Source organism: Micromonospora sp. ABR4_055, from assembly GCF_056160425.1.
Map to the genome: position 1 here is coordinate 1 of NZ_JBSWXD010000023.1, position 51,344 is coordinate 51,344.

Sequence of the window (51,344 nt, forward strand, 5' to 3'; positions counted from 1 at the left end):
CCGGTACGCCGCCGCGCCCGGCCGCAACCAGCAACAGCGCGGGCAGGGCGTCGTGGTCGGCGACCAGCCGGTTGCCCCCACCGAGCCGGTCTGCGCGCCCGTCCTTGCCGCTGAACTGCAGGTCGCCGTGGACCTGCGGGTAGCTGTGGTGCAGCGTCAGGTGCCGGCTCAGCTCGGCCGGGTCCTGCCAGGCCGGGTCCTGCCCGGCGACGCCGACCCGGTAGGTCGACTGCCCGACGAGCAACTCCACACTGGTACCCGAGACCGTCGCCGACCACCAGCGGACCAGCTCGGCGTAGTCGGCGGCCGGGTGGCCGAGGTGCCAGTACAGCTGCGGCGCGATGTAGTCGATCCACTGTTCCCGCACCCAGCGGCGGCTGTCGGCGTGGATCGCGTCGTAGGACTGCAACCCGTTCGTCCGCGAACCGAGCGGGTCGGTGGCGGCGTTGCGCCAGATGCCGAACGGGCTGATACCGAAGCGCACCCACGGCTTGACCGCCCGCAGCCGGTCGCTCGTCTGCGCGACGAGCAGGTCGACGTTGTGCCGGCGCCACGCGGCGAGGCTGTCGAAGCCGGCCCCGTACGCGGCGAAGCTGGCCTGGTCGGCGAAGGTCTGTCCGTCGACCGGGTACGGGTAGAAGTAGTCGTCCCAGTGCAGCGCGTCGATGTCGTAGCGGGCGACCGCGTCGATCATCGCGTCCTGGACGAAGGACCGCACCGCCGGCTGGCCCGGGTCGAAGTAGAGCCGGCCGGCGTACGTGATGACCCATTCCGGGTGGCGGCGGGCCGGGTGGTCGGCGACCAGCCGCGTCGGGTCGGCGTGGTTGGCGACCCGGTACGGGTTGCACCAGGCGTGCAGTTCCAGGTTGCGGGCGTGCGCCTCGGCGACGAGCACGCCCAGCGGGTCGTAGCCGGGGTGCCTACCCTGCTGCCCGGTAAGCACCGCCGACCACGGCTCGTACGGCGACGGCCAGAGCGCGTCGGCGCTTGGACGTATCTGCACCACGACGGCGTTGCACCGTAGCCGCCGGGCCAGGACGAGCCAGTCGCGCAGCTCCGCCTGCTGGGCGTCCGGCGCCAGTCCGGGCCGGCTCGGCCAGTCCAGGTTGGCGACCGTGGCCAGCCACAGGCCCCGGAACTGACGCTTCGGTATCGCCGTCGACGGAGTGCTCATGAGCGAGATGGTGGTTTTGTCAGATGAGTCAGACAAGCAATGATCTGACACGCCCGTGTCGCACCCCGCACTGGAGTGGCATCAGGCGCCGAGAAGCCGGGTCAGGCCGGCCGGGCTGACGGCACGTCGCCCCGGGTGGCCAGCCACCAGCCGGCAGTCGCGACGACGGCGACCAGCCCGGCGAAGCCGAACGGGGCGGCCAGCCCGACCCCGGCGACGAGGGCGATGGTGGCGGTGCCGGTGGCCACCGTCGCCACCAGGGCCACCAGCAGCAGGGCGCGTACCGTGTCGGCGGCGGCGAGCAGCGTACGCGGCGCGACCCGGTCGGCAAGCGTGCCGGCGGCCAGCCCGGCGACGAGCCACGGCAGGGTCTGCGCGGTGGCGACGACGGCCAGCCCGAGCGGGTCCCCGGTCAGCGACAGGGCCAGCAGCGGGAGGGCGGCGAGGCGGATCCCGTCACCGTTGTTGGCGAGGGTGGCGGCGCTCCAGAACCGCCAGAACGGTCGACCGAGCGGTTGCGACATGTGTACATCATGCACCGACCGGTCAGAGCCGTTGCCACAGTGCCGGCACGTTCGGCGGTTCCCAGCCGACGAGGGCGGTGTGTGCCTGCCGGCACCGGTAGTCGACGCCGGCGTAGCTGACGACGGCACCGACCTGGTACGCAGTGCCGGCGGCCCAGGTGCCACCGGGCTGACCGGGTGACGCGGTGGGCGTTGGCGTCGGGGGCGCGGTGGTCGGCGGCGGTGGCGTCGGAGTGGGTGACGGCGGGGGTGGGGTCGGCGACGGGCCCGGACCTCCACCGATCTGGACGTCCACGCAGGAGTAGAAGGCGTTCGTGGTGTCGGCGACATTCCAGATCGCCAGCACTTTGTGCCGGCCGGTGCGGCCACCGAGGTGCACGGTGTGCGACACGGTGGCGTTGGGCTGCCGGCCGCCGTCGTCGAACACGGCGATCCGGGTGCTGCCGACGAAGTACTCCCAGGTGCTGGTGGCATGCCGGGCGGTCAGCGTCCAGGTGAAGGTGGCCGCCCCGCCGACCGTGGTGGCCGGCCAGTTGACGCTGTCGTCGTCGAGAATGGCGAACCGGCTCACCCCGCCGTGGCAGGTGCGCTGCCCCTTGGGGCCTTCGACGCTCTGCGGCTCCCACACGATCGGGCCGCAGCTGGCGACCCGGCCCTGCGCGCACATCGCCTGTCGGCTGGGCGGGTAGGAGACGTAGCCGTGGGCGCTGGCCGGCGTGGCGACCAGCAGGGTGCCGAGGATGGTGCCGGTGGCGAGCAGGGGCAGGAGAAGTCGTCGTTGCATGGGGGCGCTCCGCACGTCGTGGGTGGCGGTGGGGGCGGCCGGCCGTTGCCGACGAAGTTAGCGTAAAGACAGTTAACAGTAAAGATTGTGAACGAAGAATTTCGATACGTCGACGCCCGTGAGTCGCCGTGCGACGGTCAGCCGACGGTGCGACCGTGCCGGTCGCGGGCCTTGATCCGGGTGATCGGCATCTCCGGTGCCGGTAGCGGGGCGTCCACACAACCGGTCACCGTGCCGAACCGGTGGCCGGCCGCCCAGTCGTCGCGGGCCGCCACCAGCTCCTCGTGGCTGCGGGCGACGAAATTCCACCACATGACGAGCGGCTCCTCGAACGGCTCACCGCCGAGCAGGAACAGCCGGGCATCACCGTCGGCGGCGGTCACTGTCGACGCCGACCGACCCTCACCCAGATAGAGCAGCCCACCCTGGGCCAGCTCCACCCCGTCGACCCGGGCCGTGCCGGACATCGCCAGCAGGGCGTACTCGAAATCGTCGCGCAGCGTCAGCTCGACGGGCGCGGGGCTGCCGATGTCGATCTGTGCTCCGACGATCGGGCTGGCCATCCGGGCCGGGGACCGGACGCCGGCGTACTCGCCGACCACCACGGTGAGCCCCGCGTCGCCGGCACCGACCTGCGGCAGCGCGGCGTGGTGCTCGAACCGCGGCTCCCCGTGCCTGGCCGACTCCGGCAACGCCACCCACAGCTGCAGCCCGTGCATCACCGGCGGATGCGCCGGCGGCGACTGCTCCGAGTGGGCGATCCCGTGTCCGGCGGTCATCAGGTTGAGCTGCCCCGGCACGATCGACTGCATACTGCCCAGGCTGTCCCGGTGCAGGATCTCCCCGTCGACCAGCCAGGTCACCGTCTGCAGCCCGGTGTGCGGGTGCGGCGGAATCTGCATGCCGGGCCGCCCGGCCACGTCGTCCGGCCCGAAGTGGTCCACGAAACACCAGGCACCGACCATGCGCCGGGGTCGCTGCGGCAGCAGCCGCCGGACCGTCGTGTAGCGGCCCAACGGTACATCGTGGCCGGGTAGCAGGACGCTCTCCGGCTGCGCACCGGCGACCGTGGTCCCGTCGTACCGGATGCTTCCCGACGCCGCCGCACTCATGCCTCGACCCTACGCGGGATGCCGCCGGTCCGCCGCCGGGATGCGCGGTCACCCGGCGCGGTCCTCCAGGTCGCCCTCGGTCCGCAGGAACACCTCCCGCAGCCCGTCCAGCACCGCCGGGTCGGGGTACTCCCACAGTTTGCGGTCGGCCGCCTCCAGCAGCCGCTCGGTGATGCCGTGCAACGCCCACGGGTTCGACTCGGTCAGGAACCGCTGATTGACCTCGTCGAGCACGTACGTCTCGGCCAGTTTGTCGTACATCCAGTCGGCTACCACCCCGGCGGTGGCGTCGTAGCCGAACAGGTAGTCGACGGTGGCGGCCAGCTCGAACGCCCCCTTGTAGCCGTGCCGGCGCATCGCCGCCAGCCAGCGCGGGTTCACCACCCGGGCCCGGAAGATGCGAGCGGTCTCCTCGTGCAGGGCGCGGGTGCGCACCGCCTCCGGCCGGGTGCTGTCGCCGACGTAGGCAGCCGGGGCCGACCCGGTCAACGCCCGGACGGTGGCGATCATGCCGCCGTGGTACTGGAAGTAGTCGTCGGAGTCGGCGATGTCGTGTTCGCGGGTGTCGATGTTCTTCGCCGCGACCGCGATCCGCCGGTACGCCGACTCCATCTGGTCGCGGGCCGGCGCGCCGTCGAGGTCCCGGCCGTAGGCGTAGCCGCCCCACACCGCGTACACCTCGGCCAGGTCGGCGTCGTCGCGCCAGTTGCGGCTGTCGATCAGCTGCAGCAGCCCGGCACCGTAGGTGCCCGGCTTGGAGCCGAAGATCCGCATGGTGGCCCGCCGGGTGTCACCGTGGGCGGCCAGGTCGGCGCGGGCGTGCGCGGCGACGAAGTTCACCTCGTCGGGCTCGTCGAGGGCCGCGACCAGTCGGACCGCGTCGTCCAACATGGCCACCACATGCGGGAACGCGTCGCGGAAGAAGCCCGAGATCCGCACCGTCACGTCGATGCGCGGCCGGCCCAGCTCCTCGGCCGGGACCACCGTGACGCCGGTCACCCGCCGCGACGCCTCGTCCCACACCGGCCGTACGCCGAGCAGCGCCAGCACTTCGGCGATGTCGTCACCGGCGGTCCGCATCGCCGACGTGCCCCACACCGACAGTCCCACCGAGCGAGGCCAGTCGCCGGCGTCGGCCCGGTAGCGGGCCAGCAGCGACTCCGCCATCGCCTGCCCGGTCTCCCAGGCCAGCCGGCTCGGCACCGCCTTCGGGTCCACCGAGTAGAAGTTGCGCCCGGTCGGTAGCACGTTGATCAATCCACGCAACGGCGACCCGCTCGGCCCGGCCGGCACGTACCCGCCGGCCAGCGCGTGCGCGACGTGGGCCAGCTCGTCGGTGGTGCGGGCCAGCCGGGGGACCACCTCGGTCGCCGCGAAGTCCAGAATCCGGGTGACCAGCGCGGCCCGTCCGTCGGCGCCGAGCACGCGCTTGGCGACCTCGGCGACGGCGTCCGACCGCCAGCCGTGCTCCTCCATCGCCGCGACCAGCTCCCGGGCGGTCGCCTCGGCCGCGTCGGTGTCGTCACGGTCGGTGCCGGACTCGTCCAGGCCCAGCGCCTCCCGCAGGCCGGGCAGCGCGGCCACCTGCCCGGCCCACATCTGCCGGGCCCGCAGCATCGCCAGCACCAGGTCGACCCGGGCCGCGCCGACCGGCGCCGACCCGAGCACGTGCAGCCCGTCACGGATCTGCACGTCCTTGATCTCGCAGAGCCAGCCGTCGACGTGCAGCAGGAAGTCGTCGAACTCGGCGTCGTGCGGCCGGTCGTTCAGACCGAGGTCGTGGTCGAGCCGGGCGGCCTGGATCAGCGTCCAGATCTGCGCCCGGATCGCCGGCAGTTTGGCCGGGTCCAGTGTGGCGATGTTCGCGTGCTCGTCGAGCAGCTGCTCCAGCCGGGCGATGTCGCCGTAACTGTCCGCCCGGGCCATCGGCGGCACCAGGTGGTCGATCAGGGTGGCGTGTGCCCGGCGTTTGGCCTGGGTGCCCTCGCCGGGGTCGTTGACCAGGAACGGGTAGATCAGCGGCAGGTCGCCGAGGGCGGCGTCCGGCCCGCAGTCGGCGCTGAGTCCGACCGTCTTGCCCGGTAGCCACTCCAGGTTGCCGTGCTTGCCGACGTGCACCACGGCGTGCGCGCCGAAGCTGTGCTCCAGCCACCGGTACGCGGCCAGGTAGTGGTGACTCGGCGGCAGGTCCGGGTCGTGGTAGATGGCCACCGGGTTGGCCCCGAAGCCGCGCGGCGGCTGCACCAGCAGCACGATGTTGCCGGTACGCAGCGCGGCCAGCACGATCTCGCCGTCCGGATCCCGGGACCGGTCGACGTACAGCTCGCCCGGCGGCGGACCCCAGTGCCGTTCGACCTGTTCCCGTAGCTCGGTCGGGAACTCGGCGTACCAGCGACGGTAGTCGGCGGCCGGGATGCGCACCGGGTTGCCGGCCAGCTGCTCCTCGGTGAGCCAGTCCGGGTCCTGCCCGCCGGCGGCGATCAGCGCGTGCATCAACGCGTCGCCGTCGCCGTCGGCCAGCCCCGGCAGCGCGTCGGGGCCGTCGGGCGGCCCCACGTCGTAGCCGGCGTCGCGCAACGTCGACAGCAGCGCCAGCACACTGGCGGGGGTGTCGAGCCCGACCGCGTTGCCGATCCGGGCGTGCTTGGTCGGGTACGCCGACAGCAGCACCGCGATCCGTTTGTCGCCCGCCGCGATGTGCCGCAGCGCGCCGTGGCGGACGGCGATCCCGGCCACCCGGGCGGCCCGCTGCGGGTCGGCGACGTAGACCGACAGCCCGTCGGCGTCGATCTCCTTGAACGAGAACGGCACGGTGATCAGCCGGCCGTCGAACTCGGGGATGGCCACCTGGGTGGCGGCGTCCAACGGGGACAACCCGTCGTCGGTGGCCGCCCAGGTCTGGCGGGAGCTGGTCAGGCAGAGTCCCTGCAGGATCGGCACGTCCAGTTCGGCGAGCGCGCCGACGTCCCAGGCGTCGTCGTCGCCCCCGGCGGAGGCGGTCGCCGGCCGGGTTCCGCCAGCGGCCAGCACCGTCACCACCAGGGCGTCGGCCTGGCGCAGGGTGGCCAGCAGCTGCGGGTCGGGCGAGCGCAGCGAGGCGCAGTAGACCGGCAGCGCCCGACCGCCGGCGGCGTCGACCGCGTCGCACAGGGCGTGCACGAAGCCGGTGTTGCCGGCCAGGTGGTGGGCCCGGTAGTAGAGCACCGCCACGGTCGGCTGGCCCGGTCCGGTCGGCACGTTCGGGCGTTCCAGTACGCCCCACTCCGGGGCCGGCCGCGGCGCGGCGAAGCCGTGCCCGGTGAGCAGCACCGTGTCGGACAGGAATCGGTGCAGTTCGGCCAGATTGGCCGGGCCGCCGTGGGCCAGATAGGCGTGGGCCTCGGCGGCCACCCCGGCCGGTACGGTGGACAGCTCCATCAGGGCGGCGTCGGGTGCCTGTTCGCCGCTGAGTACCACCACTGGGCGTCCGTCGGTCAGCAGCGCGTCCAGTCCGTCCGGCCAGGCCCGGCGGCCGCCGAGCAGCCGGACCACCACGAGGTCGACGTCGGCAAGCAGGGGCGTGAGGTCGTCGACCGACAGCCGGGCCGGGTTCGCCAGGCGCCAGTCGGCACCGCTGGCCCGTCCACTCAGCAAATCAGTATCTGAAGTGGACAGAAGTAGCATCATCGGACGCCTGGTCCTCCCTCGGGGTCCGCGCCCCGGGTCGTCGGTCGCGGCGACCGGAGTCTCCTGGCTCCCGGATCGAGGCTCGCCCCGGCCTTCCCGCCCCGTGGATCGGGGCCGTGGCCGTCGGTGGGGTCCGCTCCCCGGTGACAGTGGCGGGACCGCGCCGGAATCACACCGGCTTCCTCCACTTGCCGCCGCAGTTGGCTACCGACCACTGTCACGACCCGGGGACGTTTCGTCAAGGTGTGATCTATTCGCCGCGAGGGCGTCGCCTCCCGTGGCAGCCCGTAGTATCCGCCGCGTGTCCGCCTCGCCGCTGCCGCCCGTCCGGGGCGGCCCCGATGCCTGCCCCGGCACGCTGGCGCTGCATCCGGCCGCCGACGGGCACCTCGCCCGGGTCCGCTGCCCCGGTGGGCTGCTAGCCGCCGGCCAGCTGACCGTACTGGCCGCCGCCGCCCGTGACCTCGGTGACGGACACCTGGAGCTGACCAGCCGGGCCAACGTACAACTGCGGGGGGTGGCCGCCGACGCCGCCGGGGTGCTCGCCGGCCGGCTGAGCGCGGCCGGGCTGCTGCCCGCACCCGGACACGACCGGGCCCGCAACATCCTCGGCTCCCCACTGGCCGGTGTGGACAGTGTGCCTCGGTGGGACGTCGCGGCGCAGGTCCGCGCCCTCGACGCGGCGATCTGCGCACAGCCACAGCTGACCCGCCTCTCCGGCCGGTTCCTGTTCGCCGTCGACGACGGTCGGGGCGCCACCGTCGCGGCGCGCCCCGACGTGGGCCTGCTGCCCGGGTCGGACGGCCGGGTCGGTATCCGGCTCGCCGGGGTCGACCACGGCCTACGGACCACGCCGACCGACGCGGTCCGGGTGGCGGTCGCCGCCGCCCGGATCTTCCTCGCCGACGAACGTGCCGTGGCCGGCACCATCTGGCGCATCGGCGACCTCGCCGCCGCCGAACTGGCACGGTTCGTCGCGGCGCTCGCCACCACGCCGGGCGTCCACCGGGTCGCGGCCGACCCGCCGACCGCACCGCGACGGTCCGGCGTACCGCCGGTGGGCGTGCTGCGCCGCCCCGACGGCGACCAGGCACTCGTGCTCGCCGTACCGCTGGGTCAGCTCACCGCCGCGCAGGCCGACCTGCTCGCCGCCGCCGCACCGCAGGCGCGGATCACCCCGTGGCGGACCGTGGTGCTGCCTCGGCTCACCGACGCACCCGGCTGGGCGCGCCGGCTGCACCGTGCGGGTCTCGACACCGACCCCGGGTCGCCGTGGCTCGGCGTCACCGCCTGCGCGGGCCGTCCCGGCTGTGCCCGGTCGCGGGCCGACGTACGGGCCGACGCGGCGGCGACGCACGCCGGCCGGCCGGCCGCGGCCAGTGGGGCGCACTTGCCGGTGCACTGGATCGGCTGTGAGCGCGGCTGCGGCACCCCAGCGGGACCGGCGCTGCGGGTCCTCGCCACCGGCGACGGCTACCAGGTGAGCGCGCCCGGCCGCCCCACCGTCCACGTCCTACCAGGGGCGGCGCTGGCCGCCGCCGTCCGCACCGCACGCGAGGAGCCGTGATGGACCACGTCCGCGACGGGGCCGAGATCTACCGGCAGTCGTTCGCCACCATCCGCGCCGAGGCCGACCTGAGCCGGCTCACCGCCGAACAGGCCCGGGTCGCCGTCCGGATGATCCACGCCTGCGGGATGGTCGACCTGGTCGACGACCTGGTCTTCTCGCCGCAGGTGGTGGTGGCGGCCCGGGCCGCGCTGCGCGCCGGCGCGTCGATCCTCTGCGACGCCACGATGGTGGCCGCCGGGGTCACCCGACGCCGGCTGCCGGCCGCCAACCCGGTGCTGTGCACCCTGTCCGATCCCCGGGTGCCTGAGCTGGCCGATCGGCTGGGCACCACCCGCAGCGCTGCGGCCGTCGAACTGTGGGGCGACCGCCTCGACGGCGCGGTGGTCGCCGTCGGCAACGCACCGACCGCGTTGTTCCGACTGTTGGAGCTGGTCGACGCCGGTGCCGGCCGGCCGGCGGCGGTGCTCGGCGTACCGGTCGGCTTCATCGGCGCCGCCGAGTCCAAGCAGGCTTTGATCGACCATGGCGGACTGGAACACCTGGCGGTCCGGGGACGACGCGGCGGCAGCGCGATGGCCGCCGCCGCACTCAACGCGATCGCCAGCGACGACGAGGGACAGGTGGGCAGATGAACGCGCGTCGCGGCGGCCCGGGTCGGCTGTACGGCGTCGGCCTCGGCCCCGGTGACCCGGAACTGGTCACCGTGAAGGCGGCCCGGCTGATCACCGCCGCCGATGTGATCGTGCACCACAGTGCCCGGCACGGCCGCAGCGTCGCCCGGTCCATCGCTGAGCCGTACCTGCGCGCCGGACAGATCGAGGAGGCGCTGGTCTACCCGGTGACCACCGAACGCAGCACCCACCCCGGCGGCTACCGGGCGGCAATGGACGAGTTCTACGCCGACTGCGCGCGACGGCTGGCCGCCCACCTCGACGCCGGTCGGACCGTGGTCGTGCTCGCCGAGGGCGATCCGCTGTTCTACGGCTCCTACATGCACCTGCACAAGCGGTTGGCGCACCGCTACCCGACCGAGGTGGTGCCCGGGGTCACCTCGATGAGCGGGGCAGCCGCCGCACTCGGCCGGCCGCTGGTCGAGGCCGACGAGGTGCTGACCGTCCTGCCCGGCACCCTGTCCGGTGCGGAGCTGACCCGACGGTTGGCCGACACCGACGCCGCCGCCGTACTCAAGCTGGGTCGGACCTTCCCGGCCGTCCGCGACGCGTTGACCGTCGCCGGCCGCCTCGACGACGCCTGGTACGTCGAGCGGGCCAGCACCGTCGGGCAACGCGTCGCGCCGCTGGCCGACGTCGACCCGGCGACCGCGCCGTACTTCTCTCTGGCGTTACTGGCCAGCCGTCGCGGTGGCACTGTCGCGGCGAGCGCCGCCGACCCTGCTCGGTCCGGCGGGGGAGAGGTGGTGGTGGTCGGCCTCGGCCCGGCCGGCCGGGACTGGATCACCCCGCAGGCGCAGGCCGCCCTCGCGGCCGCCGACGACCTGGTCGGCTACGGACCGTACCTGGACCGGGTGCCGGCCAACCCCCGGCAACGCCGGCACCCGTCGGACAACCAGGTCGAGGCGCAGCGCGCCGCCCACGCGCTGCGGTTGGCGGCCGACGGAGCCCGGGTCGCGGTGGTCTCCTCCGGTGATCCCGGGGTGTTCGCGATGGCCACGGCGGTGCTGGAGGTCGCCGCCGAGCCCCGCTGGAAGGACGTGCCGGTCCGGGTGCTGCCCGGGGTGACCGCCGCCCAGGCGGTGGCCAGCCGGGTGGGGGCACCACTCGGGCACGACTACTGCGTGCTGTCCCTGTCGGACCGGCTCAAGCCCTGGCCGGTGATCGAACGGCGGCTGCGCGCCGCCGCCCGCGCCGACCTGGTGATCGCGATCTACAACCCGGCGTCGCGCAGCCGGACCTGGCAGCTGGCCAGGGCCCGGGACCTGCTGCTGGAGCACCGGTCGGCACACACCCCGGTGGTGGTGGGCCGCGACGTCGGCGGTCCGGGTGAACGCGTCGACGTGGTGGCGTTGGCCGACCTGGATCCGGCCATGGTCGACATGCGGACCCTGCTGATCGTCGGCTCGTCGGCGACCCAGGTCAGCCACGACGGCGCCGGGCCGCCGGTGGTGTTCACCCCACGGCGCTACCCGGGCTGAGCGCCCGCCGCCGCGCCCAGCCCGATCAGCCAGGTAAGGGCGGCGCCGACGTCGTTGACCGTCGGCACGGGTGGCGCGGCGGCCCGGTCGACCATCAGCACCGGGAGTCCGAGCTCGCGCGCGGCGACCAGTTTGGCGGACGTCTCGTCGCCGCCGCTGTCCTTGGTCACCAGCACGTCGATGGCGTGCGCGCGCATCAGCGCCCGCTCGCCGTCCACGGTGTACGGGCCGCGGTCGAGCAGCAGCACCCGGTCGGCGGGCAGCGGCGGCTGCGGTGGGTCCACCGTACGGATCAGGAAGAAGATCCCGGCCAGCGGCGCGAAAGCGGCCAGACTCTGCCGACCGGTGGTGAGCATCGCCCGGGTGCCCAACCGGGGCAGGGCGGCGGCGGCCGCGCCCAGGTCCGGCACCCGGTGCCAGACGTCGCCCGCACCGGCGACCCAGCCGGGCCGGCGCAGCACCAGCAGCGGCGTACCGGCCAGCGCGCAGGCCCGCACCGCCGAGGCGGAGATCCGGGTGGCGAACGGGTGGGTGGCGTCGACCACCGCGCCGATGCGCTCGTCCCGCAGCCAGCTAGCCAGCCCGTCCGGTCCGCCGAAACCACCGACGCGGGTCTCGCCGTGCGGCAGCCGGGGCCGGGCCACCCGGCCGGCAAGCGAGGTGACCACCCGCGCCGCCGGGTCGGCCGCCAACGCGGCGGCGAGCTGACGAGCCTGGGCGGTGCCGCCGAGAATGAGCACCCGTGGTCCGCCGTCCGGGCTGGGGCCGGTGCGGTCACCGGTCATCGGATTCCTAATGAGTTCTGGGAGTGAGCCATCCGGCAAACTCCTTTCGTGGATACTCCGGCCTTCTTCAGGCGGGGAGGATTGTCAATGCCGGCACCGGTCGGCGCTGTACAGATGGCTGTCGGGGAAATTTTCCGCGCCGAGCACCGCGCCGACGATGATCACTGCGGTACGCCGTACGCCGGCGGCGTGCACCTGGCCGGCGATGTCGGCCAGCGTGCCCCGCAGCGCCACCTCATCGGGCCGGCTGGCCCGGGCCACCACCGCCACCGGACAGTCCGCGCCGTAGTGCGGTACCAGGTCGGCGACGACGGCGTCGATCCGTTGCACCGCCAGGTGCAGCACCAAGGTGGTCCGGCTGGCACCGAGGGCGGCCAGCTCCTCACCGGGGGGCATCGGGGTCGACCGGTCCGATACCCGGGTCAGGATCACCGTCTGTCCGACCTCGGGGACGGTCAACTCCCGCCCGAGCGCGGCGGCTGCGGCGGCGAAGGCGGGCACGCCGGGCACGATCTGGTACGGCACCCCGGCGGCGTCCAACCGACGGATCTGCTCGGCGACGGCGCTGAACAGCGAGGGGTCGCCGGAGTGCAGCCGGGCGACGTCGTGCCCGGCGGCGTGCGCGTCGACCATCTCTGCGACGATCTCGTCCAGGGTCAGCCGGGCGGTGTCGACCAGCCGGGCCCCGGGCGGGCAGTGGGCGAGCAGCTCGGTCGGGACCAGACTGCCGGCGTACAGGCAGACCGGGCTGCTCGCGATGACCTCGCGGCCACGGATGGTGATCAGGTCGGCGGCACCGGGGCCGGCCCCGACGAAGTGGACGGTCACCGGCGGTGCACCACCCACTGGGTGACCGGCATGGCCGGCCGCCAGCCGGTGAAGCCGCCGACCGGCGCTGCCCGACTGATCGCGATCCGGGTCAGGTCGCCGCCGTGGCGGGCATACCAGTCGGCGAGGAGCACCTCGGACTCCATGGTCACCGCGTTGGCCACCAGCCGGCCGCCGGGCCGCAGCGCCGACCAGGCGGCGTCCAGCAGCCCGGTGGTGGTGACCCCGCCGCCGACGAAGATCGCGTCCGGGGGGTCCATGCCGACCAGTGCCTGCGGGGCCGCCGCGGCGACCACCGTGATGCCCGGTACGCCGAGCGTCTCCGCGTTCGCCGCGATCCGTTGAGCCCGCCGCGGGTCGTGCTCTACGGCGATGGCCCGGCACTGCGGGTGGGCGCGGGACCACTCGATGGCGATGCTGCCCGATCCGGCCCCGATGTCCCAGAGCAGCTGCCCGGGCAGGGGACCCAGCCGGGCCAGGGTGACCGCCCGGATCTCCCGTTTGGTCAGCTGGCCGTCGTGCTGGTAGACGTCGTCGGGCAGCCCCGGTATCCGGGGCAGCGGCGGGGTGTCCGGCTCGGCCCGGCACTGCACCGCGACGACGTTGAGCGGGTCGACGTCGAGGCCGCCCCAGTCCTGGGCGGTTGCCGTCCGCAGCCGTTCCCGGGCGCCGCCGAGTTGTTCCAGCAGGGTCAGCGGGCTGGGTCCGTAGCCCCGTGCGGTGAGCAGGTCGGCTACCTCACCCGGGGTGGCCGTGCCGGCGCTGAGCACCAGCAGCCGGCGCCCGGGGTGGACCAGGGGGTGCAGCAGCTGTACCGGGCGGCCGACGGCGCTGACCACGTCGACCTCTTCGACCGGCCAGCCGAGCCGGGCGCAGGCCAACGAGACCACCGACGGGTGAGGCACCGCCCGTACCCGCTCGGGGCCGAGCAGCCGGACCAGGGTGCCGCCGATGCCGTAGTGCATCGGGTCGCCACTGGCCAGCACAGCGAGGTGCTGCCCGCGGTGTTCGTCGAGCAGTCGGGGCAGGTGGGCGAGCAGCGGGGTGGGCCAGGTGCCGGTGGTCGCCGGCCGCTCGGGCGGTGGGATCAGCTCGATCTGCCGGCGGCTGCCCAGCAGCGCGGTCGCGGCGCGCAGCGCCGACCGGCCGGCGCCGGACAGCCCGTCCCATCCATCGGCGCCGATACCGATGACGGTGACCACAGCCGGTCCGGATCTGGGGGGCATCGTCCGACGGTAACGGTTCGCCGCGTCGCTCGACATGGCCACCCCGCCGGTGGTGATCCGCGTGACGCCGCCCGGATCAGACGTTGCCGAGCCGACGGGTGACCGTGATGACGAGCACCACCCGATCCGGGTTGGGGCGTGGTACCCGGTACCGCAGGGCGTAGCGCTGCTCCGCATCCCGGACCGTTGGCGGATCGTCGTGCAGCCGGGCCAGGCCTTCCAGCGTCGACCATCGCTTCCCGTCGACCTGGCAGACGGCCACCCGGGCCCCGGTCACGCCGGCGGCCCGCACGTGTGCGGCCTTGCGGGACCGGCCGGAGGTGATCACCCGGGCGACGCCGCCGTCCGGGTCGAAGGTCACTCCCACCGGAACCACGTGCGGGCTTGCGTCCGGGCGCAGCGTGGTCAGCGTGCACAGGTGCCGTTCGCGCCAGAAGTCGCGCAGCGCGTCGCTGACCTTCGGCCCGGAAGCAGATGTCGTCACCCGTCGTATTCTGGCACCGTGGGCGCCGGGCGGCGGTCCCGACGCGCCCGTGTGGGGCTGGCCGGCCGGTCCCGGTGCGGTCGGTGCCGAATCGGCTGCGTTGAGTCGTGGCTCAGCAATGGGGTGCCGTGCTGGCCGTCGAACCAAGCAATTGCTAGTCCGCTACAGCGCGTCCAGCAATCGTTCTCGCAGGGTGCGCGAGTAGTGTGTCTCGGCGGGGCGGCGCGCCTTAACGTCGGTCTCCCGCAAGAGTCGGCTGCGTCGCCCCACCTTCGAAATCGGCCATCGGCGGCGGCCCGGTGGGTGCCCGTCCCGGTGCTGTCGACCCCGCCCCGTCGACGCGGTGCCCGTCGGTCTAACGATCTGTAGACCCGGTTGAACCGTCCCCGTCGGACCGCCGTATGCATGGTCGAGACACCGGCGGAGACCGCCGACGCCTCACCGAACATCCTCCGACAGTGTCTGGCGGCCCCACGCTCGGGGCGTCGCCGGACACGGGCCGTGCGGCCCACCGGGATGCCGTCGATCGAGCGGCGCGGCTACCGGCAACTGTCCCCAGAAGGGTTAGGTTGTCAGTCCCATGTACTCGCGTTCTCCCCGGCGGAGGGTCGACCACCCGGTCGGTCCCTCGCCGTTGAACTCCCGGCGGTGGAAGGTGGCCGGCACGGTCGGCTTGGCGGCTGTGATCATGGGGGCCGGTCTCGGTCTCGCGGCGGCGGACACCTCTGCCGCCAACGATGTCGGGGTGATCGTCTGTCCGAGCGTGGTGGACCGGTTGCCGGCGGTGCCGGCGGCGGCGCAGGCCGAGGTGGACCGGAATCTGCAGGCGCTGGAGACGCAGCTTGCCGAGGCCAACGCGCGGTTGGTGAGCAGTCAGGGTCAGGGTGGTCCCAACTTCGTGGACAACGCGATTCTTGGTCCGTTGGCGAGTAAGCGGGCGGCGGCGATCGAGCGGATCGCGATCTCGATCGGTCGGCAGGGGCAGCACCCGGCCGGTCTGGACCAGCTCGCCACCTGTGAGCTGCGGGAGGACTGACTCCGGCCGACACAGACAGGTTCCCGCCGCTCACCCGGGAACCCGCCCCTCCGGCGCCGCCCTCCTCGCGGTCGCCGGAGGGGCATCTTAATTTCGGCTTAGAATCTATTGTGATCATACGGTGACTTTGTGTGTCGTCAGGTACGTTTTTGCACGTGGATTGAGTGGTAGGTAGCGGGATGATTCCGGCAGCCTGGTGACCTGACAATCAAATCCGCGTGCCGTTCATCCGTCGACGCCTCAACTACGTAGATGCTGAGGGACGGCACTGGAGCGGGCGAAACGACCGGGAAGCGGTACGGTTTCTCCGGCGCCAAGCCAAGGGCAGGGCACTCGCGGTGGACCGGGCGGATCGGTCCGGCCGGTGCGGGTGTGTGGATGGCACCGAGTGGAGATCGAGGAGCAGATGGCGCGGACGAACCAGAACCAGCGACCCGCCGGCCCCAGGGCAGAACTCTCCGGCGGGCGACAGCCGTCCCGCCTTTCGGTCCTGATTCTCTCGGCGTCGGTGCTGGCGGCCTTCTGGGCCCTGGCGATGCTCACGTCGGCAGGCCGGGTCGGGTACGTCTACGCGTTCTTCTTCCTGGATTTCTTCGGTGGCGTCTTCGCCCTGGTCGCGCTCAGCATCACGGTGATGGTCGGTCTGCTGGCGACCGACCGGATCGTGCTGCTGCCCCGGCACCGGGTGCTGCTGCAGTCGGCGCACCGCACCACCGGGATCATGGCGATCACCTTCCTGGTGCTGCACGTCATCACGCAGATCACCACCGGTGCGGTCTCCGCTGTCGGGGCGTTCATCCCGTTCCTCGGCGGCGGTCAGGCGATCTACGTGGGTATGGGCACCCTCGCGGCGTACCTCATGTTCGCCATTATGTGGACCGGTCTGGCGCGGGCCCGGTGGGTCGGTGTGGGCCCGCCGTGGCTGTGGCGAGCGCTGCACAGCGGCGCCTACGTCGCATGGCCGATCGGGATCACGCACGGACTCGGCACCGGCCGACCTCCGGCGACCTGGGTGACGCTCAGCTACGTGATCTGCGTCGTGCTGGTGGTGATCGCTCTACTGGTCCGGTTCGCCACCGGCGTGGGCAAGAAGAAGCCGTTCGTGTCGCAGGCCACCGGCACCTCGATGAAGCCGGTCGGCAGGATGGCCGACGACTCCCGGTCCGGATCCGGATCGTCGCGCCGCCGGGGCAGCCGGGACGACGGGATCAGCCTGGAACCGGCGACCGCCCGCTTCGGGTCGTTCGGCGACAGTGGTGTGGACATGATCGATTCATGGGCGCCGGCCGGTGCCGGGCGCGGCACGTCCACCCGGTCCGCCGACCGGTACCGGGTACCCGAGGTGGGACGACCCGCACCGCGGTCGCGTCCGGCCGCGACCGAGGACTCCCGGGAGTACCGCCGGTCCGACTCCGGCCGCGGTCGCTACGCCGAGGAGGAGACTGGCCGGGGCCGGTACGCCGAGGACGACACCGGCCGGGGCCGGTACGCCGAGGACGACACCGGCGCACGCCGGCGCTACACCGAGGAGCCGGACCAGCGGCGCTACGCCGAGCCGGCCGGCGGCCGGCGGCGCCAGGTCGCCGACGACGGTGGTTACGAGCCTCGCGAGTCACGGCGTTCGGTGGCGGAGACCATCGGCTCCCGGGGCCGCTACGCTGATGACCGTCCGGTCTCGGGCACCGGTGCCCGTAGCCGGTTCGCCGACGACCGTCCGGTTTCCGGGGCCGGCCCGCGCGGCCGGTTCGACGACCGTCCGGTCTCCGCCGAGCCGGCCCGCGGTCGGGCGTCGCGCTACCGGGCCGACCCCGATCCGGCACCGGTGGACCGGGAGCTGGATGACTACCTGCCGGCCGACGACACCCCGACGCTGGTCGATCTGGCCTCCCGGCGGGCCCAGCGGGCGGCTGCGGCGGAGTCCGCGGGCAGCCGGCGGTCCCGGCGACGTCGGGACGCGGAGGATTCCGACGACGAGTACTGGACGCAGCTTCGAGGAGAGGCGAATTGAGCACGGCATCGGTCCCGCCGGTCGCCACCGTCGGCCCGCCCCGGTTGACCGCCGGGTTCGAGGAGTTCGGTCGGCTCGATCTGCGGGCGCACGAACAGGTGCACGGCGGGGTCGGACCACTGTCGGTCGACGACCTGATGCGCTTGGCCGAAGCGATCGACCTGCGGGGACGGGGCGGCGCCGGGTTTCCGTTCCACCGCAAGGTCAAGGCGGTCGTCGAGTCAGCCGACAAGCAGGACAAACCGGTTGTCGTCGTGGTCAACGCCACCGAGGGGGAGCCAGCCAGCTGGAAGGACAAGGTGCTGCTCACCCGAGCCCCGCACCTGATCCTGGACGGCGCCGCGTTGGCGGCGTACGCGCTGGAGGCCGACGAGATCGTCATCGGTGTCGCCGACGACGGCGTCGGCGGCGCGTCGCTGTCGGCGGCGCTGGCCGAACGCCGGATGCCGGTGCCGGCCAGCATCGTCACCGTCCCGCACCGGTTCATCTCCGGCGAGGGCGGGGCGCTGGTCCGGGGCATCAACGGTCTCCCGCACATCCCACCCGGCGTCAAGGTCCGGGCCAGTGACTCCGGGGTGTCCGGCCTGCCGACGCTGCTGTCCAACGCGGAGACGTACTCCCAGCTCGCCATCGCCGCCCGGCTCGGCCCCTACGAGTACGGCGCGGTCGGCCTGGCCGACGAACCGGGGACGGTGCTGCTGACCATCGGCGGGTCCGCCGCCCGTCCGGCCGTGGTGGAGTGCCCCACCGGGACCCCGCTGCGGGACATTCTGGAACTGTGCGAGGCACCGGTCGGACCGGGGCTGCTGATCGGTGGCTTCCACGGCAAGTGGATCACCCCTGAGGCGGTGTCCGTGGTCGACGTGTCCCGGAAAGGTTTCACCAAGGTCGGTGGCACGATTGGCGCCGGCATCACGATCCCGCTCGGCGACAGCACCTGTCCGATGGGCGAGGTCGCCCGGGTGGTGCACTATCTCGCCGGTGAGTCGGCCGGGCAGTGCGGGCCCTGTCGGCTCGGCCTGCCGGACCTGGCCCGCACCGTCGACTCCCTGGTCATCGGCAGCGCGGCGGTCGACATGGTCCGGGCTGCGGCGAGTGTGGTGAAGGGCCGGGGTGCCTGCAGCCATCCGGACGGTACGTCCCGGTTCGCCATCTCGGCGCTGGAGGTGTTCACCGAGGACCTGGCCGCCCACGCCCAGGGCGACGGCTGCGGCAAGCCGGTCAAGGGTGTCCTCCCGTTGCCGGCTGACGCGCCGTCCGGCGGCACCAAGCGGCTGAGTGTGGACTGGACCCGGTGCGACGGGCACGGCCTGTGCGCACACGTGGTTCCGGAGTTCATCCGTCTCGACGCGAACGGCTATCCGGCCTTCCCGCCGTCCCCGGTTCCGGTGTGGTTGGAACCGGGTGCCCGCAAGGCGGTCAACATGTGTCCGGCGCTGGCGTTGCGGTTCGGCGAGGGCAAGGGCGGCCACTGACCGCAGCCGCCGGCCGTCCCGCTTCGCAAACCGGCACGTCGGCGGCTTCCCTTCCCGACCGGCTGCTGAGACACTGCTGTGGTGTTGAAATATGTCAATCTGCCTCGGGTGTCGCGCCGACGCGTCGCGGCGTGGTGGCTGGTACCGGAGCTGCTGGTGCTGATACTGCTCGCGGGTGGCTTGCACTACTCGACCGCGGCGACCGCGCCGGTGCTGACCGAGGCGCAACTGCGCGACGACGCCGCGCTGCGGATCGCGACCACCATCGAGCAGTCCACTGCGGACGAGCACGCCGCGCACGGCCACGAGGTCAACCCGGACGAACGGATGCTGTGCACTGCGGAGGTCTGGCGGCTGGACCCGGCCACCGTCCGATCCGACGACGTGGGCACGGCCTACGGCTACTACCTGTGCGCGACAGGTACGCCGGGCACGCCGTACCTGCTGTCCCGGATGAACGCCGGCCCGATCGTGGCCCGGCTCACCGATCCGCCTGAGTTGACCGTCGCCCAGCTCGACCAGGACTTTCGGACCCAGGTCGAGGCGATGATCCCGGCGGAGTTCGTCGATCAGGCGTTCAAGGGTTTCACCGACCCGCAACGGGCGGACGGTTTACGGCAGCGCTTCGAACGCCAGATCAGCGCGGCGGCGTAGGCCGCCGACTCCGGGTGTCAGACCGGGACCGGGGCGTCGGTGCCGGTAGGCCGCAGCCGGCGCACCGGGCGGACGGCCCGGCGTACCCGGTGACCGGCGCCCCGGTGAGCGACATCCGTTGTCAACCGGCCCAGGCGGGTCCGGCGGAGCCGTTCGATCCGTTCCAGCGGCAGCAGCCCGAGCCCTGCCGCGGCGACCGCCGAACCGCCGACGATCGACCAGCCGACCGGTCCCAGTGGACGGCAGCCGAAGAACTGACTGACCACCGGCGTCTGCACCACCCCGAACAACGCCCCGAGCGACACCCCGGCGGCCGCCAGTACCGTCGGATCACCCTTCGCGGCGACCGCGGTCTGCGCCAACTGGGCGGCCACCAGCGCGGCGAGCGCCACGCTGCCGGCACGGGCGGGGGTGCCGGTGAACCGGGCGGTCAGCCAACCTCCGGTGGTGGCCAGCGCGGTCGCCGCCGCCCGCCGGGCGACCTGCTGGTTGAGACTGGCGCCGAGCGACGACTCCGGTCCCTCGCGGGCGAGTTCGTCGGCGCTGATTCCCCGTGGTGGGCGGGACGCCACGGCGATCGCCGGCAGCAGGTCGGTCATCAGGTTGACGAACAGGATCTGCCGGGGGTTGAGTGCCTGCTGGCCGGCGATGAGCGAGCTGCCGACCGAGAAGAGGATCTCCCCCAGGTTGCCGCCGAGCAGCAGGGCGAGGGCCTCACGCACCGACACCCACATCGCCCGCCCTTCGGCCACACCCTCGGCGATGCTCTCGATCCGGCCGTCGACCACGATCATGTCCGCCGCCTGGCGGGCGGCGCTGGTGCCGTGATCGCCGAGGGCGATTCCGACGTCGGCGAGTTGGATCGCCGGTGCGTCGTTGGCGCCGTCACCGGTCACCGCGACGACCCGGCCCGCCTGGCGCAGCGCCCGGACCACGGCGACCTTGTGGGCCGGACTGACCCGGGCGAAGACCGCTGTCCGGGACACCAGTTCGGGCAGCTGGTCCGGTCCGGCGGCGTCGAGGTCCGCCCCGGTGACTACCGCGCTGCCGTCGAGCAGGCCGAGTTGCGAGCCGATGGACTCGGCGGTGCTCGGATGGTCACCGGTCAGCATCACCACGGTGATCCCGGCGCGGCGCAGCCGCCGGACGGCGTCGGCGGCGGTGTCGCGTGGCGGGTCGGCCAGGCCGAGCAACCCGTGCAGCTCCAACCGGTCGATCCGGTCGTCGTCGAGGTCCCGGCGACCGGACGCGACCCGACCGGCGACGGCGAGTACCCGCAAACCGTTGCGGGCCAGCCCGTCGATGGCCAGGTCGATCTCGCGGCGGCCGGCGTCGTCCAGCGGCACCACCCCGTCGGTGCGGCGCCAGGTCGCGCACCGCGGCAGCACCGTCTCCGGGGCGCCCTTGACGCTGATGACGGCACCACCCGGGCAGGTACCGAGCACCGCGTGGAAGCCCCGGCCCGGCTCGAACGGCAGCTCGGCGAGGGGTTCCCAGCCTTCGGCGCCTTCGCGGATGCCCACCCCGGCCGAGTACCCGCCGTCGACCACCGCCTGGTCGGTCGGGTGAGGCAGTTTCTGATCGCCGTCCGGAACCGGGGTGGCCCGCAGCGCCGCCGACAGAATCCGTCGCAGGTCGGAGCCCAGCGCGTCGACCGGCTCGGTTCGGCGGCCGTCGCAGACACTCTGCAGCCGGATCGATCCCTGGGTTAGGGTGCCGGTCTTGTCGAAGCAGATCACGTCGACCCGGCCGAGCGCCTCCATCGCCCGGGGATCCCGGATCAGCACGTTGTGCCGGGACAGCCGTCTGCTCGCACTGAGCTGGGCGGCGGTGGCGACGAACGGCAGCCCTTCGGGGATGGCGGCGACGGCGAGGGCCACCGAGGACCCGACCGATTCGGCCAGCCGGCCCCGCAACAGCCCGCTGCCGAGGGTCGCCGCGGCGGCGGCGAGCGCGGTCGGTACCGACGCCGAGGTGATCTGACGCAGCCTGGCCTGCACCCCGCCCCGAGGGGACTCGTCCTGCACCTGGTCGACGGAGCTGCCAGCCTCGGTCGATCGACCGGTCGCCACCACGACGGCGGTTGCCGTGCCGGCGGCCACGGTACTGCCCGCGTACACCATGCTGGTGCGGTCGGCGACCGCGTCGGCTCCGGTGCCGTCGACGGTCTTCGCTACCGGCACCGACTCACCGGTGAGGCTGGACTCGTCCATCTCCAGCCCGTTCGCGGTGACCAGCCGGCAGTCGGCGGGCACCGAGTCGCCGGCTTCCAGGCAGATGAGGTCGCCGGCCACCAGGTCCTCCGCCGGTCGGACGTGCTGTTCCCCGTCGCGCTGCAGCCGTACCCGCAGGGCCCCGGCACTGAGCAGCCGGCGCAGCGCCCGCCCGGCCGCCATCTCCTGGGCACCGGCGAGCAGCGCGTTTGCCATGATCACCGAGAGCACCATGACGGCGTCGACGGTCGATCCGGTCATCGCCGACACCCCGGCACCGGCGGCCAGTGGACCGGTCAGCGGGGTGTCCAACTCGGCTGCGGTGGCCTGCCACAGGCCCCGGGCCGGTCCGTCGTCGGATTGACCACCGGACTGTTCAGCCTGTCGCTGTCGGGCCTGTACGTCGCTGAGCCCTTCGGTCGAGGAGCCGAGCCGGGTGAGTACCTCGTCGACCGGCATGGCGTGCCAGGGCGCCCGGCTTCGCGGCGCGGGTGTCGGCCGTCCACGCAGCCCTCGGGCCGCCCGGTGCCCGATCGCCAGGTTGACCAGGCCAGCCACGTTGTCGATCAGCAACGACCGCGAGCCGCCACGGGGGCTACCGTCGAGCACGCCGAGCGCGGCGGCGGCGACGGAGCCGAGCATGGCACGCCGGGCGCTGTCGGTGCTCACCGAACGGGCCAACGCCGTCGCCTCCAGTACCAGCCAGGCGGTCTCCAACCCGGGCGCGCAGATCAGGTGAGCACCCCAGGGCGGGCGCCGGGCGGCGGCCCGGATCACCCCGATTCCGCAGTCTGCGGCGGCCAGGGCGACGTCGTTACGGGCGGCGATCAGGGTGACCCCGTGACCGGCCTGCTGCAACGTCCGTACGGAGGCGGCCAGTTTCGATCCCCCGGCCACCGTCCCCGCCGCCTGGCAGCGGCTGGCGAGCATGCTGCCGGTCGGGCCGGTCGCCGGACTGCGGCCGGCCCGGCTGCGGCCCGCGATGAGCAGCTGGCCTACCCGGCGGGCTGCCGTGGTGAGCGCCTCCGCCAGCGGGTCCAGCTCGGCCTCGGCGCGTACCAGGGCCATCGGCTCTCCGTGGTGGGTGAGCACCAGCAGGTCGCCGCCAGGAGTCCCGGCCCGGGCGCCGTTCGGCGGTGCACTGCTGCCGAGCCGGTCCAGCAGGTCGGCTGGCAACGCATGGGTGAGCCGGTGCGGGGCAGTCAACGCCCAGCCGTCGGTGGCTTCGCCGGCGTCTGCTCTGCCGGGGGGCGGCTGGGGCTGGTCGCGGCCGTCCCCCGGGTCGGTGGCGGGATCGACCAGTCGGGCCGCGACCCGGCGGGCCTGCTCCTCTGTTGCGCTGATCGGGACCACCGCGGTGACCAGGGTGCGGCCGGTGAGTAGAACCGAGGCGTCGACGATCACCGTGTCGACCCGGTCCAGCCGGCGCAGCGCGGCGGCTTCCCGCACCACCACGCCCCGCCGGGCGAGGATCCGGCCGAGCTCCCCGCAGTAGGCGTCGCGGCCGGTCCGGGCGCTGCGCGGGGACGCGACCGCGGTGACTCGGGCGGCACGCTGCCGGCCGCCCGGCAGCATGGTGAGCATTCCGGCGGCGACCAGGGTCAGCGTGCTCATCCGTTGGGCGTACCGCTCGATCGGGCCGTCCGGCAACGGTCGAGGGCGGTCCGGCGCCGGCAGCGCCGGTGCGCGACTGCTGTCCGGGTCGGGATGCAGTTCGTGGGCCCGGGCGGCCCACACCTTGTGGTAGGCGGAATCCTCGGCGATCAGCGCGACCCGCAGTACGGCGTCGGTGAGGCTGGTCAGCGGGCGTTGTGAGGCCGCTGCCACGGCGGTGCTGAACAACGCCTGACCGAGGTCGGCGCCGACCGGGCCGAGAGTACGGCGCAACCAGGAACGCAGCTGCGGCACGTGCTCGAAGGCGGCGGGCAGTGCGGCGAGTTCGTTGGGTAGTGCGGGCAGCCGGAGTACCTTGCCTACAGCTCCGACACCGGCGCCGATCAGATCACCGGCCAGTGACACGGCGTTACCGAGGCCGGCGTCGACGTGGGTGGTGCCGGTCGCTCGCGGGGCGAGGCGCCGCTCCGCGTCGGCGAGCGCGGCGACGAGCCGGGAGTTGCCGAGCACCTCCGGGTCGAACCGGATCACCATCCGGCCCAGCGCGCCGTTCCAGGCCGCCCAGTGCACCCCGTCGACCTCGTGCAGAGCCTGCTCCAGCCGCTGCACGTCGGCGATCGCCCGACCATGGTCGTCCGTGCTGACCTCGAGATGGGCGTGGCCGTCGTAGGCCCAGGCGTGCCGGGCGTGGGCCATCCGGCGGTGCCGTACCGAGCTGATAGTGGCTGCCGGACGCTCCAGCACGGGCGTCACCTCCCTGGCGTCGGTCCGCCCCGGGGGATGACGGTCTGTGATGGCTCTCGTCTCCTCACCGTAGAGCCGGGCGATGCGTAGCTGAGCAGGTTTCCTGTTTTCGGGGCCGGTGGCGGTCCGGAAGTGAGGTCGATTGCTCACTTCAAGTAGTTGTCTCGTCGCTCTATGCTTGAGGTGGCCGCTGCGGTCGTCGATCGGCCGTTCGCGGCGCTGGTGGGAGGGGACCGCCGTGACGCAGCCGGATGACTGGGACAGCCGTACGCTGATCGCGCTCGCCGGCCGCCCCCGGGCCGCCCCCGGGCTCGCTGCGGTGCTGCGCGAGGTGGCCTTCCGGTACGGTGACCGGCTCGGCGACGCCGAGCGTGCCGACCGCGACGGCGAACCGCAGTGGCACCACCGGGTCCGGCAGGCGTTGGACCGGCTGCGCGCCGCCAACCTGGTCACCGGTGGCCGGACCTGGTCGTTGACCGACGCCGGTCGGGCGCGGGCTACGCTGCTGGCCGGCCACCGGGCATCGGCTGTGCCGGCACCCGACGGGCCGCCCGCCACCGTCGGCAACGGCGCGCCCGGTCCGGACAGTCCAGCACCGCTCGCCGCGCCCGGGGTGATCACCGATCCGTTGCGGGCGGTAACCGGGCGGCAGCGCCTCGGCTTCCCACTCGGCCCGGACGAGCCGGTGCCGGTGCTGGTCGCGGTCAACCTGCACTTCGCTGGCGGACCGCAGCGCGCCACCGAGCAGTTGGCCGGACTCTGGTTCCGGGTCACCGCGGGTCGGCACCCCCGGCCACTGGCCGGCGAGTACGTCGTCGGTGAACTCAGCGTCAACCAGATGAAGCGGCTGGTAGCGGCGGACACCGTGATCGGCGATCCGCATCAGCGCAGCGTGCACCGGATCTGGCCGGACTTCCCGGTCCGGCCTCAGATCGACGTCTCGGCGGCCACCATCAAGGCGGACGCGGCCCGGCGGACCTTCAACGCCACCGGCGAACGGATCGTCTGGGCGGTGGTCGACTCGGGCATCGACGCGCGGCACCCGCACTTCGCCAGCTACGCGACGCTCAGCGCACCCGAGGTTCGCGACCTGCACCGCAGCTTCCCGCCCGGGGCGCGGCCCCGGTCACATGACGCGCTGACCGACGACAGCGGCCACGGTACCCACGTCGCGGGGATCATCGCCGGCGGCGTGGACGACTGGGTGCGTCGGCATCCGCAGCGGACGGTACGGGTGATCGAGCACCGCTACGACATCGACGATCCGGCCGTCCCGGTCCCGGTGTCACGCCCGGTGGTCGATCCGGCCTCGATGGTGGGTGTCGCGCCGCTGGCCAGGTTGGTCAGCCTGAAGGTGCTGCACGGCGGGGGTGATCTCACCGAACGGGTGTCCCGGGTGATCGCCGCGCTGGCCTACGTGCGCGAGGTCAACGCGCGCAGCGACCGGGTGATGCGCATCCACGGGGTCAACCTCAGCGTCGGGTACGAGTTCGATCCGGAGTGGTTCGCATGTGGCCAGTCCCCACTCTGCCGCGAGGTGGACAAACTGGTCCGGTCCGGGGTGGTCGTGGTGACCGCCGCCGGGAACTCCGGGTACGGCGCGGTGGGCGCGCCGTTCGGCGTACCGTCGCAATTCACGCTGGGCGCGACGATCAACGATCCGGGCAACGCCGAACGCGCGATCACGGTCGGGTCGACGCACCGCGACATGCCGCACACCTACGGGGTGTCCTACTTCTCCTCGAAGGGGCCGACCGGCGACGGCCGCCGTAAGCCCGACCTGGTCGCTCCCGGCGAGCGGATCGTCTCCTGCGCGGCGGGTGCCCGGCTGGCCACCACCCAGGCCGGCGGCCCGGACCCGCGCACGGCGGTCTACCTGGAGGAGTCCGGTACGAGTGTGGCGGCACCACATGTTTCCGGTGCGGTCGCTGCGTTCCTGTCGGTGCGTCGTGAGTTCATCGGCCAGCCTGAGCGGATCAAGCAGATCCTGCTCGACACCGCCGTGCCGCTCGGCCGCGACCGGCGCTACCAGGGCCACGGGCTGGTGGACCTGATGCGGGCACTGCAGTCGGTGTGACCACCGGTTGCGGCGGGAGGGGCCCGATGATGGACCGACGGATCGGCGGTCTTCCATGGTGGGAGCTGCGCTTCGACGCCGGAGGGGATCCGGACCCGGTGTCGGTGGCCGCGCTGCTGTCCGGTGCCCGCGCCCGTGGCGTCACCGATCTGGTGGTGCTCGCGCACGGCTGGAACAACGATCGGGATGTCGCTTACGCGCTCTACGCCGCCTTCTTCAACCTGCTCGCCGGCCAGGCCCGGCGGGCGGGACCGTGGGCCGAGAGTCTGGGGCTGGTCGGCGTGCACTGGCCGGCGCGCCGGTGGCCCGACGAGCCGGCACCGGACTTCGAGCCGGTCGGCGCGACCTGGCCCGGTCCCGGCCCGGCCGGGCTCGCCGGTGCCCGTGCCGGGGCAGGTCCGGTCGGCCGTCGCGGCACGGGCCGTCCCCGATCGGCGGTTCTGGACGACGAGACGCTGAACGTGCTGCGGGCCACCTTCCCTGCTGGCGCGCCGGCCCTGGACCGGATGGCGCACCTGCTGCGCACCTCGCCTACCCAGGCCCGGGTGCGGGCCTTCGCCAACGAACTCCGCCAGTTCGCGACGGTGACCGACGACGGTTGCGGCGACGACGGTTGCGGCGACGACGGCGACGCGGTACCGACCAGCCCGGTCCGGGCGAGGGCCGGGAGACCTGTGGACGGTCCGGCTCCGGCCGGACCCGCATCGGCGCTGCCCGCGATGCTCGACGTGGACCCGGTCACCTTGTACGCCCGCTTCCTCGACGAGCTGCGGCGCTGCCACACCCCACTGGACGCGGCGGTCGGCGGCGCGGCCGGGCTGGTGGACCCGCTGCGCGGAATCTGGTACGGGGCCAAGGAGGCGCTGCGGCAACTGACCTACTGGCAGATGAAGGGCCGGGCCGGCCGGATCGGGCGGGCCGGCCTGGGGCCGGTGCTGACCCGGCTCGCCACGATGGCGCCGTCCGTGCGGATCCACCTGGTCGGGCACAGCTTCGGGGCTCGGCTGGTCAGCTTCGCCGCCGACGCGGCGCAGCCGGCAGCCGGCGGAGCGGTTCGCCCGGTACGGTCGTTGACCCTGCTGCAAGGGGCGTTCTCCAGGTTCGCCTTCGCCCCGGCGCTGCCGTTCGATCCGGTCCGGTCCGGTGCTCTGGCCGGGCTGCCGGCCCGGATCGACGGGCCGGTCTCGGTCTGCTTCTCGACCAACGACTCGGCCCTGGGCGTGTTCTATCCGCTCGCCTCGCTGGCCGCTGGGGACGACGCCGCAGCGACCCCGGCGCTCGCCGAGCGGTGGGGGGCACTCGGCTTCCACGGTGCCACCGCCGTCGGTGCCCGGTCGTTGCCACTGGCGGCAACAGGCCACGGCGGTTACCGACTGGAGCATCGCCGGCTCCACAACGTGAACGCCACCGCCGTCGTGCGCCGCGGAGGGCCACCGGCCGGCGCGCACAGCGACATCGTCCATCCGGAACTCACCTGGCTGGTCCTGGTGGCCGGCGGACTGGTGCCGCCGCCGGCCGGGGCCTGACCCGGCCGGCGACTAGTCGAAGAACCGGGCGAGGTGGCCGGGTGACGGCTCGGGATCGTTCGGACGGGCGGCGACCAGGTCGGCGAAGACCGTGGCCCCGTCGCAGGAGGCGTGCTGGGGATACCAGCGTCCGGCGGCCCCGGGCTGCTGACAGATGCCCTTGATCGTCTGCAGGTCGAAGAACCGCAGGTGGGTCGGGTCCGCGACCGCGTTGACATGCCGCCACCACGGGGAGAGCACATGCAGCACACCGCCGGGCCGCAGCACCCGGTGGCACTCGTCTATCAGGCGCAGGTAGTCGGTCAGGTGCTCCAGCACGTGCACCGCGAAGATCTGATCCGCCGCGTCGTCGCGCATCGGCAGGCCGTCACGCAGATCGGCGACGACCGCCACCGCCTTGCCCGGTCGCTGGTCCAGGCCGATGTTGCCGGGGTACTGCGGGCCGTCGCCGCAGCCGATGTCGAGGATCACCGGCTCGGCGCCGGCGATCCGGACGCGGTCCCAGACCCCGTGCACCCCCGCCAACCGTCCGATCGCCTCGCGGACCCGCCGCAGTGCCGCCTCGTCGGCGACGTCGCCCGTCACATGCGCGACGCCGCCGTCGAACCGGACCTCGACGTCGAGGTCGCGCAGTCGGGGATCGGCGGCCAGCAGATCGCTGGCGGTGGTGGTCAGGTAACCGTCGTGCAACCGGTGCCGGGTACTGGAGAACTCCGCGTAGAACACCCGACGCCGGTACCCGGCGTCAACCGGACGAAACGCGGTACGTGCACACCGTCCGTCGTGGGTCGGGGGTTCAGCCGGGTGGGCCGATCTCGGCCAGCAACTGCTCGGCGTTGACGAACCGTTCGGCGGGCAGCGCCCGTAGCGCCTGCAGCAACGCGGTGTCCGCGCCGAGTTCCTGTGCCCGCCGGACCAAGTCCTCACGGGAGAGCGGGAAGTCCAGGCCGTCGACGTAGTCGGGGAGCCGCGGTGCGTCGGTCATGGCGGCAGCGGTACCCGGCCCCGGGCCGGTCTACGCCTTCCCGGCGGGCGTCAGATGACCCACGTCCGGTCGCACGCCCGGCCGTCACCCACCCGAGCTCACTCCGCCCGGGTGACGCGGCGTCATCCGGGCGGCTGCCACGATCACGACAGCTCAACCGGCCCGCGCCGGACGCCGGTACGAGGGGGGACGGTCATGCCGCGCGCAGTGGGAATCGACCTGGGCACCACCAACTCGGTCATCGCCGCGGTCTCGGGGGGCCGGCCCACGGTCGTACCGAACCTGACCGGGTCGCGGACCACTCCCTCCGTGGTGGCGTTCACCGAGGCCGGCGCCCTGCTGGTGGGCGACGCCGCCTGCCGGCAGGCGGTGCTCAACCCGCAGGGGACCGTCCACTCCGCCAAACGTTTCGCCGGACGGCGTTACGACGAGGTCGGTCGGGAAGCGGCCGAAGTGGCCTTTGGCGTGGTCGGTGACGGCGGTCTGGCCCGGTTCGACGTCAACGGCCGCCGGTACGCTCCGGAGGAGATCAGCGCGCTGGTGCTACGCAACCTCGTCGACGAGGCGGCCAGGACGCTCGGTGAACGGATCGACCGGGCGGTGGTCACCGTACCGGCGCACTTCGACGACGCCCAGCGCACCGCGACCCGCGAGGCCGGCCGACTCGTCGGCCTGGAGATCCTGCGGCTGATCAACGAACCGACGGCTGCCGCGCTGGCCTACGGGCTGCACCTGCGCCAGCGACAGACGATCCTGGTGGTCGATCTCGGCGGCGGGACCTTCGACGTCAGCGTACTGACCGCCGGTGACGGCACCGTCGAGGTCCGCGCCGCGGCCGGCGACACGCACCTGGGCGGTGACGACTTCGACCACCGCCTGGTGGAGCACCTGGTCGCCGAGTTCCACCGGGACCACGGCATCGACCTGGCGGCGGACCCGCAGACCCGGCGGCGGGTCGTTGAGGCGGCTCGGCGGGCCAAGGAGGAACTGTCCGCGGTCACCGAGGCGGAGGTCAACCTGCCGTTCGTCGCGTCGGACGCCGCAGGTCCCAAACACCTGCGGACCCTGATCGACCGGCCGTCGTTCGACGAACTCACCGGTGACCTGGTGGAACGCTGTCGCAATCCGGTGGAGCAGGCGATGCGGGACGCGCGGGTCACCCCGGCGGACCTCGACCGGGTGCTGATGGTCGGTGGCGCGACCCGGATCCCCGCGGTGCGTGACCTGCTGCGCCGGCTGGCCGACGGTCAGGAGCCGCAGTTGCTGATCAACGCCGACGAGGTGGTGGCGCTCGGCGCCGCAGTGCAGGCCGGGCTGCTCATCGGTACGGGTGGACCGGCCCGGTTGCGGGACGTCACCCCGCTCGCCCTCGGACTGCAGGTACACGACGGGACGATGGCGGCGATCATCGAGCGCAACACCGCCATCCCGGTCCGTCGGACCCAGGTCTTCTCCACCGCGGAGGACGGCCAGACCAGCGTCGACGTCGTCGTCCGGCAGGGCCAGCGCCGACAGGCTGCGGACAACCGGGTCCTCGGGCGGTTCCGGTTGTCCGGAATCCGACCGGCGCCGCGTGGGGTGCCCCGGATCGAGGTCACCATAGACACGGACGCCGACGGAATGGTGACGATCTCGGCGCGCGACGCCGACGGCGGCAGCCGTCAGTCGATCGTGGTGACCGAGATCGTCGAGCCACGGTCGTCGGTGGGTCACGCCGGGCCGGTGGCCGCCGCCACCGACCCTGCCGGGGATCTGGAGTCACTGATCGAGCTGGTCGAGCGGGAGCTGTCCGGACCGGCCACCGGAGCACCCGCCCACGAGCGCGCCCGGGCCCGGATGCTTCTCGACGACGCCGGGGGCGCGTTGCGTGAGCACGCCCCGGTGGAGCGGCTGCGGACGCTCGCCGCGGAGCTGCGACAAGTCGCCGCCGTGTTCGTCCCGGCGATTCCCGGTGCAGTTGGTCGCACCGAGCGCGACTAACTGACGTCCGGCCCGGCGTCGGTTGCCGGCCCGGCGTCTAGTCGCCGGGGCGCGGCGAATCAGCCGCGGCCGAATCGATCGTCCGTTGCCGGCGGTTCGCCGCAGCACTGCCGAACTGCCGGGTGCCGGCGGCGCGGGCCGCTCTTCCGCGCGGTCCGGTGCCGCGGCTGCTTCCCGGATCCGGTCCGCCGGCACCGGGTCGTCCCAACCGGGTCGTGCCCGTGCGGCCGGTCGGCGGGCCGGCGGCTGTGTGCCGGGCCGGCGGCAGTGCTTCCTCTTCGACCGGAGCGGCCAGCTCGCTGCGGGCCCTGGGCAGCCAGTCGGGATGGTGCCGGCGGAGGAACGCGAAGATGCCCTCGCGTAGCTCGCACCGCAGGTCCCACGAGCTTGGCGCGTCGGCGGCCGAGGCGAGCAGCCGTATGCAGATGGTCGTCTCGGTCGCGTCCACCACCTGCATCACCCATTCCCGACGGTCCCACAGCGCGGAGGCGTCGACGATGCGGTGCGCCTCGGCCCGCAGCACGTCGATGTCGGCGGTGAAGTCCAGGTGCAGGATCACGCTGCCCAGCACCTGCGCCTCGTTGCGGGTCCAGTTCTGGAACGGGGTGGTGGTGAAGTAGGACGTCGGCAGAATCAGCCGGCGCTGGTCCCAGACCCGTACCACGACATAGGTGAGCCGGATCTCCTCGACCCGGCCCCACTCCTCGTCGACCACCACGACGTCGTCGAGGCGCAGTTCGTCGCTGAAGGCGAGCTGCAGCCCGGCGAACACGTGGCCGAGCACCGACTGGGCGGCCAGGCCGGCCACCACCCCGGCCACGCCGGCCGAGGCGAGCAGAGACGCCCCCAACGCCCGGAGCTGCGAGAACGTCATCAGCGTCGCAGCCAGCGCGACGATACTGATGATGACCGCGGTGAGCCGGCGGAGCAGACCGATCTGGGTACGGGCGCGTCGCCGCCGTCGGTTGTCCGCCATGTCCACTGGCAGCCGGCGGAACGCGGTGTCCTCGAAGACGAACAGGATCCGGATCACCAGCCAGGCGCCGGCGTAGATCAGCGCGAGCAGCAGGGTGTGCAGTGCCTCGTCTCGGACCTCGCCGGTGATGCCGCTGAACGGCACCGCGAGCAGCAATCCGGTGACCAGCAGCGTCGCGCTCCATGGCCGGTGGCATTCGCGGTGCAGGGTGCTGAGGAACGGTGCGACCCGGCCGCGTGCCGCCTGCCGGACCACCTTGCCGGAGAGCCAGGCCAGGGCCAGCGAGCCACCGACCGCGACGACCACCGTCGCCACCGCCCGGCCCAACTGCTCGTCCCACACCGCCCGGTGACCTCCGCCCGCCGCCCGGTCAGCTACCGGGTTCCACGGTGATCCGGTTCTCCACCGCGGTGACTCCTGGCGCCGACCAGGCGATCCGCTCCGCCTCCTCGCGCTCCAGCCAGGAGCGGACCATCCCCTTGACGATGACCCGGCCACCGTCGGTGTCGACGGTGACCTGCCGGGCGTCGGTGGCGGCGCTGCGCACCAGCGCGTCCTCGATGCTGCGTCGCAGCTCCGGTGCCGAAGGGTTGATCCGGGGGCGGACGGCGATCAGATTGGTCACCCCGCGTACCCCGGACAGCCGACGTACCGCCCGCTCCGCCGCTCGTCGCTGAAACTCCCATTCGACCTCACCCTTGAGCGTGACCCACCCGTGGGCGACGGTCACCTCGAGCCGTTCGATCGGAACGAAAGCGTCCCACTCCAACGCCCGGGTGGCGGCGCCGGCGACATCGGCGTCGGTCCGCTCCGCCGAACTGGGCAGTCGTACCTCGATGTCGTTGGCGACCGCGGTCACCCCGCGTACCCGGTGGGTGGTGCGTTCCGCCGCCCACTTCTTGCCGTAGTTGTCGACCCAGCCCAGCAGCGTCACCACGCCCTCCAGGACGGTCACGCCGATCTCGTTGGGCTGGACCCGGGCGTCCCATTTGAGCTCCTCGAGGACGTCACGCTGGATCTCCTCGTCCGTACGCACGGTCGCGGCGGTCAATGTTCCTCCAACGAATGTCGTCGTGCCGGGGCTGCCGGTGGGCTCAGAGCAGACGCAGTTCACGTGCCCGGCGTACGGCTTCCCGGCGGCGGGGGGCACCGAGCTTCTGGTAGATGTTGCGGACGTGGGTCTTGACTGTGTTCACCGACAGGAACAGCTCGGCGGCGATCTCCCCGTTGGACAGCGTGCCCTGCAGGTACCGCAGTACGGTCAGTTCCCGGTCGGTGAGCGGTTCGGTCAGCGCTGGCGCCGGACGGTGCCGGGTCGGTGAGTCGAGGTGCTCGACCAGCAGCTCCCGCGCGGGAGATCCGGCGTGGTTGAACACCAGCCGGTGACCGTCCGGGGCGGCCAGGTCAAGCACCTGTTCGAGCAGCTCGCGGGCTTGACGCCGGTCGCCCATCCGGTGGGTGGCGACGGCCGCGACCAGCCCGGCGTTCAACCGTTCGAGCAGGGTCATCGGCTGGCGTTGCGTCTGGATCACCAGCGGGTCCGCCGGTGGTTCACCGTCCGGTGCCGACCACTGGGGGAGCACCGCCAGAGCATCGGCCGGTCCGTCGGCGAGCAGATGCAGCCGGGCCAGTGCGATCGTCACCGCCGGTGAGCGGTCGTCGTGGATCTCGTTCGACAGCAGTTCCCGGGCCCCGTCGAGGTCGCCGCAGGCCATTCGGGCCTCAGCGAGAGCCAGCCGGCGCAGCCGGCTGTGCTGACCGTCGGGCGGGTCCCGGTCCACCGGTGCCGTCGCGAGCAGATCGGCGACTGCGGCGAAGTCCCCCTCCGCCTGTCGAAGCGCGGCCCGGACCACCGGGAGCAGCCCGGTGACCGTCCCCGGTGTCCCGGGCACGACCAGCGCTGCGGCCAGATCCAGCTGCCGGGTCGCGGCGGGCAGTTCGTCGCGGCACAGGGCGACCATGGCGAGCGCAAGATGAGCGGCGGCGGCGTGGCCGGCACACCGACGTCCCGGGCAGGCCGCAGTGACCAGGGTCTGCTGGGCGATGCGGTGAGCGGCCGTCAGCTCGCCCCGCCGGGCATGCAACAGCGCCAGTTGACCGGCGGCGTACCGGGTCGGGCAACCGTACCCGTCGGTTGACGGAGCGGTGACCAGGCCATTCAGCATCGCCTCGGCGCCGACCAGGTCGCCGTGCGCGAACCGGACGGTTCCGAGCATCGCCGTCGCCACCGCGCGTGCCCGCTCACCCAGGGTCTCCGTGCCCCCGGCCGGTGCACCTGCGGTCGTCGTGGCCAGGCCGCTGGTGGCGAACAACTCGTCGGCGTAGCTCAGCGTCTCGTCGTGATATCTCCCGTCGATCGCGTCCACGAGCCGGGTGGCGATGCTGGTCGGTTCCTGGCCGAAGGTGTCCGGCGGCGGCCCGGCCGGCGCCTGGCCGGCGGTCTCCAACCGGTCGACGGCGGCAGCCAGCGCCAGGCCCGAATGGCCAAGGTCCCGGCCGGTGGGCACCGGGGTGTGTCGGGCGTCCTCGTGACCGCAGAGCAGCAGTTCGGGCCAGTGCTCGTCAACCAGTTGGCCGGCACCGAGCAGGTCACCGCAGGCCAGTCCGTGCCGGACCGCCGCCAGTGGCCGGCCGTGAGCGCGATGCCACCGGTACGCCCGCTCGTGCAACTGCGGGATCTCGTCAGGGAACCGGCTGGTCAACTCGGCGTACAGCACGTCGCTGAGCATCCGGTGACAGCGGTACCAGGCCGGGTCGCCGCCCGCAGCGATGATGAAGCCGCCGGCGTCGCGGGCGGCCGCGGCCAGTTGCTCCTCGCCGTCGTCGCGCCCGGTCAGTTCGTCGGCCAGCGGCCCGCAGACCCGGTCCAGCACCGAGGTGCGGACGAGTGTCTGGTGTGTCAGCGCAGCCTGCCCGGCGAGCACTTCAGCGGACAGGTAGTCGGCGGCCGGGTCAGGATCGGCACCGACGTACTCCCGTACCGTTGCGGGTCTCTCGCCAGCCTGCAACGCCAGGCCAGCCAGCCGCACCCCGGCCGGCCACCCCTCGGCCCGGTGGTGCAGCTCGCGGATCTGGTCGTTGGCCGGGCCGAGACCCTGCGCGCCGACCAGACGGGCGCTCTCGGTCAAGGTCAGCGCGAGCTCGGCGGCCCGGATCTCGGTCAGCTCACCGGTCAGCCGGTACCGGTGCAGTGCGAGTGCCGGTTCGGCGCGGCCGGCCGCCACCAGACGCAGCCGCCCACGGCAGTGCCGCAGCAGGAACTCGATTCCCCGGACCACCTCGGGATCGGTGATGGTGTGCGCGTCGTCCAGCACCAGCAGGACCGGCTCCGGCTGGGCGGCGATCACCGACGCGAACCGGGGCAGGAAAAGCTCGGGATCGGCACGGCCGGGAGCGGGCGGCGCGGGCCGGTCCGGGTGCCGGCGGGCCGTCTCGGCGGCGAGCGCTGCGTGCAGGTACGACCAGAACCGGTCGCCGCGGTCGGCGGGCTCGAGAGTCAGCCAGATCGCACTGCCCCTGGCCCGTCGGTCGACGAACCAGCCGGCCAGCAGCGCGGTCTTGCCCCATCCGGCCGGTGCGACCAGCAGTGTCAACGGGCCACGCGTACCGATCTCCAACCGGGCGGTCAGCCGTGGCCGGTCGAGCAGGCCGGCCGGTGGAGCAGGCGGGGCGGTTTTCGATCCGAGCAGCGGCACCGGATCGAGGTTCGTCGGGGCGGTCGGCCGGAGCGCGCGATGGTGTCCCGCCACGGTTTCCTGTCCGGCTGTGCGCATCCGCCACTCCCGTCGCCGTGCCGGCGGTGCTGGCTGCGCGCCTGCCGGCCCTGACTGTGTGTCGCGGGTGGCGTTCCCCGACCTGTCCGGTTCTAACGCGCCATCGTCGCAGCGGACCATTCCGGTTGAGTTACCTTGGCCCGTCCGGCGCTGACATATCAGTTTTTATCCCTCCCTACCGGGTACCCGGTGAACATCCGGCCGTGGTGTCGGCTCAGCGCAGGGGGTGCGCCGTGAACGACGTTCCGTCCACGCACACCGAGCAGCACAAGCCGCTGCGGATTGCCATGATCGTGCCGCCTTACTACGAGCTACCTCCGCCCGGCTACGGCGGCGTCGAACAGGTCTGCGCCGCTCTGGTCGACGCGTTGGTCGCCCGGGGCAACGAAGTGACGCTTTTTGGAGCCGGCAGTCGGACCGGGACCGCCGCGAACTTCGTCAGTACCGTCCGGGAGTTGCAGTCCGACCGGCTCGGTCACTCACTGCCGGAACTCGTGCACCTGGCTCGGGTGGACCGGCTGATCGAGGACGACACCTTCGACGTCGTGCACGACCACACCACAGTCGGTCCGCTCGCCGCCGCCCGCCGACGGGTACCGACGGTGGTCACCGTGCACAATTCGCCGGACGGCGAGCTAGGTGAGTATCTGCGTGGTATAGATCGATCCGTCGCATTGGTGGCGATTTCCTACGCGCAGCGTCGAGTGGGTAGCGGCCTGCCGTGGGCAGCGACTGTGCACAACGGATTGGCCGCCGAGGTTCGGCCCAAGCCGGTGCCGGCCGACGGCCCGGTGCTGTGGCTCGGACGTTTCGCCGCGGACAAGGGCCCGGACCTGGCGATCGAAGCCTGCCGCAAGGCCGGAGTGCCGCTCGTTCTCGCCGGCAAGGCGACTGAGCCGTCCGAGCGGCGCTATCTCGAGGACGTCGTCCAGCCGATGCTCGGCCCCGACGTCGAACTGCTGGTCAACCCCGACCGACAGCGGTGTTGGCAGCTACTCACCGAGGCCCGGTGCCTGCTCATGCCGATCCGCTGGGAGGAACCGTTCGGGATGGTGATGCTGGAGGCGATGGCCTGCGGCACCCCGGTCGTCGCCCTCAACCGGGGTGCGGTGCCGGAGGTGGTGCGACACGGCGAGACGGGGATGGTCTGCACCGACCCGGCCGAGCTACCGGAGGCCATCGAGCAGGCCGGGGAACTGGACCCGCAGGTGTGCGCGGAGCACGTACGGCTGTCGTTCTCGCCGGATCTGATGGCGTCCCGGTACGAGCGGATCTACCACCGGTGGAAGTACGCAATGTCGCTCGCGGTGCCGTCCGACGGCGAACCGGAGCTGGCGCGGCGACCGGAGCGCGACCTGTTGCCGCTGGTGGTCGACGGTTGAGCCAGTTGGTGCGGGCGGCTGGCCGTCGCCCGCACCAACTGCGGAGGCGGGCGGCCCACGGCCAGCCGACTGCGCAACTACCGGGTGGCGATTCGCGACCAGCCGCGTAGGGTGGAGCACGAGCAACGGTCCCGGTGCGCCTGTCCGGGCCGGTCGACCGGGACAAGGGAGTGAGGCCTGGCTGGTGAGCACCGCCGAAGTCACGGACCGGGAACCGGGCGATGGGCGGGTCTGTACACCCGAGTCGACGGCGACGGCGCCTTCCGGAGCTGTCCCGTTCGGTGCCACGGCTGACCCGCGACTGCGGCACGGGGAGCCGTCCACCGCGACCCCCGGTGGACCGCCCGGTCAGGCCACCGTCGACAACTTCCGCGAAGGGCTGCTGATCTGCGACGGTGCCGGGGTGGTCCGGCAGCTGGACGCCACCGCCCGACGGCTGCTGCCGGAGCTGGTTCTTGGGCAGGCGGCCTCCGCCAGCGGCATCGCCGGGCTGGACCTGGCTACCTTCGACACCTCCTCTACCGCTGAGCTGACTCACCACGGGCATCGGCTGCGGTTGCGCCGGGTTCCCCTGGCGCACGACCGGATCGCCTGGTATGTCGATGATACGACCGAGCGCACCGCGCGCGCCGACGCTTTGCTCGCCGAGCGGGCCCGCTGGATGTTCCTGGCCAACGCGAGCCAGCAACTCGGCAACCCACTGCATGAGGACCGGGCGGCTCGGGCCGCCGTGCGGCTCGCGGTGCCAACGCTCGGACAGTTCGCGGTGCTGGTGGTCGCACCTCACCGTGGTCGCGCCAGTTGGTGGCGGGCCAGCGACCCGGGTACCGGTGGGAAACCACCGGTCGACGGCGGCACGATCGCGGTGGACGAGTTGCCACCGGCGTTCACCGAGGCGTTGCGTGGCGTCGAGGTGACGTCCCTGGACTGGCTTGCCGAGCAACTCGTCGACCTGGGTTGGCTGTTCCCGCCGCCGGGCCGGGATTTCGCCGTACGGGTCGCCGCCCTGCCGGGCAGCACGCATCCGACCGGTGTGCTGCTGGTCGCCCGACCTGGTCCGGTCGGGTTCGACGACGCCGACCTGCACCTGTTGCGGGGGTTTGCCGCCCGCGCCGGCTCCGCCCTCGACGCCGCGGTGCTCTACCGCCACCAGTCGGAAGTCGCGGAGACCCTGCAGGCTAGCCTGTTGCCGGCGGTGCCCCGACGGGTGCCGGGTGTGCAGTGGGGCACCGCGTACCGGCCGGCCCCGTCGTCGCTGCGTATCGGCGGCGACTTCTACGGCGCATTCGACCTGCCCGAGCGCGGGGTGCTGTTCTTTCTCGGCGACGTCTCCGGGAAGGGCGTTGAAGCGGCGGTGTTCACCGGCCAGGTACGCCAGGCGCTGCAGGCGCTGCGTAGTGTCGAGACCGATCCGAGACGACTGCTCCGGCTGCTCAACGAGTCGGTCCTGGAGACGACTCAGGCCCAGGGGCAGGGCCGGTTCGCGACGATGGTGCTCGGGTCGGCCCGTCCGGCCCGCGACGGTGGTCTGACGCTCACCCTGGCCGGCGGTGGTCACCTTCCGCCGTTGGTGCTGCGCGGCGACGCGACGGTGCAGACGGTGCCGCTCAGCGGCATGCTGATCGGCGTGGTCCCGCAGCCGAGGATCGGCCAGTTGACCGTCGACCTCGCGCCCGGTGAGACGTGCCTGCTCTACAGCGACGGGGTCACCGAGGCCCGTGGCGGGCGGTACGGTACCGAGCAGTACGGTCTCGACCGACTCACGCAGGCGCTGCAGGGGTGTCATCAGATGCCGGCGCCGGCACTCGCCGAACGGGTGGAGCAGTTGGCGGGGGACTGGCTGGCCGGCCGCGAGCACGACGACATCGCCGTGCTCGCGGTGCGCGCCGATCCGCCTGGCCACCGGCAGCGGGACCGGCATGTGCCCGTGGCGCCCGACCCACGGCGGGAGAACCGCCGGTAGTGGCCGCACCGACACCTGTCGAGGTAGGTGGCGCGTACCCGGCACTGCTGGCCTGCCTGGCGGCCGCGGACGAGGTCGCCGCGCTGGCGTTGGCCGACGAACTGCTGGCGGCCGGGGTCCCGGCCGAATCGGTACTGCTGGATCTGATCGCGCCGGCCCAGGTCCAGGTCGGCCGATGGTGGCAGCGCAACGAGTGGTCGGTGGCCCAGGAGCATGCAGCGACGCACATCAGTGAGTTGATGGTCGCCGCGGTCACTACCCGGGCCGCGCCCCGGCCACACCGGGGCAGGGTGATCGTGGCCTGCATGGACGGGGAGTGGCACGCGTTGCCTCCCCGACTGGTCGCCGAGGTCCTGCGGCTGCGTGGCTGGCAGGTCACCTTCCTGGGCGCAAGTGTGCCGGCCGTGCACCTGATGACCTATCTGCACCGGCACGACCCGGTGGCGGTGGCACTGGCCTGCGCGTTGCCGATGCGTCTACCGCAGGCGCATCGCACCGTCCAGGCCTGCCAGCGGGCCGACGTGCCGGTCCTGGTCGGCGGCCGGGGCTTCGGACCCGACGGCCGGTGGGCCCGGGCAATGGGGGTTGCGTGGGCTCCGGACGCCCGTGCCGCGGCGGACCTGCTCGCCGACTCCGACGGTGACCTGGCCCGGACCGTCCGGGCGACCAGCCGGCTCGGCGGTGAGGAGTACGCCGGGCTGGTGAGCCGGCGCGCCGAGATCATCGACGTCGCGCTGGACGATCTGCGGCACCGGGAACCGTCGACGGCCGGCTACACCACCGGGCAGTGGGACGCGACGATCGTCGATCTCGGTCACCTGGTGGACTTCCTCTCCGCCGCGGTCTACATGGACGACTCCACGCTGTTCGTCGATGCCGTCGACTGGACGGCCGAGATACTCGGGTCCCGCGGCGTCCCGGTGATCGGGGTACGACGTACTCTGAGTGCATTCGCGAGTACATTGCGCGACTTTCCTCGGGCCTATCAATTTCTGCTCGACGGCCGGCGAGCCCTTGACCCCTGCGATCCAAGCTGATTTCACTGGCGGGGTCGGCGGATTCGGTGGCTGGCAGTTGATCGGTCTGTCCCCTTTGCGGGGCACTAGTCGCGAACGTGTTTACCGACTGTTCCCAAAAACGGGCGCAAAGTAATTAACGCAATAATAATCGCGTACTGGCGCAAAAGACATTTAGCTATACCAAGCGCAACTTATCTTCCCTATCCTTCGGGTGTATCCCAGGGGACTGAGGGGGTGGCGACATGCGTGACAACGATTGGCTGTGATCCCGGACCTGTTCGATGGACGGTGAGTTATGAGACGCTGACGCGAGGCTCATGTGGATGAAGCTGTCCAGGCGGGAAGTGAGGCGACGGCAACGGTGCGTGGCGACGGGGTGGATCGGCGGCTGACGCCGCTCGTCGGGCTCATCGTCTGCTGTGGTCTGGTGGCGATGGCATGGGCGGTGTCCGGGATCGGCGCACCGCCCAGCCTCCCCGCCCTCTACTACCCCCTGGTGCTCACCAGCCTCGTCGCTGTCGCGAGTGGCTGCACCGTACCGATCCGGATCCGAACCCCGCAGGGCATCTCGCCGACCAGCGCCGCGGTGCTGGTGTCGGTCGCGGTGCTGCCGGCGCACTGGGTCGTCGTGTGCACGGCCGTAGGCGTGGCCGTCGGGCGTTCCGTCGCCCGGTCCACGCCGGTCAAGGTGGCGTTTGCCACGGCTAAGGAATCGATCGGCGCGCTGGCCGCGGCGGCAGCCGCGATGTGGGCCGGTCTCGTGCCGGTGCTGGGCGGCACCAGCCACCTCACCCGCTCCTGGACGGTCACCGTCGTCTCGCTCTGCGTCGCGGCGCTGGCCTACGCGGTGGTCGACGAGACGCTGCCGGTGCCGGTGGTCGCGCTTGCCGACCGGACGTCCTGGCGGCGGGTGGTGCGCCGGGGCGCTCGGATGCGGGCCGGTGTGAAGGTCGCCACGTTGCTGCTCGCCCTGGCCACGGTGGTGGTGGTGGCGGTCGACGCACGCCTGCTGGTGGCCACCCCGTTGGCGGTCCTGCTGCTGCACTCGAGCTTTCGACGGCGGCTGCATCTGGCTGAGGAACGGTCTGCCTGGCGGCAGTTGGCCGAGACCACCGACGCCCTCAACAGTGTGGACCTCGACGCGGTACTGCGCACCGCGTCGTCCGGAGCCGCGCGGCTCTTCTCGGCCCGAACCGTCGAGATCGAGTTCCAGCACGGCCCGCAGCGACGCCTGGTGCGGGGCGATGAGCACGGCCTACGGTACGACGGTCCGGCCGATCATGCGGTGCCCGGTGTCGGTGGTGACCTGGTGACGGTGCCGCTCGGCGCCACCGGTGGCACCGAGTGGGCCGCCGGTGCGCTGCGGCTCGCCCTCGCCGGCGCGGGTCTGTCCGACCGCGAGCGCTACACGTTGCGTACCTTCGGCGCGGCGCTGACCACTGCGATCCGCAACGCCATCGCCTACGCACAGGTGATCGACCTTGCGGCCCGGCACGAGCACGACGCCACCCATGATCCGCTGACCGGCCTGGCCAACCGTCGACACCTGCGGGAACGACTCACCGCCACCTTGGCCGACCGGCACAGCCTGCCGCGTACCGCCCTGACGCTGATCGATCTCGATCATTTCAAGGAGGTCAACGACACGCTCGGGCACTCCGCTGGCGACCAGGTTCTGGTGGAGGTCGCCCGACGACTGGACCGGGCGGCCGCCGGTAACCTTGTGGCCCGGCTGGGTGGCGACGAGTTCGCCATTCTGCTCACCGGACACGCGGCACCGGCCCGCGCCGAGCACCAAGCGGCACGGATCCTGCAGGTGCTGCATGACCCGATGGATCTCAACGGGATCCGGATCAGCCTTCGGGCCAGCGCCGGACTGGCCACGGCGGACGGCAACGCCAGCACCGAGGAACTGTTGCGGCGGGCGGACGTCGCGATGTACCAGGCCAAGGAGAGCGGCCGCGGGCTGACCAGGTACGACCGTAGTCGGGACACCGCTGACCCGGACCGGCTGGCCCTGCGCGGGGAGCTCCCCGCCGCGCTGGCCGGTCACCACTACGCGGTCGGCTTCGACCCGATCGTCGATCTCGGCAGCGGGTCGGCGGTCGCCGCCGAGGCGGTGGTGCGGTGGGGCAACGCCGACCTCGGTGACCAGCCGGCGGCCGGGATACTCGCGCTGGTCGAGCGCTCCGGCTGGCTCGCCGAGTTCACCCGGGGGATGTTCGACCGGACGCTCGCCGCCACCCGGCTGCTACGGGACGCCGGCTTCGAGCTCCCCGTGTCCATCGGCATCTCCGCGCGGAGCCTGCTGGATACCGGGTTCCCCGCCGACGTGCGGCACCAGTTGGATGCGCACCGCGTGCCAGCCGACCAGCTGATCGTCGAACTCACCGAGACGACCGGGATCAGCTGCCCGGACATGGCGCTGAGTGCCCTGCACCAGTTGCATGACGACGGGGTGCGGATCGCGTTCGCCGGATTCGGCACCTCCGACGCGCCGCTCTCCGCGCTGCTCCGCATTCCAGTGCACCTGGTGAAGGTCGACCATCGGCTGCTCGCCGTACCGGAGAACTCGCCTGCCGCGCTGCGGTCACTGGTCGGCCTGGGCCGCGACCTCGCACACACCGTGGTCGCCAACGGGGTGTCCACCACGGGACAGCGACGGACGCTGTGGGAGCTGGGCTGCGCCGCAGGTCAGGGCAGTCTGTTCGGTCCGGCCGCCGCCAACGTCGACGAACTGGTCGCGATGCTGCGCCTTGGCCGAGACGGGGTCGTTGGCGCGCTCGCCCCGAGCCTGCATCCGGGAGCGAACATCGTCCGGATGCCGCGGCTGCGTCGGGCCGGATCAGGGTGACGGTGAGTCGGATCTGGTCAACGCGGCGGCGTCCGGACCGGGTTGCCGCCACTGCCGACTGGATGGTGGTGCTCTGCTGCGGCGCGGTCGTCGTCCGCTCTGGCGGCGACGACGTCGACGGTGTGCCGCGCGCCGTCCTGTCCGGAGAACGGCCAGAGTAGGTCGGCCCGTCGGGCCAGGGCGGAAAGCTGCTCGACGGTCAGCCCGCAGGAGGCGACGCTGGCCCGCACGTCGGCGCGGTACCGGCCGTCGGGGTCGCGTCGTAGCCGGGTCTCGGCGTGCACCTCGACGGTGTGCGACTCGTCGGTGATCTCGGAGGCCGCCTCGACCGCCGCGTGGTGCAGGCAGGACGCGAACGCTGCAGCCAGCAACTGCTCCGGGGTGAGGCCGCCGCCGTGCGGCGCCAAAGGGGAGGCGAGCCGGCTGGAGAACTCGCCGTCGTCGGTGCGGACCCGACCCGCCTCGGCGGTTGCCGAAGCCTGGTGAACCCAGGGTTCCGAAGCACCCATCACGCCTCCTCCGCGTCCTGCCCGGCGGGTGCGTACCCGTGGGTGAACCGGCGAAACACGGGCGGTCGCCTGGCGAACCGGTCGGCAGCACCGAGATCGGGCCGGCGGCGAGGCCAGGCAAGCGAGGAAGACGGTGGCGACGACCAGCGGCTATCGTTGACGTTCCGCCAACGAAGGTGCTCTCGTCAGCGAGATGTCTTCGTCAGCGACGTGGTTCCGTCAGCGATGCGTCCTCGTCGGCGATGTGCTTCGTCAACGCATCCTCACAAGAAAGAAGACGCCTCTGCGGCGTCTGACAATCGCGGCTAACAACAAGGGGGCACACTTGTCAAGTGCGGTGCAGGCACCCGGGCGTGACAACATCAACGGTGTGGATCAGACCGTCACCGACACCGACCGGCCCGAGGAACTGGACCGGGCCGCCGATCTCGCCGCGGAGCAGCAGTACGTCACCATGCTGCATGAACAGCTGGACTCTCTGCGGGGGATGGCGCAACGGCGGCTCGCGACCGCGCTCCGGCAGACCGGTGGCACGCCGCAGGCGCGCTCCGAACGCGAGGCCACGGTAGCACTGCACACCGAACGGATAGCGCAGTACAGCGCAGTGGAGAACGGACTGTGTTTCGGTCGGCTCGATCTGACCGACGAGGGACACCGCTACATCGGCCGGATCGGGCTCTTCGACGAACAGGGCGATTATGAGCCGTTGTTGATCGACTGGCGGGCCCCGGCCGCCCGACCCTTCTACCTGGCGACCGCCGCGGCGCCGGACGGTGTCCGCCGCCGGAGGCACATCCGCAGCCGGCTGCGGACCGTCACCGCGATCGACGACGAGCTGCTCGATCTGGAACTCGCCCGGGACCACCGGACGAGCACGCTGACCGGTGAGGCGGCGCTGTTCGCCGCGATCACCGCGGGTCGGACCGGGCGGATGAAGGACATCGTCCAGACCATCCAGGCCGAACAGGATGAGATCATTCGGGCACCGGTGGACGGGGCGCTGGTGGTCCAGGGAGGCCCGGGTACCGGTAAGACCGCCGTCGCGCTGCACCGCGCCGCGTACCTGCTCTACACCCACCGCCGAGAGCTGTCCAGCCGGGGTGTGCTGGTGGTCGGGCCGAACGCGACCTTCCTGCGGTACATCGCTCAGGTCCTGCCGTCGTTGGCCGAGACCGGGGTGCTGTTGCGTACCCTCGGAGAGCTGTATCCCGGGGTGCGTGCGACCCGGACCGAACCGGACCGGGTCGCGGAGATCAAGGGTCGGGCGGCGATGGCGGAAGTGGTGGCGGCCGCGATCCGGGCCCGGCAGGAGGTGCCGGACGAGCCGGTGCTGGTCGACGTGGACGGCCACCAGCTGCGGATCACCGCGCAGATCTGCGCCGACGCGCGCGAACGTACCCGCCGGTCGGGACGGCTGCACAACCTGGCCCGCCCACTGTTCGACACCGAGATCGTGCACGCGTTGGCTGACCAGATCGCCGACCAGATCGGCATCGACCCGTACGCGGACGATCCGCTCGGTGGCGACGACGCTCCCGGTGATCCGCAGGTGCTGGCCGAGGCGGACCTCGCGGAGATCCGACGGGAACTGCGCGCCGACCCGGCGCTGCGGTCGGTCCTGGACCGGTTCTGGCCGGTGCTGACCCCGCAGCGACTGCTCACCGACCTCTTCGCCTCGCCCGAGCGGCTCGCGGCCGCCGCCCCCGACCTCGGTTCCGCCGAACGCGACGCGCTCCGGCGCGCCCCCGGCGGTGGCTGGTCGCCGGCGGACGTACCGCTGCTCGACGAGGCAGCCGAGTTGCTCGGTGTCGACGACAGCGCCCAGCAGGCGCTCGCCGAGGCTCAGCGCCGCCAGCGGCTCGAGTACGCCGAGGGAGCGTTGGACGTGCTGCGCGGGTCGGAGTCCATCGACGTGGAGGACGAGGCGGAGCCGGAGATCCTCGGCGCGACCGACCTGCTCGACGCCGAGGCGCTGGCGACCCGGCAGGTGGCTGGTGACCACCGGACGGCTGCCGAACGGGCGGCGGCGGACCGTACCTGGACCTTCGGCCACGTCGTCGTCGACGAGGCCCAGGAACTGTCCGCCATGGCGTGGCGCCTGCTGATGCGCCGCTGCCCGAACCGGTCGATGACAATCGTCGGGGATGTGGCCCAGACCGGGGCGTTGGCCGGCGCGGAGTCCTGGGCGCAGCTGCTGCGGCCGTACGTGGCGGACCGCTGGAGGCTGGCCGAGCTGACGGTGAGCTACCGCACTCCGGCCGAGATCCTGGCGGTGGCTGGTCGGGTGCTCGGCGCCATCGATCCCGCCGCCTCGGTGCCCCGGGCGGTCCGCGAGTCGGGCGTGCCGGTTCGGTGGGAGCGGGTGCCCCGGGCCGGTCAGCTCGTCGACGGGCTGGTCGAGCTGATCCGGGCGGAACTGTCCACAGTCGGCGACGGGCGGCTCGGGGTGATCGTGCCTCCCTCCCCCCACGACGGGTTGGTGGAGCAGGTACGGGGGGCAGTTGACCGGGTCGCGTCCGGTGAGCAGCCCGACCTCGAGTCGCCCGTGGTGGTGTTGACCGTCGCGCAGGTCAAAGGGTTGGAGTTCGACTCGGTCGTGGTGGTGGATCCCGCCGCGATCGTCGCTGACTCGCCACGGGGCCGCAACGATCTGTACGTGGCGCTGACCCGGGCTACCGCGCGGCTGGCGGTGCTGTACCCCGGGGAGCTCCCGTCGATTCTCGGCGCGGTCGGCTCCGGCGGCGCTGGCGAGTAGATCGGCTAGCAGGCCGGCTGTGGCGCGGTCCCGGGCGCTGTCCGGTGGAGGGGGAGAGCGACCGCGGCCGTTGCTGAACCGTTATCTGACCCGGGCGGTGTCGGGGGGCGGGGTGCCGGTGGGGCTGGCGGTGTCCACGGGGTCGGCCGCGTAGGGTGGTGTACGGCAGCTGTCCGTAAGATGGCGTGTCAGACAACCTTCGGTGACGTCGGCCCCTGTCCGGGCCGCAGTTGACGGACGCACCGCACGAAACTCGACACAGTTGGGAGGTGGCCGGCGTGGATTACCTGGCCTACCTGGATGCCGGTTCTGGCAGCCTGATCGTTCAAGCGGTGGTGGCTGGCGCCGCCGGCATGGTCGTCGCGACCAAGCTCTACTGGCGCCGGCTGGTCAGCCGGTTCCGTAAGCAGCCCACCAAGAAGGACTGAGCGGCCCGGCACCGATGATCTCCGAATCGACCACCTCGACCCTCCGTGACGAGCCCGGCTCGTTCCGGGACCCGGACAACCAAGTCTTCTACGCCGACGGCGCGGTGCTCCGCGGCCTGGGACCCCAGGCTGCGAGTGACTGGGCGGCAGTCCGGGACAGCGCCTTCCTGGCGCCGCTGATGGCTGCCGGCAAGGTCGTCGCCACCAAGGCCGTCGAGCCGGGAGACCTGCCCGCAACGGTCGCCGACCGGTGGACGACGGTGCTGCGACACGAGCGGGTGCCGTTCGTGTCCTACCCCTACGAGTGGTCCTTCGCCCAACTGCGCGACGCCGCCCGCCTGCATCTGGAAGTGCTGGAGGCGGCGCTCGCCGACGGGGTCACCATGACCGACGGCTCGGCGTACAACCTGCAGTGGCGCGGCGCCGACCCGGTCTTCATCGACGTGGGCTCGTTCCAGCCGGCCGCCACTGGCGAACCCTGGGCCGGCTACCGGCAGTTCTGCCAGACCATGCTCTACCCGTTGATGCTGCAGGCGCATCTGGGCCTGGACTTCCAACCGTTGCTGCGGTCGCGCATCGACGGCATCGAGTCGGGTCAGATGCGGCGGCTGTTCCGCGGTGCCCGGCGGTGGCGGGCCGGTGTTTTCAAGCACGTCCACCTGCACGACGCGATGCAGACCCGGCACGCCTCGGCCAGTACCGGATCGGTGCGGGCGGAGATCCGCGACGCCGGCTTCTCCACCGAGCTCGTCCGGGCCACGGTCCGGGCCGTCGCCAAGCTGGTGGACCGCCTGGACTGGGCGCCGCCGGGCAGTCACTGGGTCGACTACCAGCAGACCTGTACCTACTCCGACGCCGACCGCACGGCGAAGACCACCTTCGTCGACGCCGAACTCGCCGCACACCGCCCGGGGACAGTGTTCGACCTCGGTGCCAACGACGGCACGTACTCCCGGATCGCCGCCGCCCACGCCGAGCAGGTGGTGGCCGTGGAAAGCGACCCGGCGGTCGTCGACCACCTGTACCGGCGGCTGCGCGCCGACGGGCAGCGGCGGATCCTGCCGATCCTGATGGACCTCGCCGACCCGTCGCCCGGCGGTGGCTGGGCCGGCAACGAGCGTACGTCGTTTACCGCCCGGGCCCGGGCGGACACGGTGCTTGCCCTGGCGGTCATCCACCACCTGGCGATCGGGCGCAACGTGCCGCTGCCAAGGGTCTTGGACTGGCTGACCGGTCTGCTGCCGGCCGGCGGCGGCACCGGCCAGATGATCATCGAGTTCGTCCACCCGGACGACCCGATGGCCCGGCAACTGCTTGCCAACAAGCCCGCCGGGCTCTTCCCCGACTACCACCGGGCGGAGTTCGAGCGGCTGCTCGCCGAACGGTACGAGATCACCCGGCGGGAGGAACTCCCGTCCGGCACCCGGACGTTGTACGCCGGGATCCCGCGTGGCTGACTCGGAGCCCGGTACCGCTGCGGCGGTACCGGCCCCGGCCGGCCCGCCGTCCGCCGATTCCCGTCCGTTGTCAGCCGACCCGGCCCCGCCTACCCGCAGGTCGACGGAGCTGCGTCGGCTGCTCGAGATCGTCGCACTGTGCGGCCTGGTCGTTGCGCAGCCGTTGCTGGATGTCGTCGGGCGCAGCCCGGACTTTTTCCTCTTCCACGGTGCCGGGACGGCCGAGATCCTGCTGCTGGTGGCGTTCTACGTGGTCGTACCGCCGCTGGTGTGCTGGTTGCCCGGCGCGCTGATCGGGCTGGCCGGTCCGTCGGTCCGCCGGACCGTTCACCTGGTGACGGTCGGGCTGCTGCTGGTAGCCCTGGCGGTACAGGTCGGCAAGCACCTGTTGCCGGTCCGAGGCCTGCCGCTGCTGGCCGCCGCGCTGCTGACCGGCGTGGCCGTGACCTGGGCCTACCGGCGCTGGCTTGGGCTGGGACAGCTGCTGCGGCTGGCTGCTGTCGGACCAGCGGTCTTCGTGGTGCTGTTCGTGTTCACCTCGCCGGCCTCGGCGGTAGTGCTCGGCAGCGAGCAGACCAGCGCCGGGCCTGGCACGGCCACCGGCGACGGCAGACACCCGCCGGTGGTGGTGCTGATCCTCGACGAGCTGCCGCTGTTGTCGCTGCTCGGCCCAGACGGGCGGATCGACGCCGAACGCTACCCGCACTTCGCCGAGCTGGCCGCCGGTTCGACCTGGTACCGCAACGCCACCGCGGTCAGTGGCTGGACCCCGTACGCGCTGCCGGCGATGCTGTCCGGCCGGTACCCCGAACGCGAAGTGGCACCGCACTACTCCCAGCATCCGGACAACCTGTTCAGCGCGCTCGGCGGTACCTACCAGATACGGGCGCAGGAGAGCATTACCGAGCTCTGCGCGCCGAGTCGCTGCGAGGCGGAGCCCACCACGGCGGCCCTGCCGGTGCTGTTCCAGGAGACCGCCGCCCTGCTCGGCCAGATCCTGTCGCCGGTGGAGAGCCATGACGACCCGACGGCGAGTTTCCGCGAGCCGACCCGCCGCGACGCCGGGCTCACCGGCGCGGCCCTGGTCGGCGCCGACGCCCCGACCGACCCCAGATTCCGGTTCGACGCCCTCGACGACAACCAACCAGCCCGGTTCACCACGTTCCTCGACGGCCTGGCCACCCCGGACCAGGGGCCAACGCTGCATTTTCTCCACCTGCTGATGCCGCACGCACCGTGGAGCTACCTGCCGTCCGGTGTCCGCTACGAGGCTCCCGAGGACTTCCCGAACGAAGGCGCCGGCTGGGTGGAGCTGGCCCGTCAGCGGCACCTGGCCCAGCTCGGCTACACCGACGGCCTGATCGGGCAGACCCTGGCGGCGTTGCGGTCGAGCGGCCGCTACGACGACGCGCTGCTGGTCGTCACCGCCGACCACGGGGTGAGCTTCACCCTTGGGGAGCAGGGGCGGGGCATGGGTGCGGTGCGGGCCGCACCGGCCGAGGTGCTGTGGGTGCCGACCTTCGTCAAGGAGCCGGGCCAGCAGACGGGTCGGGTCGACGACCGCAACTGGGAGCACGTCGACCTGCTGCCGACCATCGCGGCGCACGCGGGCATCGACCTGCCGTTCGAGGTCGACGGCCGATGCGGCACCTGCCCGCCCCGGGAACGGGTGGACAAGCAGTTCCGGGACGTTCCGGGTGAGCCGGTGACGGTGCCGGGCCCGGCGACGTACACCGCCCTGACCACCGGCCAGGCCGGTCCGCCGTTACCCGCGCCGCTGGTGCCGGAGCTGGTCGGTCGCCCGGTCGTCGAGCTGCCGGTCACCGACGACGGCATTCGCGCCACCGTCAGCAACGCGAGCAGTTACACCGACGTCGACCCGGCAAGCGGCAACCTGCCTGCGCTGGCGTACGGCGAGCTGCCCGACCAGGTGGCGACCGGCGCTCCGCTCGCGGTGGCGGTGAACGGGCGGATCGCCACTGTGGTGCCGGCACTGGCCCCCGACGCCGAGGGGCGGCGGTTCGCCGCACTGATCACCGACGAGTCGCTGTGGCGCTCCGGCGACAACCGGGTGGAGATCTTCGAGGTGGTCGATGCCGGTACCGAGCTGCGGCGGCGCACTGACTGACTGGTGCTTTCATCCGTTTCTGGAGTATTTCGTGGTGTCCGACCACCGGATCGGGTGACGCATCCCTCACCCTCACCTGCTCGCTGCGGCAGCGCACCACCGCAGGATTACGGTAAGAAATGAGGCACTCGACGAAGATCTGCCGGCGAAGTGAGGGACCATATGACGGATGTGAAGCTGGACCATCCCGGTGGCCAACTGTCGATGCCGGTGCAGCCGGCCATCGAAGGTCCGCCCGGGATCGAGGTCGGGGCGCTGCTGAAGGAGACCGGTCACGTCACGTTCGACCCGGGCTACGTCAACACCGCCTCCTGTGCGTCGGCGATCACCTACATCGACGGCGATGCCGGGATTCTGCGCTACCGGGGCTACCCCATCGACCAACTGGCCGGCAAGGCGTCCTTCCTTGAGGTCAGCTACCTGCTCATCTACGGTGAGTTGCCGACCAGTGATGAGCTGGCTGCTTTCAGTGAGCAGATTCGGCTGCACACGCTGCTGCACGAGGAGATGCGTCGGTTCTTCGACGGCTTTCCCCGCGACGCGCACCCGATGGCGGTGCTCTCCTCTGCGGTGAGCGCCCTGTCAACCTTCTACCAGGACAGCCTGGACCCGTTCGACACCGACCACGTCGAAATTTCCACGGTGCGGTTGATGGCCAAGGTGCCGACCATCGCCTCGTACGCGTACAAGAAGTCGATCGGCCAGCCGCTGCTCTACCCGGACAACGCGCTCGGCTACGTGGAGAACTTCCTGCGGATGACGTTCGGTGTGCCGGCCACCGAGTACCAGGCCGACCCGGTCATCGCGCAGGTGCTGGACATGTTGTTCGTGCTGCACGCCGATCACGAGCAGAACTGCTCGACGTCAACGGTGCGGCTGGTCGGCTCCAGCAACGCCAACCTGTTCGCCTCGGTCTCGGCCGGGGTCAACGCGTTGTTCGGCCCGCTGCATGGCGGTGCGAACCAGGCGGTGCTGGAGATGCTGCAGGAGATCCACGCCTCCGGCGGCGACGTGCAGGACTTCGTCCGGCGGGTCAAGAACAAGGAGGCCGGCGTCAAGCTGATGGGCTTCGGCCATCGGGTCTACAAGAACTACGACCCGCGGGCGGCCATCGTCAAGCAGGCGGCGCAGGACGTGCTGGGCCGGCTGGACAAACCGGACCCGTTGCTGGACATCGCGATGCGGCTGGAGGAGATCGCGCTCGCCGACGACTTCTTTGTCTCCCGCAGGCTCTACCCGAACGTGGACTTCTACACCGGGCTGATCTACAAGGCGATGGGTTTCCCACCGAAGATGTTCACCGTGCTGTTCGCCCTGGGCCGACTGCCCGGTTGGATCGCACAGTGGCGGGAGATGATCGCCGACCCGACCAACAAGATCGGCCGGCCCCGACAGCTCTACGTCGGTCCGCAGGAGCGTCAGTTCGTCCCGGTCGGCCAGCGCTGAACCTCGTCGGCGGGGGCGCCTGCGCTCGCAGGCGCCC

33 protein-coding genes, 2 pseudogenes and 1 riboswitch are annotated in these 51,344 nt (G+C 72.3%); of the genes and pseudogenes, 19 read left to right on the plus strand and 16 right to left on the minus strand.

Annotation, left to right across the window (positions count from 1 at the left end; translation table 11 throughout):
• The 5 genes and pseudogenes from ACXAHD_RS08560 to cobN form a co-directional block, all read right to left on the minus strand.
• The coding region (locus ACXAHD_RS08560) for a glycoside hydrolase family 10-like protein (RefSeq protein WP_475049620.1) at positions 1-1,174 on the minus strand (1,174 nt) is incomplete at its 3' end.
• A gap of 215 nt (positions 1,175-1,389) precedes the next feature.
• Positions 1,390-1,698 (minus strand): annotated as a pseudogene (locus ACXAHD_RS08565) (MFS transporter); the annotation flags it as partial.
• 22 nt (positions 1,699-1,720) lie between these two features.
• Positions 1,721-2,482 carry a lytic polysaccharide monooxygenase gene (locus ACXAHD_RS08570; protein ID WP_289212782.1) on the minus strand — a complete coding sequence of 254 codons (762 nt, stop codon included), beginning with the start codon at positions 2,480-2,482 and terminating at the stop codon, positions 1,721-1,723.
• A gap of 137 nt (positions 2,483-2,619) precedes the next feature.
• Positions 2,620-3,594, minus strand: coding sequence for a pirin family protein (locus tag ACXAHD_RS08575; protein ID WP_475049624.1), 975 nt, complete (start codon positions 3,592-3,594; stop codon positions 2,620-2,622).
• A 48-nt stretch (positions 3,595-3,642) separates the two neighbouring features.
• Positions 3,643-7,260 (minus strand): cobaltochelatase subunit CobN, encoded by a 3,618-nt coding sequence (cobN, locus tag ACXAHD_RS08580; RefSeq protein ID WP_289212784.1) that lies wholly within the window; start codon positions 7,258-7,260, stop codon positions 3,643-3,645.
• A 57-nt stretch (positions 7,261-7,317) separates the two neighbouring features.
• Positions 7,318-7,444: riboswitch (cobalamin riboswitch) on the minus strand.
• Positions 7,445-7,561: 117 nt separating this feature from the next.
• Here cobN and ACXAHD_RS08585 point away from each other — a divergent pair.
• From ACXAHD_RS08585 to ACXAHD_RS08595, 3 genes are read left to right on the plus strand one after another with little or no spacing between them, the layout of a single operon-like run.
• A complete protein-coding gene (locus ACXAHD_RS08585; protein WP_289212785.1) occupies positions 7,562-8,827 on the plus strand; it encodes a precorrin-3B synthase in 1,266 nt (421 codons plus the stop codon).
• The gene (locus ACXAHD_RS08590) at positions 8,827-9,462 is read left to right on the plus strand and encodes a precorrin-8X methylmutase (RefSeq protein WP_475049628.1); all 636 of its coding nucleotides are present in this window, start codon (positions 8,827-8,829) and stop codon (positions 9,460-9,462) included. Before ACXAHD_RS08585 ends, ACXAHD_RS08590 begins: the two co-directional genes overlap by 1 nt.
• Positions 9,459-10,982 (plus strand): precorrin-2 C(20)-methyltransferase, encoded by a 1,524-nt coding sequence (locus ACXAHD_RS08595; protein ID WP_289212787.1) that lies wholly within the window; start codon positions 9,459-9,461, stop codon positions 10,980-10,982. Before ACXAHD_RS08590 ends, ACXAHD_RS08595 begins: the two co-directional genes overlap by 4 nt.
• Here ACXAHD_RS08595 and ACXAHD_RS08600 read toward each other — a convergent pair.
• The 4 genes from ACXAHD_RS08600 to ACXAHD_RS08615 all read right to left on the minus strand — a co-directional run bounded on the left by ACXAHD_RS08600 (position 10,970) and on the right by ACXAHD_RS08615 (position 14,305).
• On the minus strand, positions 10,970-11,767 hold the full coding sequence (locus ACXAHD_RS08600; protein ID WP_281554742.1) for a cobalt-precorrin-6A reductase: 798 nt from the start codon (positions 11,765-11,767) through the stop codon (positions 10,970-10,972). The two genes, ACXAHD_RS08595 and ACXAHD_RS08600, sit on opposite strands and share 13 nt — an antisense overlap.
• Positions 11,768-11,851: 84 nt before the next feature.
• Complete coding sequence (gene cobM / locus ACXAHD_RS08605) at positions 11,852-12,595, minus strand: precorrin-4 C(11)-methyltransferase (protein WP_475049632.1); 744 nt, start codon at positions 12,593-12,595, stop codon at positions 11,852-11,854.
• Positions 12,592-13,821 carry a precorrin-6y C5,15-methyltransferase (decarboxylating) subunit CbiE gene (gene cbiE, locus ACXAHD_RS08610; RefSeq protein WP_475049634.1) on the minus strand — a complete coding sequence of 410 codons (1,230 nt, stop codon included), beginning with the start codon at positions 13,819-13,821 and terminating at the stop codon, positions 12,592-12,594. The genes cobM and cbiE overlap by 4 nt, the downstream gene beginning before the upstream one ends.
• Before the next feature lie 76 nt (positions 13,822-13,897).
• On the minus strand, positions 13,898-14,305 hold the full coding sequence (locus ACXAHD_RS08615) for a pyridoxamine 5'-phosphate oxidase family protein (RefSeq protein WP_281554745.1): 408 nt from the start codon (positions 14,303-14,305) through the stop codon (positions 13,898-13,900).
• Positions 14,306-14,978: 673 nt separating this feature from the next.
• Between ACXAHD_RS08615 and ACXAHD_RS08620 the strand changes: the two genes are divergently transcribed.
• From ACXAHD_RS08620 to ACXAHD_RS08635, 4 genes are all read left to right on the plus strand, one after another.
• The gene (locus ACXAHD_RS08620) at positions 14,979-15,341 is read left to right on the plus strand and encodes a hypothetical protein (protein ID WP_475049638.1); all 363 of its coding nucleotides are present in this window, start codon (positions 14,979-14,981) and stop codon (positions 15,339-15,341) included.
• A gap of 388 nt (positions 15,342-15,729) precedes the next feature.
• Positions 15,730-17,349 (plus strand): hypothetical protein, encoded by a 1,620-nt coding sequence (locus ACXAHD_RS08625; RefSeq protein ID WP_289212789.1) that lies wholly within the window; start codon positions 15,730-15,732, stop codon positions 17,347-17,349.
• A complete protein-coding gene (locus tag ACXAHD_RS08630; protein ID WP_281554748.1) occupies positions 17,346-18,824 on the plus strand; it encodes an NADH-quinone oxidoreductase subunit NuoF family protein in 1,479 nt (492 codons plus the stop codon). Before ACXAHD_RS08625 ends, ACXAHD_RS08630 begins: the two co-directional genes overlap by 4 nt.
• Positions 18,825-18,932: 108 nt before the next feature.
• Positions 18,933-19,478, plus strand: coding sequence for a hypothetical protein (locus tag ACXAHD_RS08635; protein WP_281554749.1), 546 nt, complete (start codon positions 18,933-18,935; stop codon positions 19,476-19,478).
• A 17-nt stretch (positions 19,479-19,495) separates the two neighbouring features.
• Here ACXAHD_RS08635 and ACXAHD_RS08640 read toward each other — a convergent pair whose 3' ends face one another.
• Positions 19,496-24,049 (minus strand): HAD-IC family P-type ATPase, encoded by a 4,554-nt coding sequence (locus ACXAHD_RS08640; RefSeq protein WP_289212790.1) that lies wholly within the window; start codon positions 24,047-24,049, stop codon positions 19,496-19,498.
• 238 nt (positions 24,050-24,287) lie between these two features.
• Here ACXAHD_RS08640 and ACXAHD_RS08645 point away from each other — a divergent pair, with 238 nt between their 5' ends.
• Entirely contained in the window at positions 24,288-26,126 is a 1,839-nt protein-coding gene (locus tag ACXAHD_RS08645) for a S8 family peptidase (RefSeq protein ID WP_281554751.1), read from the plus strand.
• Between the two features lie 26 nt (positions 26,127-26,152).
• Positions 26,153-27,652, plus strand: a complete 1,500-nt coding sequence (locus ACXAHD_RS08650) for a hypothetical protein (protein ID WP_475049645.1) — start codon at positions 26,153-26,155, stop codon at positions 27,650-27,652.
• Between the two features lie 12 nt (positions 27,653-27,664).
• Here the strand turns inward: ACXAHD_RS08650 and ACXAHD_RS08655 are convergent, their stop codons facing one another.
• Positions 27,665-28,378: a methyltransferase domain-containing protein gene (locus tag ACXAHD_RS08655; protein WP_289212792.1), complete on the minus strand. Its 714-nt coding sequence runs from the start codon at positions 28,376-28,378 to the stop codon at positions 27,665-27,667.
• Positions 28,379-28,448: 70 nt separating this feature from the next.
• A complete protein-coding gene (locus tag ACXAHD_RS08660) occupies positions 28,449-28,637 on the minus strand; it encodes a DUF2795 domain-containing protein (RefSeq protein ID WP_281554754.1) in 189 nt (62 codons plus the stop codon).
• Positions 28,638-28,832: 195 nt separating this feature from the next.
• Between ACXAHD_RS08660 and dnaK the strand changes: the two genes are divergently transcribed.
• On the plus strand, positions 28,833-30,617 hold the full coding sequence (dnaK, locus tag ACXAHD_RS08665; protein ID WP_289212793.1) for a molecular chaperone DnaK: 1,785 nt from the start codon (positions 28,833-28,835) through the stop codon (positions 30,615-30,617).
• Positions 30,618-30,654: 37 nt separating this feature from the next.
• Here the strand turns inward: dnaK and ACXAHD_RS08670 are convergent, their stop codons facing one another.
• The 3 genes from ACXAHD_RS08670 to ACXAHD_RS08680 are packed head-to-tail and all read right to left on the minus strand — an operon-like array spanning position 30,655 to position 35,366.
• A complete protein-coding gene (locus ACXAHD_RS08670) occupies positions 30,655-31,935 on the minus strand; it encodes a mechanosensitive ion channel family protein (RefSeq protein ID WP_289212794.1) in 1,281 nt (426 codons plus the stop codon).
• A gap of 28 nt (positions 31,936-31,963) precedes the next feature.
• Positions 31,964-32,644, minus strand: a complete 681-nt coding sequence (locus tag ACXAHD_RS08675) for a BON domain-containing protein (protein WP_281554757.1) — start codon at positions 32,642-32,644, stop codon at positions 31,964-31,966.
• A 43-nt stretch (positions 32,645-32,687) separates the two neighbouring features.
• Positions 32,688-35,366 (minus strand): winged helix-turn-helix domain-containing protein, encoded by a 2,679-nt coding sequence (locus ACXAHD_RS08680; protein ID WP_475049649.1) that lies wholly within the window; start codon positions 35,364-35,366, stop codon positions 32,688-32,690.
• Between the two features lie 287 nt (positions 35,367-35,653).
• On the opposite strand from ACXAHD_RS08680, the gene ACXAHD_RS08685 reads away from it, so the two are divergent.
• The 4 genes from ACXAHD_RS08685 (at position 35,654) to ACXAHD_RS08700 (ending at position 42,584) form a co-directional block, all read left to right on the plus strand.
• On the plus strand, positions 35,654-36,748 hold the full coding sequence (locus ACXAHD_RS08685) for a glycosyltransferase family 4 protein (RefSeq protein WP_281555573.1): 1,095 nt from the start codon (positions 35,654-35,656) through the stop codon (positions 36,746-36,748).
• 184 nt (positions 36,749-36,932) lie between these two features.
• Positions 36,933-38,711 carry a SpoIIE family protein phosphatase gene (locus tag ACXAHD_RS08690; protein WP_289212795.1) on the plus strand — a complete coding sequence of 593 codons (1,779 nt, stop codon included), beginning with the start codon at positions 36,933-36,935 and terminating at the stop codon, positions 38,709-38,711.
• Entirely contained in the window at positions 38,711-39,748 is a 1,038-nt protein-coding gene (locus ACXAHD_RS08695; RefSeq protein ID WP_281554760.1) for a cobalamin B12-binding domain-containing protein, read from the plus strand. The genes ACXAHD_RS08690 and ACXAHD_RS08695 overlap by 1 nt, the downstream gene beginning before the upstream one ends.
• 301 nt (positions 39,749-40,049) lie before the next feature.
• Complete coding sequence (locus ACXAHD_RS08700; protein ID WP_281554761.1) at positions 40,050-42,584, plus strand: putative bifunctional diguanylate cyclase/phosphodiesterase; 2,535 nt, start codon at positions 40,050-40,052, stop codon at positions 42,582-42,584.
• Positions 42,585-42,694: 110 nt separating this feature from the next.
• On the opposite strand, the pseudogene ACXAHD_RS08705 reads toward ACXAHD_RS08700, so the two are convergent.
• A pseudogene (locus tag ACXAHD_RS08705) lies at positions 42,695-43,093 on the minus strand (OsmC family protein); the annotation flags it as partial.
• 454 nt (positions 43,094-43,547) lie between these two features.
• Between ACXAHD_RS08705 and ACXAHD_RS08710 the strand changes: the two are divergent.
• The 5 genes from ACXAHD_RS08710 (at position 43,548) to ACXAHD_RS08730 (ending at position 51,307) form a co-directional block, all read left to right on the plus strand.
• Positions 43,548-45,848, plus strand: a complete 2,301-nt coding sequence (locus ACXAHD_RS08710) for a HelD family protein (RefSeq protein ID WP_475049660.1) — start codon at positions 43,548-43,550, stop codon at positions 45,846-45,848.
• A 269-nt stretch (positions 45,849-46,117) separates the two neighbouring features.
• Complete coding sequence (locus tag ACXAHD_RS08715; RefSeq protein ID WP_289213722.1) at positions 46,118-46,276, plus strand: hypothetical protein; 159 nt, start codon at positions 46,118-46,120, stop codon at positions 46,274-46,276.
• 14 nt (positions 46,277-46,290) lie between these two features.
• Entirely contained in the window at positions 46,291-47,733 is a 1,443-nt protein-coding gene (locus ACXAHD_RS08720) for a class I SAM-dependent methyltransferase (RefSeq protein WP_281554763.1), read from the plus strand.
• Positions 47,726-49,861: a sulfatase-like hydrolase/transferase gene (locus ACXAHD_RS08725; RefSeq protein WP_475049655.1), complete on the plus strand. Its 2,136-nt coding sequence runs from the start codon at positions 47,726-47,728 to the stop codon at positions 49,859-49,861. The genes ACXAHD_RS08720 and ACXAHD_RS08725 overlap by 8 nt, the downstream gene beginning before the upstream one ends.
• 162 nt (positions 49,862-50,023) lie before the next feature.
• On the plus strand, positions 50,024-51,307 hold the full coding sequence (locus ACXAHD_RS08730) for a citrate synthase (RefSeq protein ID WP_281554764.1): 1,284 nt from the start codon (positions 50,024-50,026) through the stop codon (positions 51,305-51,307).
• The last annotated feature ends 37 nt before the right edge of the window (positions 51,308-51,344 follow it).

What these genes read in the sequence shown, in the direction of transcription:
- ACXAHD_RS08570 (WP_289212782.1), bottom strand. Translation starts at nt 2,482, where the DNA reads ATGCAACGACGACTTCTCCTGCCCCTGCTCGCCACCGGCACCATCCTC.
- cobN (WP_289212784.1), bottom strand. Translation starts at nt 7,260, where the DNA reads ATGATGCTACTTCTGTCCACTTCAGATACTGATTTGCTGAGTGGACGG.
- ACXAHD_RS08590 (WP_475049628.1), top strand. Translation starts at nt 8,827, where the DNA reads ATGGACCACGTCCGCGACGGGGCCGAGATCTACCGGCAGTCGTTCGCC.
- cbiE (WP_475049634.1), bottom strand. Translation starts at nt 13,821, where the DNA reads ATGCCCCCCAGATCCGGACCGGCTGTGGTCACCGTCATCGGTATCGGC.
- ACXAHD_RS08660 (WP_281554754.1), bottom strand. Translation starts at nt 28,637, where the DNA reads ATGACCGACGCACCGCGGCTCCCCGACTACGTCGACGGCCTGGACTTC.
- ACXAHD_RS08650 (WP_475049645.1), top strand. Translation starts at nt 26,153, where the DNA reads ATGATGGACCGACGGATCGGCGGTCTTCCATGGTGGGAGCTGCGCTTC.
- ACXAHD_RS08720 (WP_281554763.1), top strand. Translation starts at nt 46,291, where the DNA reads ATGATCTCCGAATCGACCACCTCGACCCTCCGTGACGAGCCCGGCTCG.
- ACXAHD_RS08575 (WP_475049624.1), bottom strand. Translation starts at nt 3,594, where the DNA reads ATGAGTGCGGCGGCGTCGGGAAGCATCCGGTACGACGGGACCACGGTC.
- ACXAHD_RS08685 (WP_281555573.1), top strand. Translation starts at nt 35,654, where the DNA reads ATGATCGTGCCGCCTTACTACGAGCTACCTCCGCCCGGCTACGGCGGC.
- dnaK (WP_289212793.1), top strand. Translation starts at nt 28,833, where the DNA reads ATGCCGCGCGCAGTGGGAATCGACCTGGGCACCACCAACTCGGTCATC.
- ACXAHD_RS08680 (WP_475049649.1), bottom strand. Translation starts at nt 35,366, where the DNA reads ATGCGCACAGCCGGACAGGAAACCGTGGCGGGACACCATCGCGCGCTC.
- ACXAHD_RS08600 (WP_281554742.1), bottom strand. Translation starts at nt 11,767, where the DNA reads ATGACCGGTGACCGCACCGGCCCCAGCCCGGACGGCGGACCACGGGTG.
- ACXAHD_RS08710 (WP_475049660.1), top strand. Translation starts at nt 43,548, where the DNA reads ATGCTGCATGAACAGCTGGACTCTCTGCGGGGGATGGCGCAACGGCGG.
- ACXAHD_RS08595 (WP_289212787.1), top strand. Translation starts at nt 9,459, where the DNA reads ATGAACGCGCGTCGCGGCGGCCCGGGTCGGCTGTACGGCGTCGGCCTC.
- ACXAHD_RS08730 (WP_281554764.1), top strand. Translation starts at nt 50,024, where the DNA reads ATGACGGATGTGAAGCTGGACCATCCCGGTGGCCAACTGTCGATGCCG.